Annotated in this window: 58 protein-coding genes (1 of these 58 only partly in view); 26 read left to right on the top strand and 32 right to left on the bottom strand. The window is 69.8% G+C overall.

Going from position 1 to position 54,613, the window contains the following annotated elements:
• Positions 1–652: 652 nt before the first annotated feature.
• Both AB0I81_RS44315 and AB0I81_RS44310 read right to left on the bottom strand, forming a co-directional pair.
• Positions 653–1,054: a zinc ribbon domain-containing protein gene (locus tag AB0I81_RS44315; protein WP_360670870.1), complete on the bottom strand. Its 402-nt coding sequence runs from the start codon at positions 1,052–1,054 to the stop codon at positions 653–655.
• A complete protein-coding gene (locus AB0I81_RS44310; RefSeq protein ID WP_360670867.1) occupies positions 1,055–2,218 on the bottom strand; it encodes an acetyl-CoA acetyltransferase in 1,164 nt (387 codons plus the stop codon).
• Between the two features lie 222 nt (positions 2,219–2,440).
• Between AB0I81_RS44310 and AB0I81_RS44305 the strand changes: the two genes are divergently transcribed.
• The 7 genes from AB0I81_RS44305 to AB0I81_RS44275 all read left to right on the top strand — a co-directional run bounded on the left by AB0I81_RS44305 (position 2,441) and on the right by AB0I81_RS44275 (position 9,515).
• A complete protein-coding gene (locus tag AB0I81_RS44305) occupies positions 2,441–2,962 on the top strand; it encodes a flavin reductase family protein (RefSeq protein WP_360670898.1) in 522 nt (173 codons plus the stop codon).
• Positions 2,949–4,178 (top strand): acyl-CoA dehydrogenase family protein, encoded by a 1,230-nt coding sequence (locus AB0I81_RS44300; RefSeq protein ID WP_360670864.1) that lies wholly within the window; start codon positions 2,949–2,951, stop codon positions 4,176–4,178. The genes AB0I81_RS44305 and AB0I81_RS44300 overlap by 14 nt, the downstream gene beginning before the upstream one ends.
• Positions 4,179–4,229: 51 nt before the next feature.
• Entirely contained in the window at positions 4,230–5,003 is a 774-nt protein-coding gene (locus AB0I81_RS44295) for an SDR family oxidoreductase (protein WP_360670861.1), read from the top strand.
• Positions 5,004–5,036: 33 nt separating this feature from the next.
• Positions 5,037–5,366, top strand: coding sequence for a PadR family transcriptional regulator (locus AB0I81_RS44290; protein WP_360670859.1), 330 nt, complete (start codon positions 5,037–5,039; stop codon positions 5,364–5,366).
• Positions 5,363–6,565: a hypothetical protein gene (locus AB0I81_RS44285; protein ID WP_360670856.1), complete on the top strand. Its 1,203-nt coding sequence runs from the start codon at positions 5,363–5,365 to the stop codon at positions 6,563–6,565. Before AB0I81_RS44290 ends, AB0I81_RS44285 begins: the two co-directional genes overlap by 4 nt.
• A gap of 493 nt (positions 6,566–7,058) precedes the next feature.
• The gene (locus AB0I81_RS44280) at positions 7,059–8,354 is read left to right on the top strand and encodes a DUF2252 domain-containing protein (RefSeq protein WP_360670853.1); all 1,296 of its coding nucleotides are present in this window, start codon (positions 7,059–7,061) and stop codon (positions 8,352–8,354) included.
• 414 nt (positions 8,355–8,768) lie between these two features.
• Positions 8,769–9,515 carry an SDR family oxidoreductase gene (locus AB0I81_RS44275; RefSeq protein ID WP_360670850.1) on the top strand — a complete coding sequence of 249 codons (747 nt, stop codon included), beginning with the start codon at positions 8,769–8,771 and terminating at the stop codon, positions 9,513–9,515.
• Positions 9,516–9,825: 310 nt separating this feature from the next.
• Here AB0I81_RS44275 and AB0I81_RS44270 read toward each other — a convergent pair whose 3' ends face one another.
• The 3 genes from AB0I81_RS44270 to AB0I81_RS44260 all read right to left on the bottom strand — a co-directional run bounded on the left by AB0I81_RS44270 (position 9,826) and on the right by AB0I81_RS44260 (position 11,343).
• Positions 9,826–10,638 carry a hypothetical protein gene (locus tag AB0I81_RS44270; RefSeq protein WP_360670847.1) on the bottom strand — a complete coding sequence of 271 codons (813 nt, stop codon included), beginning with the start codon at positions 10,636–10,638 and terminating at the stop codon, positions 9,826–9,828.
• Between the two features lie 118 nt (positions 10,639–10,756).
• Entirely contained in the window at positions 10,757–11,014 is a 258-nt protein-coding gene (locus tag AB0I81_RS44265) for a hypothetical protein (RefSeq protein WP_360670844.1), read from the bottom strand.
• A 41-nt stretch (positions 11,015–11,055) separates the two neighbouring features.
• Positions 11,056–11,343 carry a hypothetical protein gene (locus AB0I81_RS44260; protein ID WP_360670842.1) on the bottom strand — a complete coding sequence of 96 codons (288 nt, stop codon included), beginning with the start codon at positions 11,341–11,343 and terminating at the stop codon, positions 11,056–11,058.
• A gap of 216 nt (positions 11,344–11,559) precedes the next feature.
• Between AB0I81_RS44260 and AB0I81_RS44255 the strand changes: the two genes are divergently transcribed.
• A complete protein-coding gene (locus AB0I81_RS44255) occupies positions 11,560–12,216 on the top strand; it encodes an NIPSNAP family protein (protein ID WP_360670839.1) in 657 nt (218 codons plus the stop codon).
• Positions 12,217–12,429: 213 nt separating this feature from the next.
• On the opposite strand, the gene AB0I81_RS44250 is transcribed toward AB0I81_RS44255, so the two are convergent.
• Positions 12,430–13,464 (bottom strand): SDR family oxidoreductase, encoded by a 1,035-nt coding sequence (locus tag AB0I81_RS44250; RefSeq protein WP_360670836.1) that lies wholly within the window; start codon positions 13,462–13,464, stop codon positions 12,430–12,432.
• Between the two features lie 49 nt (positions 13,465–13,513).
• Between AB0I81_RS44250 and AB0I81_RS44245 the strand changes: the two genes are divergently transcribed.
• From AB0I81_RS44245 to AB0I81_RS44230, 4 genes are all read left to right on the top strand, one after another.
• Positions 13,514–14,242, top strand: a complete 729-nt coding sequence (locus AB0I81_RS44245) for an enoyl-CoA hydratase family protein (protein ID WP_360670833.1) — start codon at positions 13,514–13,516, stop codon at positions 14,240–14,242.
• A 119-nt stretch (positions 14,243–14,361) separates the two neighbouring features.
• Complete coding sequence (locus tag AB0I81_RS44240; RefSeq protein ID WP_360670895.1) at positions 14,362–15,126, top strand: CoA-transferase; 765 nt, start codon at positions 14,362–14,364, stop codon at positions 15,124–15,126.
• Positions 15,110–15,832, top strand: a complete 723-nt coding sequence (locus tag AB0I81_RS44235; protein WP_360670830.1) for a CoA-transferase — start codon at positions 15,110–15,112, stop codon at positions 15,830–15,832. The genes AB0I81_RS44240 and AB0I81_RS44235 overlap by 17 nt, the downstream gene beginning before the upstream one ends.
• A gap of 43 nt (positions 15,833–15,875) precedes the next feature.
• Positions 15,876–16,907 (top strand): nitronate monooxygenase, encoded by a 1,032-nt coding sequence (locus tag AB0I81_RS44230; protein WP_360670827.1) that lies wholly within the window; start codon positions 15,876–15,878, stop codon positions 16,905–16,907.
• Between the two features lie 445 nt (positions 16,908–17,352).
• On the opposite strand, the gene AB0I81_RS44225 is transcribed toward AB0I81_RS44230, so the two are convergent.
• From AB0I81_RS44225 to AB0I81_RS44210, 4 genes are read right to left on the bottom strand one after another with little or no spacing between them, the layout of a single operon-like run.
• On the bottom strand, positions 17,353–18,024 hold the full coding sequence (locus AB0I81_RS44225) for a pentapeptide repeat-containing protein (RefSeq protein WP_360670824.1): 672 nt from the start codon (positions 18,022–18,024) through the stop codon (positions 17,353–17,355).
• Positions 18,025–18,027: 3 nt separating this feature from the next.
• Positions 18,028–19,542, bottom strand: coding sequence for a glycoside hydrolase family 3 N-terminal domain-containing protein (locus AB0I81_RS44220; protein WP_360670821.1), 1,515 nt, complete (start codon positions 19,540–19,542; stop codon positions 18,028–18,030).
• A 26-nt stretch (positions 19,543–19,568) separates the two neighbouring features.
• Positions 19,569–20,930, bottom strand: coding sequence for an alkaline phosphatase D family protein (locus AB0I81_RS44215; RefSeq protein ID WP_360670818.1), 1,362 nt, complete (start codon positions 20,928–20,930; stop codon positions 19,569–19,571).
• A 14-nt stretch (positions 20,931–20,944) separates the two neighbouring features.
• Positions 20,945–22,099, bottom strand: coding sequence for an acetyl-CoA C-acetyltransferase (locus AB0I81_RS44210; RefSeq protein ID WP_360670815.1), 1,155 nt, complete (start codon positions 22,097–22,099; stop codon positions 20,945–20,947).
• Between the two features lie 97 nt (positions 22,100–22,196).
• Between AB0I81_RS44210 and AB0I81_RS44205 the strand changes: the two genes are divergently transcribed.
• Entirely contained in the window at positions 22,197–22,865 is a 669-nt protein-coding gene (locus AB0I81_RS44205; protein WP_360670812.1) for a TetR/AcrR family transcriptional regulator, read from the top strand.
• On the top strand, positions 22,862–23,542 hold the full coding sequence (locus tag AB0I81_RS44200; RefSeq protein ID WP_360670809.1) for a DNA alkylation repair protein: 681 nt from the start codon (positions 22,862–22,864) through the stop codon (positions 23,540–23,542). The genes AB0I81_RS44205 and AB0I81_RS44200 overlap by 4 nt, the downstream gene beginning before the upstream one ends.
• Here the strand turns inward: AB0I81_RS44200 and AB0I81_RS44195 are convergent.
• Positions 23,535–24,383, bottom strand: coding sequence for a LysR family transcriptional regulator (locus AB0I81_RS44195; protein WP_360670807.1), 849 nt, complete (start codon positions 24,381–24,383; stop codon positions 23,535–23,537). The genes AB0I81_RS44200 and AB0I81_RS44195 overlap by 8 nt on opposite strands.
• Positions 24,384–24,462: 79 nt before the next feature.
• Between AB0I81_RS44195 and metE the strand changes: the two genes are divergently transcribed.
• Positions 24,463–26,631, top strand: a complete 2,169-nt coding sequence (gene metE / locus AB0I81_RS44190) for a 5-methyltetrahydropteroyltriglutamate--homocysteine S-methyltransferase (RefSeq protein ID WP_360670804.1) — start codon at positions 24,463–24,465, stop codon at positions 26,629–26,631.
• Here the strand turns inward: metE and AB0I81_RS44185 are convergent.
• The gene (locus AB0I81_RS44185) at positions 26,621–27,082 is read right to left on the bottom strand and encodes a MarR family transcriptional regulator (protein ID WP_360670801.1); all 462 of its coding nucleotides are present in this window, start codon (positions 27,080–27,082) and stop codon (positions 26,621–26,623) included. The two genes, metE and AB0I81_RS44185, sit on opposite strands and share 11 nt — an antisense overlap.
• Positions 27,083–27,177: 95 nt before the next feature.
• Between AB0I81_RS44185 and AB0I81_RS44180 the strand changes: the two genes are divergently transcribed.
• A complete protein-coding gene (locus tag AB0I81_RS44180) occupies positions 27,178–27,603 on the top strand; it encodes a nuclear transport factor 2 family protein (protein ID WP_360670798.1) in 426 nt (141 codons plus the stop codon).
• 10 nt (positions 27,604–27,613) lie between these two features.
• Here AB0I81_RS44180 and AB0I81_RS44175 read toward each other — a convergent pair whose 3' ends face one another.
• Positions 27,614–28,168, bottom strand: coding sequence for a GNAT family protein (locus AB0I81_RS44175; protein WP_360670796.1), 555 nt, complete (start codon positions 28,166–28,168; stop codon positions 27,614–27,616).
• Positions 28,169–28,244: 76 nt separating this feature from the next.
• Complete coding sequence (locus tag AB0I81_RS44170; RefSeq protein ID WP_360670793.1) at positions 28,245–28,502, bottom strand: hypothetical protein; 258 nt, start codon at positions 28,500–28,502, stop codon at positions 28,245–28,247.
• Between the two features lie 266 nt (positions 28,503–28,768).
• Between AB0I81_RS44170 and AB0I81_RS44165 the strand changes: the two genes are divergently transcribed.
• Positions 28,769–29,008 (top strand): hypothetical protein, encoded by a 240-nt coding sequence (locus AB0I81_RS44165; RefSeq protein WP_360670790.1) that lies wholly within the window; start codon positions 28,769–28,771, stop codon positions 29,006–29,008.
• 86 nt (positions 29,009–29,094) lie between these two features.
• Here the strand turns inward: AB0I81_RS44165 and AB0I81_RS44160 are convergent, their stop codons facing one another.
• Positions 29,095–29,877: an SDR family oxidoreductase gene (locus AB0I81_RS44160; RefSeq protein ID WP_360670788.1), complete on the bottom strand. Its 783-nt coding sequence runs from the start codon at positions 29,875–29,877 to the stop codon at positions 29,095–29,097.
• A gap of 94 nt (positions 29,878–29,971) precedes the next feature.
• On the opposite strand from AB0I81_RS44160, the gene AB0I81_RS44155 reads away from it, so the two are divergent.
• From AB0I81_RS44155 to AB0I81_RS44145, 3 genes are all read left to right on the top strand, one after another.
• Positions 29,972–30,562: a TetR/AcrR family transcriptional regulator gene (locus tag AB0I81_RS44155; RefSeq protein WP_360670785.1), complete on the top strand. Its 591-nt coding sequence runs from the start codon at positions 29,972–29,974 to the stop codon at positions 30,560–30,562.
• A 61-nt stretch (positions 30,563–30,623) separates the two neighbouring features.
• A complete protein-coding gene (locus tag AB0I81_RS44150) occupies positions 30,624–31,580 on the top strand; it encodes an FAD-dependent oxidoreductase (RefSeq protein ID WP_360670782.1) in 957 nt (318 codons plus the stop codon).
• A gap of 522 nt (positions 31,581–32,102) precedes the next feature.
• Positions 32,103–32,420 (top strand): hypothetical protein, encoded by a 318-nt coding sequence (locus AB0I81_RS44145; protein ID WP_360670779.1) that lies wholly within the window; start codon positions 32,103–32,105, stop codon positions 32,418–32,420.
• Positions 32,421–32,651: 231 nt separating this feature from the next.
• On the opposite strand, the gene AB0I81_RS44140 is transcribed toward AB0I81_RS44145, so the two are convergent.
• From AB0I81_RS44140 to AB0I81_RS44110, 7 genes are all read right to left on the bottom strand, one after another.
• Positions 32,652–33,872 (bottom strand): helix-turn-helix domain-containing protein, encoded by a 1,221-nt coding sequence (locus AB0I81_RS44140; protein WP_360670776.1) that lies wholly within the window; start codon positions 33,870–33,872, stop codon positions 32,652–32,654.
• A gap of 290 nt (positions 33,873–34,162) precedes the next feature.
• Positions 34,163–35,014, bottom strand: coding sequence for an aminoglycoside phosphotransferase family protein (locus tag AB0I81_RS44135; RefSeq protein WP_360670773.1), 852 nt, complete (start codon positions 35,012–35,014; stop codon positions 34,163–34,165).
• Between the two features lie 56 nt (positions 35,015–35,070).
• The gene (locus AB0I81_RS44130; protein WP_360670770.1) at positions 35,071–35,988 is read right to left on the bottom strand and encodes a carbohydrate ABC transporter permease; all 918 of its coding nucleotides are present in this window, start codon (positions 35,986–35,988) and stop codon (positions 35,071–35,073) included.
• Entirely contained in the window at positions 35,988–36,899 is a 912-nt protein-coding gene (locus AB0I81_RS44125; RefSeq protein ID WP_360670767.1) for a sugar ABC transporter permease, read from the bottom strand. Before AB0I81_RS44125 ends, AB0I81_RS44130 begins: the two co-directional genes overlap by 1 nt.
• Complete coding sequence (ngcE, locus tag AB0I81_RS44120; protein WP_360670764.1) at positions 36,899–38,311, bottom strand: N-acetylglucosamine/diacetylchitobiose ABC transporter substrate-binding protein; 1,413 nt, start codon at positions 38,309–38,311, stop codon at positions 36,899–36,901. The genes AB0I81_RS44125 and ngcE overlap by 1 nt, the downstream gene beginning before the upstream one ends.
• Positions 38,312–38,330: 19 nt before the next feature.
• Positions 38,331–39,065 (bottom strand): SIS domain-containing protein, encoded by a 735-nt coding sequence (locus AB0I81_RS44115; RefSeq protein ID WP_360670761.1) that lies wholly within the window; start codon positions 39,063–39,065, stop codon positions 38,331–38,333.
• The gene (locus AB0I81_RS44110; protein WP_360670758.1) at positions 39,066–39,935 is read right to left on the bottom strand and encodes a MurR/RpiR family transcriptional regulator; all 870 of its coding nucleotides are present in this window, start codon (positions 39,933–39,935) and stop codon (positions 39,066–39,068) included.
• 79 nt (positions 39,936–40,014) lie between these two features.
• On the opposite strand from AB0I81_RS44110, the gene AB0I81_RS44105 reads away from it, so the two are divergent.
• The 3 genes from AB0I81_RS44105 to AB0I81_RS44095 all read left to right on the top strand — a co-directional run bounded on the left by AB0I81_RS44105 (position 40,015) and on the right by AB0I81_RS44095 (position 42,250).
• Positions 40,015–41,010, top strand: a complete 996-nt coding sequence (locus tag AB0I81_RS44105) for a BadF/BadG/BcrA/BcrD ATPase family protein (RefSeq protein WP_360670755.1) — start codon at positions 40,015–40,017, stop codon at positions 41,008–41,010.
• A 236-nt stretch (positions 41,011–41,246) separates the two neighbouring features.
• Entirely contained in the window at positions 41,247–41,723 is a 477-nt protein-coding gene (locus tag AB0I81_RS44100; protein ID WP_360670752.1) for a winged helix-turn-helix domain-containing protein, read from the top strand.
• Positions 41,724–41,764: 41 nt separating this feature from the next.
• The gene (locus tag AB0I81_RS44095) at positions 41,765–42,250 is read left to right on the top strand and encodes a winged helix-turn-helix domain-containing protein (RefSeq protein ID WP_360670749.1); all 486 of its coding nucleotides are present in this window, start codon (positions 41,765–41,767) and stop codon (positions 42,248–42,250) included.
• Here the strand turns inward: AB0I81_RS44095 and AB0I81_RS44090 are convergent.
• From AB0I81_RS44090 to AB0I81_RS44065, 6 genes are all read right to left on the bottom strand, one after another.
• Positions 42,240–43,076, bottom strand: coding sequence for a carbohydrate ABC transporter permease (locus tag AB0I81_RS44090; protein WP_360670746.1), 837 nt, complete (start codon positions 43,074–43,076; stop codon positions 42,240–42,242). The two genes, AB0I81_RS44095 and AB0I81_RS44090, sit on opposite strands and share 11 nt — an antisense overlap.
• Positions 43,066–43,956, bottom strand: a complete 891-nt coding sequence (locus AB0I81_RS44085) for a sugar ABC transporter permease (RefSeq protein WP_360670743.1) — start codon at positions 43,954–43,956, stop codon at positions 43,066–43,068. Before AB0I81_RS44085 ends, AB0I81_RS44090 begins: the two co-directional genes overlap by 11 nt.
• Positions 43,957–45,204 (bottom strand): extracellular solute-binding protein, encoded by a 1,248-nt coding sequence (locus AB0I81_RS44080; protein ID WP_360670740.1) that lies wholly within the window; start codon positions 45,202–45,204, stop codon positions 43,957–43,959.
• Positions 45,205–45,265: 61 nt separating this feature from the next.
• Complete coding sequence (locus tag AB0I81_RS44075; RefSeq protein WP_360670737.1) at positions 45,266–46,618, bottom strand: cellulose binding domain-containing protein; 1,353 nt, start codon at positions 46,616–46,618, stop codon at positions 45,266–45,268.
• A gap of 96 nt (positions 46,619–46,714) precedes the next feature.
• A complete protein-coding gene (locus AB0I81_RS44070; RefSeq protein ID WP_360670735.1) occupies positions 46,715–47,461 on the bottom strand; it encodes an SIS domain-containing protein in 747 nt (248 codons plus the stop codon).
• Positions 47,458–48,327 carry a MurR/RpiR family transcriptional regulator gene (locus AB0I81_RS44065; protein ID WP_360670732.1) on the bottom strand — a complete coding sequence of 290 codons (870 nt, stop codon included), beginning with the start codon at positions 48,325–48,327 and terminating at the stop codon, positions 47,458–47,460. The genes AB0I81_RS44070 and AB0I81_RS44065 overlap by 4 nt, the downstream gene beginning before the upstream one ends.
• A gap of 60 nt (positions 48,328–48,387) precedes the next feature.
• Between AB0I81_RS44065 and AB0I81_RS44060 the strand changes: the two genes are divergently transcribed.
• Positions 48,388–49,476 carry a BadF/BadG/BcrA/BcrD ATPase family protein gene (locus AB0I81_RS44060; protein WP_360670729.1) on the top strand — a complete coding sequence of 363 codons (1,089 nt, stop codon included), beginning with the start codon at positions 48,388–48,390 and terminating at the stop codon, positions 49,474–49,476.
• A 13-nt stretch (positions 49,477–49,489) separates the two neighbouring features.
• Here the strand turns inward: AB0I81_RS44060 and AB0I81_RS44055 are convergent, their stop codons facing one another.
• The 3 genes from AB0I81_RS44055 to AB0I81_RS44045 form a co-directional block, all read right to left on the bottom strand.
• A complete protein-coding gene (locus AB0I81_RS44055) occupies positions 49,490–50,395 on the bottom strand; it encodes a hypothetical protein (protein ID WP_360670726.1) in 906 nt (301 codons plus the stop codon).
• Positions 50,392–50,925: an RNA polymerase sigma factor gene (locus AB0I81_RS44050; protein WP_360670724.1), complete on the bottom strand. Its 534-nt coding sequence runs from the start codon at positions 50,923–50,925 to the stop codon at positions 50,392–50,394. The genes AB0I81_RS44055 and AB0I81_RS44050 overlap by 4 nt, the downstream gene beginning before the upstream one ends.
• Positions 50,926–51,013: 88 nt before the next feature.
• A complete protein-coding gene (locus AB0I81_RS44045; RefSeq protein ID WP_360670721.1) occupies positions 51,014–52,084 on the bottom strand; it encodes an acetyl-CoA acetyltransferase in 1,071 nt (356 codons plus the stop codon).
• Positions 52,085–52,370: 286 nt separating this feature from the next.
• Here AB0I81_RS44045 and AB0I81_RS44040 point away from each other — a divergent pair, with 286 nt between their 5' ends.
• Entirely contained in the window at positions 52,371–53,219 is an 849-nt protein-coding gene (locus tag AB0I81_RS44040) for a LysR family transcriptional regulator (RefSeq protein ID WP_360670718.1), read from the top strand.
• Positions 53,220–53,234: 15 nt separating this feature from the next.
• Positions 53,235–53,858, top strand: a complete 624-nt coding sequence (locus tag AB0I81_RS44035; RefSeq protein ID WP_360670715.1) for a MerR family transcriptional regulator — start codon at positions 53,235–53,237, stop codon at positions 53,856–53,858.
• A 27-nt stretch (positions 53,859–53,885) separates the two neighbouring features.
• Here the strand turns inward: AB0I81_RS44035 and AB0I81_RS44030 are convergent, their stop codons facing one another.
• Positions 53,886–54,613: the 3' portion of a hypothetical protein gene (locus AB0I81_RS44030; RefSeq protein ID WP_360670712.1), read on the bottom strand. Its footprint extends 160 nt past the window's final position; only the last 728 of its 888 coding nucleotides appear in the window; its start codon lies beyond the right edge, outside the window; the stop codon is at positions 53,886–53,888.

The raw sequence follows: 54,613 nt of genomic DNA, 5'->3' as shown, positions 1-54,613 counted from the left end.
TCGGTGCTTTCTGAGCTGACCGTGCGATGCGACGACGGATCCTTTGTCTGGAACAAGGAGGGTGGCGCCCCCGTCGCGCATCCCATCGATGACCCGGTTGGTGCAGCTCGACGCATCGCCGCACGTTGCCGGCCACTGGGACCTTCGCGCTCCCCCATCGACTCCGCGTGCGAGCCAACGGTCTAGGACTCCATCCCTCGCCGGAGTCCTGGCTCCGTCGCACGCGGGGCAGGAAGCGCGTCCTGGCGGGTCCCCCACGCCCGCCAGGACGCGCTTTCCTCCGAGGACCTGCCGACACCGCCTCCATCTCCCGATGGGGGCCTTTCTCTTTCCGGCGGGGCGCGGGCGGCCCGGACCCGGATCCTGGGGCGGCTGACCCGGGCTCCGGAGCGCGAGGGCCGGCGGCAGGCGGGCAGGCTCGGGTGGTGCGACCTCGCGGTCGCCGCCATCATCGAGTCCGTACCGATCACATCTGCCGCCAAATCCGAGCCGTCCACATCGACGACGCCTACTGCCACATCATCGACCCTCGGAGCCCCACCTGGGGGCAGCTTCGGAAGGGTGGGACTGGTGGGATTTTCCGGTACCAATCCATTTTCGGGACCAAGGTCGACTAGTGGGAGGATTTCCGCTTGAGCGGATGGGGATGCAGTTATCCGGCATCGGCCGGCGCCCAATCCATCAGCGTGACCCCCGCCCCCACCTCGGTGAACACACCTGCGACCCGCTCCATCGCCTCGGGAGGCCGCTCCCCGCGCCAGTTGCCGTATACAAGGCAGCCCGGAATGGCCGTCAAACGGACCATTACCACTAGGTATGGATCGCGCCGTCCCGGCACGAAGGGCTGGTGGCTGACGATCCAGCTCTCCACCGTCCCCTCGGGCACCACCGGACGCCACCGCCACACCTCCGTACGGCAGGCGGCGCAGAACGCGCGCGGAGGGAAGCGAAGTGTGCCGCAGGAGTCGCATTCCTGGACCGCGAACTCCCCTCGGGCCACCCGCTCCCACCACGGAGCCGAGTCGCGGTCCGGCTGCGGCGGGTACGCGGACACTCACGGCCTCCTGAGGATGAGCGCGGAGGTGGCGGGCAGGACGTAGCCGGGCTGGGCCGTGGAGAGCGCCACCTGCGCCCCCGGCACCTGCCGGTCCCCCGCCTCGCCCCTGAGCTGCGAGACCGCCTCGGCGATGTGGTTGACGCCGTGCACGTACCCCTCGGACAGGAAGCCTCCGTGCGTGTTGACCGGCAGCTCGCCGTCCAGGTCGATCGCCCCGGAGGCCGCGTACGGGCCGCCCTCGCCCTTGGCGCAGAACCCGTAGTCCTCCAGCTGCACGATCACCGAGTAGGTGAAGCAGTCGTACAGCTCGGCCACGTCGATGTCCCCCGGCCCGAGCCCGGCCTGCGCGTACAGGCGCGGGGCCAGGTCCGCGGCGGCGGTCACCGTGGGGTCCTGGCACGACAGATGGGACGTGCCGCCGCCCCACGCGGCGGCCGACAGCAGGACCGGCGGGTGGCGCAGCGAGCGGGCCCGCTCCGCCGTGGTGACGACCACGGCGCAGGCCCCGTCGGTCTCCAGGCAGCAGTCCAGGAGGCGGAACGGCTCGGCGATCCATCTGCTGGTGAGATAGTCGTCGAGGGTGATGGGGGTGCGCATGAGGGCGCGCGGGTTCTTGGCGGCGTTGGCGCGCTGGGAGACGGCCAGGTGGCCGAAGTGTTCCTGGGTGGTGCCGTAGCGGAGCATGTGGGCGCGCGCGTACATGGCGAAGTGCTGGGGCGGCGCGACGAATCCGTACGGGGCCTGGTACTGCACCTCCGGGCTCACCGGCACGCCCCGGCCCGTCCCGCCCATGCGGAACTCCGAGCGGGCGTTGATCGCCCGGTAGCAGACGACGGTGTCGGCCATGCCCGTGGCCACCGCGAGCGCGGCCTGGCCGACGACCGCGTGGGAGACGCTGCCGCCGCCGAACTGGTCGAGGTGCCAGGCCAGGTCCGTCAGCCCCAGCGCCGGGCCGACCAGGGTGGGCGGGGCCGAGTCGCCCACCCTGTGCGTGGCCAGGCCGTCCACGTCGTCCGCGGTCAGGCCCGCGTCCCGCAGTGCCGCGAGCACGGCCCGGCAGGCCAGGGTGAGCGTGCTGACGCCGGAGTTCTTGCTGAAGGGGGTGTAGCCGACCCCGGCGATCGCGGTACGGTCGCGAAATTCAAGCAAGCGCTTGGGCACGTACGTCACGGTAGGCAGGCCCTTCAGAGGCTGTCAACGCCGGTGCCACTTCGGGCCTTTTCCGCGATCCCCCTACCATCCCAAGCAAGCGCTTGGTAATATGATCGCAGTCGGCGGAACGAGGAGGCGGACATGAGCACATACACCGCCCGGCCCATCACGCCGGACGGCTGTCGCGGCCTTCCGACGCCTCATCAGCGCAGGATTCGCAACGGAGCCGCCATGCCGACGGGGCACTCCCCCCACAACCAGAACGGCAATGTCGACAGCCGCCGCTTCCGGCAGGTGCTGGGCAGGTTCGCGACCGGGGTGGTGGCCATCACGGCCGTCGATCCGCTGGACGGGCAGCCGTGCGGGCTGGCCGCCAACTCCTTCACCTCGGTCTCGCTGGACCCGCCGCTGGTCGCGTTCTGCGTGGCCCACACCAGCACGAGCTGGCCCAGGCTGCGCGGCGCCAAGACCCTGACCGTGAATGTGCTGGCCGAGCACCAGCAGGCCGTCTGCGCGCAGATGGCGACCAAGGGCGGCGACAAGTTCGCGGGCCTGTCGTGGACGGTCTCCCCCGGCGGCAGCCCCGTACTCGAAGGCGCCCTGGCCTGGCTCGACTGCGCCGTCGAGGCCGTGCACCCGGCCGGCGACCACATGATCGTGGTGGCCCGGGTGCTGCACCTCGACACGGGCGGGGAAGGCGGGCCGCTGGTGTTCTTCCGTGGCGGCTACGGCGGGTTCGTTGAGCCTGCGTGAGCAGGCGCGGGCCTGGCTGGAGAAGAGCCTCGGCGGCGAGTTCGCCCACGCCAGGGGCCTGGGCGGCCCCGGCCGCGAGCACGAGGGGCACGAACTGCGCCAGGCGTGGGAGCGCCACCTCGGCGAGCACGGCTGGACCTGCCTGGGCTGGCCCGAACGGTACGGCGGGCGCGCCGCCACCCTGGCGGACCAGGTCGCCTTCCACGAGGAGTACGCCAGGGCCGACGCCCCCGCCCGGGTGGGCCTGATCGGCGAGGGGCTCATCGGCCCGACCATCCTCGAATTCGGCACCGACGAGCAGAAAGAGCGTTTCCTGCCGCCGATCCGGCGCGGCGAGGAGTTGTGGTGCCAGGGCTACTCCGAGCCGGAGGCCGGGTCCGACCTGGCCAACGTGCGGACCAGGGCCCGGCTCGAAGACGGCGAATGGGTGATCGACGGCCAGAAGGTGTGGACCTCGCTGGCGCACCTGGCCGACTGGTGCTTCGTGTTGTGCCGTACCGAGGAGGGTTCGCGGCGGCATCGCGGGCTGTCGTACCTGCTGGTTCCCATGCGGCAGGCGGGCGTGAGCGTCCGGCCGATCGTGCAGCTCACCGGGACCTCGGAGTTCAACGAGGTGTTCTTCGACGGCGCGCGCACGGCGGCGGGCAACCTGCTCGGGGCGCCCGGGGAGGGCTGGCGGGTCGCCATGGCCACGCTGGGGTACGAGCGCGGGGCGTCCACGCTCGGGCAGCAGATCGGGTTCAGGCGGGAGCTGGACAAGGTCATCGAGACTGCCCGGCGGACGGGGGCGGACGGGGATCCCGTGCTGCGCGATGCGCTGGTGCGGTCGTGGCTGGAGCTGGAGGTCATGCGGCGCAACGCGCTGCGGATGTTGCGGCCTGGGGCGGGGCCCGAGGTGTCGATCGCCAAGTTGTACTGGTCGGAGTGGCATCGCAGGCTGGGCGAGCTGGCGCAGGCCGTACAGGGCAGGGCGGGGCTGGTCACGGGCGTGGGCGGGCCGGTCACGGGCGTGGGCGGGCCGGTCACGGGCGTGGGCGGGCCGGTCGCGAACGGCGACGGGCTTGCGGACGGTGGCGAACCGGCTGTGGACGGCGGCGGCGGGCTCAGTGAGTTGCAGCGGCTGTATCTGTTCAGCCGGGCGGACACGATCTACGCCGGGTCCAGCGAGATCCAGCGCAACATCATCGCCGAGCGAACCCTCGGACTGCCCCGCTGAACCGCCCTACCGGATTGCCCCGCTGAGCTGGCCCGCTGATTGGAGAGGCCCATGTCACCCACCTACCCGAAGGCGCACGCCCTGCTCGACGGCAAGGTCACCCTGGTCACGGCCGCCGCGGGGGCCGGGATCGGTTACGCCACGGCCAGGCGCTGCGCCGAGGAGGGCGCCACGATCGTGATCTCCGACCGCCACGAGCGACGCCTGGCCGCCGCCGCCGAGGCGCTGGCCGAGCTCACGGGCGTCAAACCGCTCGCCGTCCCGTGCGACGTGACCTCCGAGGCCCAGGTGCGGGCGCTGTTCGAGGCGGTGGTCGAGGCGCACGGACGGCTGGACGTGGTGGTCAACAACGCGGGACTCGGCGGTACGGCGCCGCTGGCCGAGATGTCCGACGAGCAGTGGCACGCGGTCATCGACGTCACCCTGAACGGCACCATGCGCTGCACCAGGGCCGCGCTCCGGCAGATGATCGCCCAGGGCTCGGGCGCCATCGTCAACAACGCCTCGGTGGTCGGCTGGCGGGCCCAGCGCGGACAGGCGCACTACGCGGCGGCCAAGGCCGGGGTGATGGCGCTGACCAGGTGCGTGGCGCTGGAGGCCGCCGAGCACGGGGTACGGGTCAACGCGGTGTCGCCGTCGCTGGCCGTGCATCCGTTCCTGGCGAAGGTGACCAGCGAGGAACTACTGGCGGAGCTGACGGCCAAGGAGGCGTTCGGACGGTCGGCGGAGCCGTGGGAGGTGGCGAACGTGATCGTCTTCCTGGCCAGTGACTACGCGTCGTACATGACCGGCGAGGTCGTCTCGGTCTCCTCGCAGCACCCGTGACGATATCTTGCGGGACAAGATATAGTGCCTCTCGTGAACATCACCGAGCCCATGTTCCTGGCGCTGACCGCGCTGGTGGACGAGCCCAGGCACGGCTACGGGATCGTCCAGGAGGTCGACCGGCTGTCCGAGGGGCACGTACAGCTCAAGATCGGCACCCTGTACGGCGTGCTCGACCGCCTCTCCGCCGCCGGCCTGGTCGAACTCGACCGGGAAGAGGCCCAGAACGGCCGACTACGGCGCTACTACCGGCTGACCGACGACGGCGCCACGGCCCTCAGGGACGAGGCCGCCCGACTGGCCGCTACCGCCGAGGCCGCCACCACCCGCCTGCGAGCAAGGATGGCGGGAGGAGTCGCATGAGCCCACTCGACCAGCCCGACCAGGACCCCCCGCACCCGCTCGAACGGTCGATCCAGGACCACACGAGCCTGCTCAACCAGCCCGACCGGGACGGCGTGGGCTCACTCGACCAGCCCGACCCGCACGACATGAGCTTGCTCGACCAGCCTGACCAGGACCGCATGGGTTTGCTCGACCAGCCCGATCGGGATCGCATGGGCTTGCTCGAACGGCGATACCGCTCTGTCCTGCGCCTGCTGCCCGCCTCCTACCGCGCCGAGCGTGAGGAGGAGATGGTGGACGCGTTCATGGAGTCGTCGGGCGAGGTGTCTGACGAACTGAACCCGCGCCCCCACTGGGGTGAGATCGCCAGCGTGCTGTCCCTGTCCTGGCGGGTACGCCTCGGCGGCGCGGGCGCCACCCCGCGCCTGGCCGCCTGGGGCGAGGCCGTCCGGCTCGTGGCGCTGCTCGGGCTGGGCTATCAGGCCATGGGCAGCGTCCACCAGGTGCTGGGCTGGGTCCACGCGCTGACGTTCGGCTCGGACGTCGCGCTGACGGGCCCGCCGGGGTCCGTCGAACGGCTGGTGTCCATCACCGTCGCCGCGGCGGGCCTGTGCTCAGCCATCGCGTTCGTTGCGATCATGCGCGGCCACGTCAGGACAGCGAAGGTCACCGCCGTGATCGGCGCGGCACCCACCCTGATCTACACGCTGGTCCCGATGATCCTGGCCGGCCCCCTGACCGACCGGCCACTGTCGGAGTTCATGACCCTGGCCTTCACGGCAGTGCCAGTGATCGCCCTCCTGACGGGCTACCACAGCGACGTCACACCGCGCCGCCGGCCGTGGGGCGCGACCCTGGCACCGGCGGCAGCGGGCCTGGCAACGCTGGGCGGCAGCCTGCTGATCGCCGCCCTGCGACCGACCGAGCCGGACGTGCTCCATCTCCTCTGGCTCGACCTCGGCGCGACCATCCTGGCGTGGACCGCAGGCGCCCTTTACGTACTCACCAGCCGACGCTCCCCCTCCTGGGCGCTGGCCATGTCGGTCATCGGGCTCCTCCTGCTGACGATGCGACTGCCACTGCTGGACAACCTGCCGGAGGGCGCCTCGTGGGCAACGGTCTGCCTCCAGTGCGTGACCCTCTGGGCCCTGGCCACCTCACTCGCCTGGACGGGCGTACGCACCCTGCCAAGCCCTCGCCCGTTACCACAACCCTGACCTCCACCAACCCCACAGCGCCCCCACCGCCCCGGACCCGCCCCCACGGGCCCGCCAGGCGCGCCCAGCACTCCCGTCTCAACCTCCACGGGGCTTGCCAGACGCGCTTAGTGCTCCGGCCTTGACCTTCACGGGGCTTGCCAAGCGCGCCGAGCGCTCCGGCCTCAACCTCCACGGAGCTTGCCAAGCGCGCCCAGCACTCCGGCCTCGACATCCGCGGGGCCCGCCGAGCGCGCCCCGCCTATAGCCGCACCCCGGCCTCCACCGAGCCTTTCGGGCGCATCCACCGCCACAGGCCCGGCCTCCACCGATCCCTCCGAGGCACCCACCGCCACAGCCCCGACCTTCACCGAACCCTCCGGACGCACCCACCGCCACAGCCCCGACATCCACGGGGCCTGCTGGATGTGTGCCTGGTGGCGTAGCCCTGACCTTCAAGGTCAGGGAAAGATCGGGGTAGGCGGCAAGGGGATCGCGATCTAGTGTCCGGAACATGGGCACACGGTCTTCCTTCCTGCTCGATGTCCTCATGACGGAGTTCGGTGAGTCGATCAAGCGAGACCCCGCCGCGTTCAGGCGGAAATTTCGGAAGATGGCGGCTTCGCCGTTCGCCTTCTACCGGGGCAGCGCCTGCTTGTTCTACGCCGACATGGCAGGCGTGTTCGCCGACGACTCCTACCTCGACGGGCCCACCAGCAGGGTATGGATCCACGGCGACCTGCACGCGGAGAACTTCGGCACGTACATGAACGCCTCCGGTGTGCTCGTCTTCAACGTCAACGACTTCGACGAGGCGTACGTGGGGCCCTATGTCTGGGACCTCAAGCGGTTCGCGGCCAGCGTGGCTCTGATCGGGTACGCCAAGGCGCTGTCCGACGACTCGATCAGCGTGCTGGTGACCGACTTCGCCGGGGCGTACCTGGTGGAGTTGACCGCGCTCGCCGCGGGCGGAGACGAGGCGATCGGGTCGCTCACGCTGGAGAGCACGGGCGGCGTGCTGCACCGGGTGCTGCAGCGCGCCCGGCTCAGGACCCGGGTGGAGTTGCTGGACGTGGAGACCGTGATCGACGACTACGACCGGCGCTTCGCGCTCATGGAGGGGCGCGAACCGGTGGACGCGGCGACCAGGCGGGCCGTGCTGGAGGCGTTCGACGACTACCTGACCACGTTGCCCGTGACGGTCAACCCGGTCGAGCACGTGATCAAGGATGTGGCGCTGCGCAAGGGCGTGGGCATCGGGTCCGCGGGGCTGCCCTCGTACAATCTGCTGCTCGAAGGGCGTTCGCAGGCGCTGGAGAACGACGTCATCCTGTACATGAAGCAGGCGGCGGTGCCGGCGGTGGCCCGGCACGTCACCGACGAGAAGGTGGCCTCCTACTTCCTGCACCAGGGGCACCGCACGGCCGAGTCGCAGCGGGCGTTGCAGGCGTACGCCGATCCGTGGCTGGGGTACAGCACGCTCGAAGGGGTGGGGCAGCTCGTGGCCGAGGTGTCGCCGTACTCGGCCGATCTGGACTGGGACGATGTCAACGAGCCTGAGGAGTTGCGTTCGATCATCCAGGATCTGGGGCGGGCGGTGGCGCGCATGCACTCGGTGGCCGATGACGAGTCCAGCCATGACCTGGTGGACTTCTCGACGGAGGAGGCGATCGTGGCGGTGCTGGGTAACGACAAGTCCGGATTTATCGGGATGCTGGTTGACTTCGCCCATCGGTACGGACTGCAGGCCCGAGAGGATCATCAGCGATTCGTAGACCTGTTCCGCAACGGCCGGCTACCCGGAGTCTGAAAGCCCCCGCGGTTCCTGGTCCTGCTCCGCAGCAGCCGACTGGCCAGGGTCCGAAAGCTTCTGCTGTTCGTGGACCTGCTCCACGGCGGACGGCTGCCGAGGGCTGAAGACTTCTGCGATTCATGGGCCTGCACCGCGGTGGACGACTGCCTGAGGGCTGACAGCTCCAGCGGTTCGTGGGCCTGCTCCGCAGCGGAGGGCTGGCCGGAGTGGACGGCTTTCGTGGGGCTGCTCCACGGCAGACGACTGGCCGGGGTCGGACGGCTTCTGCGGTTCGTGGGCTGCTCCACGGCGGACGACTGCCCGGGGTCGGGCGGCTTCTGCGGTTTGTGGGGCTGCTCTGCGATGGGTGGCTGGCCGGAGTCTGCATGCTGCTATGGCAACCGACCAGTCGGTATGGCATGCTGCCAGAACATGACTCTGTTCTCAGTGGAAGGCAAGACCGTCGTCGTCACGGGCGGCTCGCGGGGCATCGGGCGCATGATCGCGGCCGGATTCGTGCAGGCGGGTGCGACCGTCTACATCTCCGCCCGCAAGACGGCCGAGGTCGAGAAGACCGCCGCCGAACTCGGCTGCTTCGCGGTGCCGGCCGACCTGTCCACGCCGGAAGGGCTGGAGCTGCTGGTCTCGGCGGTGGACGGACCGCTGCACGTACTGGTGAACAACGCGGGGGCGACCTGGGGCGCTCCGCTTGAGGAATATCCCGAGCACGCCTTCGACAAGCTCTGGAACATCAACGTCAAGGGCGTCTTCTACCTGACCCAGAGGTTCCTGCCACGCTTGCGGGAGGCGGCGGAGCCCGACGACCCGGCGCGGGTGATCAACGTGGGCTCGATCGACGGCCTCAAGGTGCCCGCGCTGGAAAGCTTCGCCTACTCCTCTACGAAGTCCGCCGTGCATATGTTGACCAGGCACCTGGCCAAGCGCCTGGCGAAGGAGCACATCACTGTCAACGCCATCGCCCCCGGCCCTTTCGACTCCAAGATGATGGCCTTCGCGCTCGACGACCCCGAAACCCGTGAGGCCATCGCCTCGAACGTGCCTCTGGGGCGTATCGGCAGGCCCGAGGACATGGCGGGCACGGCGATCTTCCTGTCATCGCGGGCGGGGGCGTACCTCACCGGCACGGTCATCCCGGTGGACGGCGGGATCTCCTGCTGATCACACGCGCGATCGTGACCCGTTCACGGCCTTGCGGGAGGATCCGTCGTGGCCTTACGGGAGGACCGACCGCAGCCTTGCACGCAAACCGATCATGGCCTTAAGCGCGAACCGACCGCAGCCTTGCTCGCGGACCGATCATGGCCTTGAGCGCGAGCCGACTGCAGCCTTGCGCGCGGACCGATCGCGGCCTTGCGGGCGGGCTGGTCATAGCCTTGCGGGCGGACGGATTACGGCCTTGCGGGCGAACCGGTCGCAGCCTTGCGGGCGGGCTGGTCGTAAGCCTTGCGGGCAGGCTGTCGCGGGCTGGTCAGAGTAGTTCGTGTAGCGCGGTGGCGAAGTTGGCGGCTGCGGAGGGGGCGTGGCTCAGGTAGAGGTAGGGCTCGGTCAGTTCCACCTCGATGACCACGGGTGTGTTGTCGGGCAACCGGACCAGGTCGATCCTGGCGTAGAGAAGGTCATGGGGTACGGCGGTGAGTACCTTCTCGGCAAGGTCGACCTGGTCCGGGGCTGGGGTGCGGGCCTGGGCCCGATCGATGTCGTCCGGGGTCACCCCCTCGGCGAGCATCGGGGTGCGCCGGACGGCGTGGCTGAAGCGGCCGTTGAAGTACAGCAGCGAGGTCTCGCCCTCCGACTCGACCATGTCGAGGTACGGCTGCACCATCGGCGTGCGGCCCGCGCCTTCCAGTGCGGCGGCCAGGGCCGTGGCCTGGGCGCGGTCGGTGGTCCTGGTGGTGTCGCGGGCACCGGCGGAGACGGCCGGCTTGACGACGTACTCGGGCCAGTCCGGCAGGCCCAGCGACGACCAGTGTGTGGGCACGGTCGGAACGCCCAGATCCCTCAGGTAGGTCTTGTCAGTATTCAGTTCGAGTACGGCGGCCGGGTTGAGCAGGCGCGTGACGGACTCCACGCCGCGCGCCCAGGCAAGGAACTCCGCCCTGCGCGGCACGTAGTCCCAGACGGACCTGACGACCACGGCGTCGTACGCACTCCAGTCGACGGCGGGATCGTCCCAGCGCTCGGCGCGCCCCTCGATGCCCGCCGCCCGCCAGGCGGCCAGGACCGGGTCAAGCTCGTCGTCGGCATCGAAGCCCGCAAATGTCGCATATGCGCAGATAGTCACGCACTCATGTTAATGCGCACATCTGCATGCTGATGCGGCGCGAGCCGGACCTCAACGGGCCCGGCTCGCCAGCTGCCGGGTGCGCCGCGCCACTGGCGGCGCGGGCGCGCCCGCCCGATTAGTCGTTGAAGTCGTCGGTGACCACGTCGCTGCCGTCGTTGCTCGTCACGGCGTTGCCGTTGACGTTGTTGATGCTCGTGGCGTCGGTGCCGCTCACGTTGGAGTTGCCGACGTTGCCGAAGTTGTTGCCGGACTGCGTGGAGTTGCGATTGGAGCTGGAGTTGCCCGCATTGGTGTCGGCGTAGGCGGGGGCCGACAGCAGGGTCACGCCCGCCGCGGCGACGACGACGCCTGCGACGCAGAGCTTCTTCATCATCTCGATGTCCTTTCAGAGTGCTGTTTGGGGACGTCAGCCGGTCAGTCGAAGATGTAAATCACCGTGATCCCGCCGTTGGTGGCGGTCGGAGCGAAGCCGTTGACGTTGTTGACGTTGGTGGAGTGACCCTCGCCGCGGTTGCCGGCCAGGACGTCACCGAAGTTGTTGCCCGACTGGGTCGAATCGTTGTTGCCGCTCGCATTGGCGGACCAGTTGTCACTGGTCAACGGGCCGGCCCAGTCATCGTCAGCGTGAGCGGGAACTGCGAGTAGTGCGCCGCCGACGACCGCTGACAGCACAGCCGCGGCGGCACACGCCCTTCTGATCACTTCTGCTCCTTCGCCAGTTGGGAAGCCCTACAAGAAGGCGGCTCGCCGGGCCCATGACGCACCGCCAACCCCGTTGACCTTCCTTGACCTCAGGGGATCAAGGTCAATGCGAGCATATACCGCTCCGTGGTCAAACGGTAGCAGTGAGTGATCGGAATATTGTTCGGAGCATACGCTGACATGGGGTGTCAGTGATGCGGGCCTAGCGTCGCGCGCATGATCTACGAATTGCGGCACTACACGACGCACGCGGGACAGCGGGACACTCTGATCTCCTTGTTCGAGCGGGAGTTCGTCGAGACACAGGAGGCCACGGGCATGCACGTCGCGGGCACTTTCCGCGAGGTGGATCGGCCCGACACGTTCCCGTGGCTGCGGGCTTTCCCCGACATGGCCGCACGGCGGGCGTCGCTGGAGGCCTTCTACAGCGGGCCCGTTTGGCGGGCCCACCGCGATGCCGCCAATGCCACCATGCTGGACTCCGACAACGTCTTCCTACTGCGGTCCGTGGGACCTCAAATGCCCATATGGGAGCGACCCCCCTTGGGGGCTAATGAGCTTCCATCGTCACTCTATGTAGTCACGATCTATCGCGTTGAGGGGGACGACTTCGCCGGCTTCTTTCTCCGAAAGGTCGCGCCAGTGCTGGTTGAAGCTGGTATTTCGCCGATCGGGTGCATGGAGAGTGAGTTGGCGGAGAACAATTTTCCGCGACTGCCCGTAAGGAGCGGGGAGAAGGTGTTCGTGTGGTTCGCCCGGTTCGAGACGCCGGAGGAGGAGCGGGAAGTGGATCTGCCGATGCTCGAAACCCGCCTCACCGCGCCACCGGAGCGGCTGCGGCTGCGGCCCACTGCCCGATCCTCGCTGCGGTGAGGATCGGGCGGTGCGCCGCCAGTAACGCACCCCCGTCGTTGGTGAAGCTCCCCGCCCATCAGCACGGGTCGGCCGGAGCTGCTGTACCCCGGGGGCGATGCGGCTGCCCCTCTCACCGGAGACACGCATCCCCGTCCCGGCCACGTTCACCGACCTGCCGGAGGCGGCGGCCGACCCATCAGCCAACCCATCATGGGCCCATCAGGCGGGCCATCAGCCGCCTGCGTCGCCGGAGACCAGGTGCGTCCAGGCGGGGATCTCGCCGCCGCCGTCCACCCTCACCTCGGCTCCTGTGACGTAACCGGGCGCGGCCAGCCAGAGGCATGCCTGCGCCACGTCGGCGGGGGTCGCCATTCGGCCGGCCGGAATGGCCCTGCCGTCGAGGTTGGACCAGCCACCGTAGTGGTCGGACCCATGGCGGTTGGACTCGTCGCGCCCAGACACGTGGCGATCAGACCCGTGGCGGACGGCCCCGTGATGCTCGGCCCCGTGATGCTCGGCCCCGTGATGCTCGGCCCCGTGATGCTCGGCCCCGTGATGCTCGGCCCCGTGATGCTCGGGCCCGTGATGCTCGGGCCCGTGATGCTCGGCCCCGTGATGCTCGGGCTCATGGCGGCCTGGCCCGTCGCGGTCCGACCAGTCGGGGTCGGACGCCCCACAGGTGGGTGCGGCCTGGGTGGGTGCAGCTTGGGTGGGAGCGGCCTGGGTGGGGGTGGGTTGGATGGTGGTCAGGCCTACGATGACCGTGTTGATCCGTACTAGAGGGGCCCATTCGGCGGCCAGGCAGCGGGACAGGTGGTGTAAGCCGGCCTTGGCGGCGCCGTATGCGGAGGTGGCGGGTGAAGGGCGGGTGCCGCTGGCGCTGCCGATCATCACGATGGCTCCGCCCGACTCCGCGAGGAGCGGGTATGCGCACTGCGAGACCAGCAGTGGAGCCGTCAGGTTGAGTTCGATGATGCGGGCGTGCAGGCGCGGCGAGGTGCCGTTCACGGGGGCGGGTGGCGTACCGCCTGCGTTGTTGATCACCACGTCGAGGCGGTCGAAGCTGGAGATCAGCCGCTCGACCTCCTCAAAGACGCGCACGTCGGCCCGTACGAAGCGGTGCTCGGCGCGCGCAGGCGGGGTGCGGCCGCAGATGGTGACGTCAGCGCCCGCGGCGCGGAAGGCGGCCGCGATGCCGGCGCCGATCCCCCTTGTGCCGCCGGTCACCAGGACGGACTTGCCCGTGTAGTCGTAAGTCACGGTCACGGGTGCTACCGTACCAAGCAAGCGTTAGGTGCGATACCTGGGAGCTGCCTTGGGGATCACGCTGCGGGACGGGCCCGTCGCCGAGATCGTGATGGATGTGCCGCCGGTGAACGCGCTGCCCGTGCGCGGCTGGGAGGAGCTGGCGCGGGCGTTGCGTACGGCCGGGGAGGATCCCGCGACCCGGGTGGTCGTGCTGCGGGCCGAGGGACGCGGCTTCAACGCCGGGGTGGACATCAAGGAGATGCGTGACACCGACGGCTTCACCGCCCTGGTCGGCGCCAACCGGGCGTGTCACGCGGCCTTCGGGGCCGTGTACGAGTGCGCCGTCCCCGTGATCGCCGCGGTGCACGGGTTCTGCCTGGGCGGCGGGGTCGGGCTGGCGGGTAACGCCGACGTGGTGGTGGCCGCCGAGGACGCCTACTTCGGGCTGCCCGAGGTGGACCGGGGCGCGCTCGGAGCGGCCACGCACCTGGCCAGGCTGGTGCCGGGGCATCTTCTGCGGGCCATGGTCTACACGTGCAGGAACGTGACGGCGGCGGAGTTGCACGTGTTCGGCTCGGTGCTGGAGGTGGTGCCGCGCGACAAGCTGCGCGAGGCCGCCATGGAGGTGGCGGGGCAGATCGCGGCCAAGGACCCATACGTGATCCGCCGCGCCAAAGAGTCGCTCAACGGCATCGACCCGATCGACGTCAACCGCAGCTACCGCTTCGAGCAGGGCTTCACCTACGAGCTGAACCTCATGGGCATCGGCGACCGGCACCGGGAGCGGTTCGAGTGACCGGGAGTGGGAGCGGGAGCGGGAGCGGTTCGAGTGAGCGGGCACGTCGGGTGAGCGGAGACCTCGGGTGAGCGGGGACGTTGAGTGAGCAGGGGCTTTGGGTGAGTCGTGACAAGGTGATGACGGCCGGGCAGGTGGCTGCCTCGGTGGAAAGCGGGATGACGGTCGGGATCGGTGGCTGGGGTTCGCGCCGCAAGCCCATGGCCCTCGTCCAGGCCCTGCTCAGGACCCCCGTACGCGACCTCACGATCATCTCCTACGGCGGCCCCGACGTCGGCCTGCTGTGTGCGGCCGGGAAGGTGCGCAAGGTCGTGGCCCCGTTCGTGACGCTCGACTCCATCCCCCTGGAGCCGAACTTCCGGCGGGCCCGGCAGACCGGGCAGATCGAGTTCGTGGAGTACGACGAGGGCATGTTCATGTTCGGGCTGCTGGCCGGGGCGCACGGGCTGCCGTTCCTGCCGACGCGGGCGGGCCTGGGCTCGGACGTGATGCGGGTCAACCCGGGGCTGCGGACGGTGCGTTCGCCGTACGGGGACGGGGAGGAGCTGGTGGCGGTGCCGGCGCTGACCATGGACGTGGCGCTGGTCCACCTGAACCGGGCCGACGCGCGCGGGAACGGCCAGTACCTGGGGCCCGATCCGTACTTCGACGACCTCTACGCCAAGGCGGCGCGGCGGTGTTACCTCTCGTGCGAGCGGGTGGTGGACACGGCCGACCTGCTCAAGGAGGGTCCCGTGCAGTCGTTGCTGATCAGCCGTTCGATGGTGGCGGGCGTGGTGGAGGCGCCGGGCGGGGCCGGGTTCACCTCGTGCGAGCCGGACTACGGACGCGACGAGGCGGCGCAGCGGCGTTATGTGGAGGAATCGCGTGAGCAGCAGGGCTGACGTGTGTGTGGTGGCGTGCGCGGAGGCGTTCAGGGGCGACGGGGAGATCCTCGCCGCCGGGATCGGCGGGGCGGTCACGGTGCTGGCGGCGCGGCTGGCGCGGCTGACGTTCGAGCCGGAGCTGCTCACGCACGACGGCGTCTGCCTGCTCACCGGCGACGTGCCCGCGCTTGGGCAGGCGCCGGAGGTGGTGGAGGGGTGGCTGCCGTTCCGCGAGCACCTGTGGCTGGTGCTGAACGGGCGGCGGCACGTCATGCTGGGCGCGAGCCAGATCGACCGGTACGGCAACACGAACATCTCCTGCGTCGGCGACTGGGCGCGGCCCAAGGCGCAGTTGCTGGGCGTGCGCGGGGCGCCGGGGAACACGCGCTGCGATCCGACGAGTTACTGGATCCCCCGGCATTCGCGGCGGACGTTCGTGCCCGAGGTGGACATGGTCAGCGGGCTCGGTACGGACCGGGGGGCGTATGAGCTGCGGCGGGTGGTGACGGATCTGGCGGTGCTGGACTTCGGGGCGGATGGTGGGGCGATGCGGCTGGTTTCCGTGCATCCCGGGGTGGGTGTGGACGAGGTGGTGGCGGCCACGGGGTTCGATCTTGACATTTCCGGAGGTGTCACCCAGACGCGGGAGCCGTCCGACGAGGAGCTGCGCGTACTGGACCGCCTCGACCCCAACCGGCTGCGCGACCGCGAGGTGGCGGCATGAGGGGAGCAGGCGCGAGAGCCGACACCGGAGCGGGAGTGGCCTCGTGATTACCGCGCTGACCTCGCTGGTTGGGTGCCGGTATCCGATCGTGCAGACCGGCATGGGATACGTTGCCGGTGCCCGGCTGGCGGCGGCCACCTCCCGGGCCGGTGGGCTGGGCGTGATCGGGGCGGCCACCATGTCGGTGCCCGAGATGCGGGCGGCGATCCGGCGCGTGAAGGAGCGTACGGACGCGCCTTTCGGGGTGAACCTGCGTGCCGACGCCGACGACGCGGCCGAGCGGGTGGAGGTGCTGATCGGCGAGGGTGTGCGGGTGGCGTCGTTCGCGATGGCGCCGCGCAGGGAGCTGATCGACCGCCTCAAGGACGCCGGTGTGGTGACGATCCCGTCGGTGGGGGCGCGGCGGCACGCGGAGAAGGTGGCGGGGTGGGGCGCGGACGCGGTGATCGTGCAGGGCGGCGAGGGCGGCGGGCACACGGGCCCGGTGGCGACCACGCTGCTGTTGCCGCAGGTGGTGGATGCGGTGGACATTCCGGTGGTCGCGGCGGGCGGGTTCTTCGACGGGCGGGGGCTGGTGGCGGCGCTGGCGTACGGGGCCTGCGGGATCGCCATGGGCACCCGTTTCCTGCTGACCAGCGACTCACCGGTGCCGGATGAGGTGAAGAAGTTCTACCTGGCGGCGCGGGAGACGGTCGTGACCAGGAACGTGGACGGGGTGCCGCACCGGGTGCTGAGCACGCCGTTCGTGGCCTCGCTCGAACGTTCGCGGCTGGTCAGGGCGGTGGTCAACGGGGCCAGGTTCAGGCGGTTGTCGGCGTTGTCGTGGCGTTCGATGCTGCGGGAGGGGCGGCGGATGCGGCGGGGGCGGGAGCTGACCTGGGCTCAGGTGCTGCAGGCGGCGAACACGCCGGTGCTGCTGCGGGCGGCCATGGTGGAGGGCCGGGTGGACCTTGGGGTGATGGCCTCGGGACAGGTGGTCGGGGTGATCGACGACCTGCCGTCCTGCTCGGAGCTGATCGAACGCATCATGGCGGAGGCCGACGCCGCCCTGACCCGCCTCCCCCACCCCTCATAACTCCCCCGCCCCATGCCTCCCGCGCGGACGCCTTCTCGGGGGACGCCTTCAGGGGGACGACCTCAGACGAGCGGGCGTCCTCAGAGGTCGGCGTCCTCAGGGATGGGCGTCCTCACGGGCGGGCCTCTCGATGAGGGCGGGCGTCCCATGGGGCGAGCCTCTCCAGAAAGGCGGACGCCCTCAAGGGCGAGCGTCTCCGAGGGCCGGGCGCTTCCGGGGACTGGGCGTATCCGGGGACTGGGCGTATCCGGGGGCGGGTGTCGCCAAGGGCCTGCGCCTTCGCGAGGTGGGCGCCTCCAGGAGCCGGGCCGCCGGGCGCTTCCGGGCGCCGAGCGCATCCAGAAGCCCAGCGCCTTCGTACGGCGGGGCGTCGTCACCGACGTCCGCCGCCCGACTTTCCCAAAAGGACCCCCGCCGAAGTACGGCGGGGAGGGGGCGGGCGGCGCTAAAGGACTGTGATGCCGCGCATGGCGAGGATGGCGTTGGCCTGGGCCTGGGTGATGATGGCCCCCGAGAACGCACGCAACTTCTCATCGTCGGGCTCCCCAAGGTCAGCCCCCCGAAGATCGGCCTTGGCGAACTTGGTGTTCAGCAGCCGCGTCCCGATAAGCCGGCAGTCGCTGAGCGTGGCCTCGGTGAAGTCACACCCCGCCAGGTCGGCGTCATCGAACCGCACCCCCTCGATGACCTCCTTACGCAACGAGCACCCACCAAGGTTGGCCAGGGTCAGGTTGGAGCGGGCCACCTTGAACCCGGTGCCACGCGACCCGGTCAGCGAAGCCCCGATCATGCGGCACCCGGTGAAGGACACATCCGTGAGCAGAGCCCCCGAGAACTGGGCCGACGACAGGTCCACGTCGGTAAAGGTCACGTCGATGAGGTCGGCGTCGTTGAACCTGACCCGCATCCCGCCCCCGCCGGTGAACACGGCCCCGTCGAGGTCGGCCTTGCGGAAGTCGGTCTGGTCCAGCACACACGACTCGAAGACCGCCCCGGCCAGCGACGCGCCCCAAAGGTCGGTCTCCGTCAGGTCGCAGTCGCGGAAGACGTGCTTCTCCTCAGCCGGCAACCGGTCGGAGAGCGCCTTGCGTGAAAGATCCTCGCCGTCGAAGTTCACGAATCAGAGACTACCGGTCAGAACCTCCGCGGCAGGATCGCCGACAGATCCGGTCAGAACCTCGGCGGCGGCCTGCCCGCAGACCCGGGCGGAGCCGTACGTGGCGATGTGCACGGCGCCCAGGTCGGAGCGGGCGGGCAGCCCCATCTCCACCACCACGGCGTCCGGGCGGGCGCTGAGCAGGTGCCGCAGGGCCTCGGACTGCCAGGCGTAGCGGTGCACGTCCCTGACCACCACGACCAGCGGATGGTCCGCGGCCGAGCCGATCAGGCGCTCCAGCTCCGGCCCGGTGGCCTGTGCTGCCGTCAGGCGGGTGACCGTGGTGCCGGGCAGCAGCAGGCGGAGCGGCTCGCCGACGCCCCACGGGGTGTTCTTGTCGATGGCCAGGTTCATCTCCGGGGCCAGCTCCACCACGTGGGGCGCGGGAGCCAGCGGCAGGACGGCCGTCGTGGAGCGGCGGGTGACGCGGATGGCCCGGCGCGCCGCGGTCAGGCCGATGTGGCCGTCCACGGCGCCGGGGCTGCCCGAGGAGGCGGCCCACGCGGCCAGCTCGCGGACCCTTCGAGCGGCGTCGGCCAGGCGCTCCTCGGGCAGCAGTCCCTGGGTCACCGCGGCGGCGATCGCGTCGCGGATCCCGGCGGCGGTGGCCTCGTCGGCACGCTCGCCGCCGACGCAGATCGCGTCGGCGCCGGCGGCTATGGCGCGGGCGGAGGCGCCCCCGATCCCGTACGCCCCCGCCACCGCGGCCATCTCGATGCCGTCAGTGATGATCATCCCGTCGAACCCGAGCTCCTCGCGCAGCAGCCCGGTCAGGACCTTGGGGCTGAGCGTGGCGGGCAGTTCGGCGTCGTACGACGGCACCAGGAGATGTCCGGTCATGACCACCTTGACCCCCTCCGCGATCGCCTCGCGGAAAGGGTGCAGCGCCTCCTCGATCCCGCTCTCGGCGACGACCGGCACGCCGTGGTGGGAGTCCACGGAGGTGTCACCGTGGCCGGGGAAGTGTTTGGCGCTGGCGGCCACCCCCGCCGACTGGAGCCCGCGGACGAACGCCCTGGTGTGCCGGGCCACCAGGGACGGGTCGGCGCCGAAGGCGCGCAGGCCGATGACGGGGTTGTCGGGGTTGGAGTTGACGTCTGCGGAGGGGGCGAAGTCAATGGTGATACCGGCTCTGGCCAGGTCGTTGCCGAGGTCTCTGGCCAGCGACTCGGTGAGTACGACGTCGTCCACGACGCCGAGCGCGTACCCTCCGGGGCGGCTGCTGCCGGTGGCGACCTCCAGCCTGGTCACCTCGCCCGACTCCTCGTCCGTGCCGATCAGCACGGAGGGGTTCTCGGCGCGCAGGGCGGCGGTCAGCCGGGCGGTCTGGGCGGGGTCGGCGATGTTGCGGGAGAACAGCGCGACTCCGGCCAGTCCTTCGCCGAGCCGCCGGCGCAGCCAGTCGGGAGGCGTGTGGCCGGGGAATCCGGGGAAGAGGACGGCGTCGGCGAGGCGAAGCAGGTCACCGCTCAAGGGCATGACCCGAAATCTAATAGGAAAGTTTCTTATTTGCTAGGGGTGTTTTCTGATGTCAACCCGTTCCCCTTCGTGATGAACTCTGCCACCGTACGCACCGCGGCCCCCTTCTTGTCCACGAACTCCACCGCGCGGAACGCCACCCGCAACTCCTCGGGGCCCGCCGAGCACGACAGGTAGCCGCGGTTGTCGTCGAAGAACTTCAGGTGCGGGTTGGCGGCCAGCACGGCGGGCCCGTCGGTGACCGGCGGCCGGCTGGTGATCGAGCTGCCCACGAACTCGACGCCGACGGTGGCCGAGTCCGGGTCGAGGAAGTCGGCCTTCAGCTCACCCGCCCAGGCGTTGTGCACGTCGCCGCTGAAGACGGCCAGCCCGGGGGCATGCACCGCCAGGATGCGCGAGCGCTGCCCCGCCTGGCCGTCCCAGGCGTCGGGGCGCAGGTTCGGCGCGGGGCCGGGCACGAAGCGGCGGGCGAAGAACAGCGGCTGGACCAGCAGGCGCCATCTGACCGGGCTGGTGAGCAGGCGGGAGATCAGCCACTGCTCCTGCGCGGCGCCGAGCATGCTGGTGGCGCGGTGCTGGCGCACGTCGAGCACCAGGAAGTCGGCGACCGCCCCGTAGGTCCGCCTGCGGTACATCTGCAGGTTCCCCTCCTCGGGGCGTACCCTGATCGGCTGGTTCTCGTAGTACGCCTGGTACGCCGCCGCCCTGCGGCGCAGGAACGCCGCCGACCCGTCCCCCCGGCCCCGGTAGTTGTCGAGCACCTCGTGGTCGTCCCAGGTCACCACCCAGGGCGCGGCGGCATGCGCGGCCTGCAGGTCGGGGTCGGTCTTGTAGCGGGCGTAACGCTGGCGGTACTCGTGCAGCCTCGTCGCCTCCCCGGGCAGCGGCCCGAGCGGCCGTACGACGAGGGCAGACTGGCGCGACTCGTAGATGTAGTCGCCGACGTGCAGGACGACGTCGGGCCGCTCCTCGGCCAGATGCCGGTAGGCGGTGTAGAAGCCGTGCTCGTAGCGCTGGCAGTTGGCCACCGCGAACCGTACGGGCCGGGTGGAGAGGGGATCGTCGGCCGTCCTGGTGCGCCCCACGGCGCTCTGTGTGCCGCTCGCCTTGAACCGGTAGTAGTAGTCGGCGCCCGCCCGCAGCCCGGTGACCCTGACGTGCACGCTGTGCGCCCAGACCGGCAGCGCCCTGATGCTGCCCTGGCGCAGCCCCCGGGTGAAGCGCTCGTCCTCGGCGAGTTGCCAGCTCACCTCCACCGCCCTGGGCGCCATGCCGCCCGGCCGCCGCGGGTCCGTGCCCAGGGGATCGACGGCTAACCGGGTCCAGAGCACCACGCCGTCGGGCAGTGGCTCACCGGAGGCGATGCCGAGTGTGAACGGGTTGGCCATGCCTTCATGGTGCGCTAGGTCAGGCGTTCGACGATGGTGACGTTCGCCTGTCCTCCGCCCTCGCACATGGTCAGCAGGCCGTACCTGCCGCCCGTGCGCTCCAGTTCGTGCAGCAGCTTGACCGCCAGCACGGCGCCCGTCGCGCCGAGCGGGTGGCCGAGCGCGATGGCGCCGCCGTTCGGGTTGACCCGGGCGGGGTCCGCGCCCGTCTCCTTGATCCAGGCCAGTACGACCGGCGCGAACGCCTCGTTGACCTCGATCGCGTCGAAGTCGCCGATGGACATGCCGGTCATGCCGAGCGCGTGCGCGGTGGCGGGGATCGGGGCGGAGAGCATCATGATCGGGTCGTCGCCGCGCGCCGACAGGTGGTGCACGCGGGCGCGCGGGGTCAGGCCGTGCTCGCGTACGGCGCGGGGCGAGGCGATCAGCAGGGCGGCGGCGCCGTCGGAGATCTGGGAGGCCAGCGCGGCGGTCAGGCGTCCGCCGTCGGTCAGCGGCCTGAGCGCGGCCATCTTCGCGCGCGTGGTGTCCCTGCGCGGGCACTCGTCGGTGGTGGCGCCCTCGTAGGAGGCGATCTCGCGCCGGAAGTGGCCGGCGTCGATGGCGTGCACGGCCCTGCGGTGCGATTCGCAGGCGTACGCCTCCATCTCCTCGCGCGAGATGCCCCACCTGGCGGCGATCATCTCGGCCCCGGCGAACTGGGAGACCTCCTGTGTGCCGTACCGCTCCGTCCAGCCCTTGGAGCCCGAGAAGGGGCTCTCGTGGCCGAGCGGGCGGCCCGCCAGCATCGCGGAGGAGATCGGGATCATGCTCATGTTCTGCACTCCCCCGGCCACCACCAGGTCGTTCGTGCCGGACAACACGGCCTGGGCGGCGAAGTGCAGCGCCTGCTGCGCCGAGCCGCACTGCCGGTCGACGGTGACGCCCGGCACCTCCTGCGGCAGCCCGGCGGCCAGCCAGCAGGTACGGGCGACGTCCCCGGCCTGCGGGCCGATCGTGTCCACGCAGCCGAAGATCACGTCCTCGACGGCCGACGGCTCGGCGTCGGCCCGGTACATCAGCTCCCTGAGCACGTGCGCCCCGAGGTCGGCGGGGTGGGCCGCGGCCAGGCCGCCGTTCCTGCGCCCGACGGGGGTACGGACGGCGCCGACGATGTACGCCTCACTCATCCACGCATCGTAGCAAGCGCTTGGTCTACACGGGAATGCCGTATGAGCTGGCACAGTTAGGCGAACAAGCGATTGTCTGAGGGCTCATAATGGGGACGTGACCACGCGAAAGAACTCCGGCACCACCACCACCCCGGCGAAGCGCCAGCGCACCACCTCATCGGGGTCGGCGTCCGAGCGCCGAGACCACCTCGTCAAGCTCGCCGCGGAGATCTTCGCGCGCAAGGGCTTCCAAGCCACGACAGTACGCGAGATCGCCAACGAGGCGGGCATCCTCTCGGGAAGTCTCTACCACCACTTCGACTCCAAGGAGACGATCGTCGATGAGGTGCTGTCCACCTTCCTCGACGACCTGATCGCCCGCTACCGCGCCGCTCTCGACTCCGGCTCCGACGCCCGTACGGTGTTGTCGGAGATGGTGCGCATCGGCTTCGGCACGCTGGAGCCGCACCGCGCCGCCATCACGGTGATGCAGAACGACTGGAACTACCTGCGCCAGTTCGAGCGCTTCAACTACCTGGTCAAGGCCGAGGACGAGGTCGAGGCGATCTGGGTGTCGCAGATCAAGGCCGGGCAGGCGGCCGGGCTGTTCCGGGCCGACGTCGACCCGAAGCTGACCTACCGGATGATCCGCGACACGATCTGGGTGGCGGTGCGCTGGTTCCGCCCGGGCGGCAGGCTCAACACGACCTCCCTGGCCGAGCACTACATCACGGTGCTCTTCGACGGTCTCGCGACGGGCGAGCGCACCACCCACAAGGGATGAGCCTCGGCAAGGCGGTGCGACTGGCACTGCAGGAGGCGGCCGAGCCCGGCAAGTCCGAGACGATGCGCGCCTACATGAAGTCCGACATGCCCTTCCTGGGCGTCCAGGCCGTGCCCAGGCGCGCGGCGCTGCGCAAGGTCTTCTCCGAGCACCGGCTGGACACCGCGCCGGAGTGGCGGCGGGCGGTGCTGACGTTGTGGCGGGAGGCCGAGTACCGCGAGGAGCGCTACGCCGCCGTCGAACTGTCCGGCCACCACTTCTACCGGGAGTACCAGACTCTCTACACGGTGCCGATGTACGAGGAGATGATCGTCTCCGGCGCCTGGTGGGACCTGGTGGACGAGCTGGCCACGCACCGGATCGGCGGCCTGCTGACCGCCTACCCCGACTCGATGCGGCCCCTCATGCTGCAGTGGGCGCACGACGGCGACCTGTGGAAGCGGCGCACGGCGATCCTGTGCCAGAATCGGTTCAAGTCGCGCACGGACACGGCCCTGCTGTACGCGTGCATCGAGCCGAGCCTGTCGGACAACGACTTCTTCGCCCGCAAGGCGATCGGCTGGGCGTTACGCGAGTACGCCAAGAGCAATCCCGGCGAAGTGATCCGCTACGTCAAGGCCAAGGGCATCACGGGCCTGAGCCGGCGCGAGGCCCTGAAGAACCTCCCGGTCACCTAGTCCACAAAGCATCCTGGACGGCCTGGACGAGGGCCATCAGCTCGGGCGTGACGCGCTCCCTCGACCAGGCCAGGGCGTAGGTGATGCGCAGCTCCCCCGCCTCCAGCGGCACGAACCGCACGTCCTCGCGCCTGATGGTCCTCATCAGCAGTTGCGGGATCGGCAGCACCCCGGCGCCCGCCGCCACCAGGTCCAGCGCGGCGCCGAAGTCGTCGTCGGCCACCAGGCGGGAGCGCCCCGGCAGTCCGGGCCACGGGCGGCTGCCGGGTGTGAGCAGCACCTGGCCGCCCAGCTCCGCCGCCGTGACCCGGGGCCTGGACGCCAGCCGGTGCCCGGCGGGCACGGCCAGGTGATCGACGGTGACGTGGAACCTGGCCGCCGTGACGAACTGCGCGGGCGCGGGCGTGGCGAGGATCGCCGCCGACACCTCACCGTCGGCCAGCGCCCGCGCCGCCGTGCCCCGGCCGGCCGCGCGCAACTCCACCCCGATCGCGGGCGTACGGCCCGCGAGCCGCCTGACGATCCGCGCCGCCAGTGCGCCCACGAGTGGTGGATAAGCCAGATGAATGGTCGGCCGGGCCAGCCGGGCCGCCTCTGCCTCGAACGTGCCGGCCGACTCGATCACCTGCTCCGCGTACACCAGCAGCGCCTTGCCCTCCGCCGTGAGCCGCACCTCGCGGGCGGTGCGCTGGAAGAGGCGGACGCCGGTGGCGCGTTCGAGCCGGGTGATGGCCTGGCTCATGGCGGGCTGGGACATCCCCAGGTCGGCGGCGGCGGCCGAGAAACTCAGCCGCTCCGCGACCCTGGTGAAGCAGTGGATCTCCCGGAGCATAAGCAGCATCAATACATGGTGCATCACGTCCGGAGCACTCGGCAGTCTTGGCAGCGACGCGAACGTTTGACCTAGGGAGCTGTTGAAGATGTCCCCATTTCCCCAGTCCACCGTGCTCGGATACCCGCGCATCGGGCCGCGCAGGGAGCTGAAGCGGGCGCTGGAGTCGTACTGGGCCGGGCGATCCACCCGGGCCGAGCTGGACCAGGCCGGCGCCGAGTTGCGGGAGCGGACCTGGCGGCGGCTGGCCGAGCTCGGGCTGGACGGGCTGCCGTCCAACACGTTCTCGCTGTATGACCAGGTGCTGGACACGGCGGTGCTGCTCGGGGCGGTGCCCGAGCGTTATCGCGACGCCGCCGACCCCTACTTCGCGATGGCCAGGGGCACCGACGGGCTGGCGCCGCTGCGGATGACGAAGTGGTTCGACACCAACTACCACTACATCGTGCCCGAGATCGGGCCCGAGACCGTGTTCAAGCTGGACGCGGGCAAGCCGCTGGGCGAGGTGCGGGAGGCGCGGGCGCTCGGGTTCGAGACGCGGCCCGTGGTGGTGGGACCGGTGACGTTCCTGCTGCTGGGGTCGGCGCCGGAGCGGCTGGATGAGGTGCTGGGGTGCTATGAGGAGCTGTTGTCCGCGCTGGCCGCCGAGGGGGTCGCGTGGGTGCAGCTCGACGAGCCCGCTCTCGTAGGTGATCGCACGCCGGAGGAGCTGGCCGCCGTGCGGACGGCGTACGAGCGGCTGGGCTCTGTGGCGCAGCGGCCCGGGATCTTCGTGGCCTCCTACTTCGGTGAGCTCGGTGCGGCGCTGCCGGTGCTGGCCGGCACGCCGGTGGAGGCCATCGGGCTGGACCTGGTACGCGGCGGGGTGCCCGGTGCCGACCTGACCGGGAAGACCGTGGTGGCGGGCGTGGTGTCGGGGCGGGACGTGTGGCGTACCTCCACCGGGCGCGCGCTGGCCGCCCTGGACTCCGTACGGGCCTCGCGGGTGGTGGTGAGCACGTCGTGCTCGTTGCAGCATGTGCCCTACTCCGTGGCGGACGAGCCCGACCTGGAGCCGGGGCTGCGGGCGCGGCTGGCGTTCGCGGAGGAGAAGGTGGCCGAGGTGGTGGCGCTGGCCGAGGCCCACGCTCGCGGCACGTCCCTCGCGCCGGAGGCTGAGGAGCCGTCCGTGGAGCTGCCGCCGGAGCCGGGGCCCGTCGCGGCGGAGGAGCGGGCGCCGTACCCGGTCCGTGCCGCCGCCCAGGCCGGGCACCTGCGACTGCCCCCGCTCCCGACCACCACGATCGGCTCGTTCCCGCAGACCGGCGAGCTGCGCGCGGCCCGCGCCGCCGCGACCTCGGGCACGTTGTCGCGGGCCGACTACGAGCGCCGGGTCGAGGCCGAGATCGAACGGGTCATCCGGCTGCAGGAGGAGCTTGGACTCGACGTCCTCGTGCACGGGGAGCCCGAGCGCAACGACATGGTGCAGTACTTCGCCGAGCACCTCGACGGGTTCGCGGTCACCGCAAACGGCTGGGTGCAGTCGTACGGATCGCGCTGCACCCGCCCGCCGATCCTGCACGGCGACGTCACCCGCCCCGAGCCGATCACGGTGCGCTGGACCTCATACGCGCAGTCGCTCACCGACAAACCGGTCAAGGGCATGCTCACCGGCCCCGTCACAATCGTGGCCTGGTCGTTCGTACGCACCGACCTGCCGCTGCGCGACGTGGTGTTCCAGGTGGCCGACGCCGTACGGGAGGAGGTGCGGGACCTGGAGGCGTCCGGGGTGTCGATCATCCAGGTGGACGAGCCGGCGCTGCGCGAACTGCTGCCGCTGCGGCGGGCGGCGCAGGCCGACTACCTGGAGTGGGCGGTGGCGGCCTACCGGCGGGCGACGTCGGGGGCCGGCGACCGTACGCAGATCCACACCCACCTGTGCTACTCCGACGCCGACCAGATCCTGGCCGCCATCGACGGCCTGGACGCCGACGTCACGACGATCGAGTCGGCCCGGTCCGGCGCGCGCATCCTCGGGACGGTGTCGTCGTTCGGGCGCGGGCTCGGGCCCGGCGTCTACGACATCCACTCGCCCCGGGTCCCGTCGGCCGGGGAGGTCGAGGAACTGCTGCGGCGGACACTTCTGGCGTTGCCGGCGGAACGGGTCTGGGTCAACCCGGACTGCGGCCTGAAGACGCGTACGTACGAGGAGGTGACGGCCTCACTGACCAACGTGGTCGCCGCCACCCGTCGCCTGCGCTCCGAGCTCAGTGCCTGACCTGTCCCCCGGCCCCGTCCAGAACCCGGGTCAGCAGCCCGACGAACTGCTCGCGTTCGGCCGTGGTCAGGGGCGCGAGCAGTTCGTCCTGCACGCCGGCGAGCAGCCGGTCGAGCTCCTCCAGGTGCCGGGTGCCCGCCGGCGTGACGGTGACGACGTTGCGCCGCCGGTCGTCCGGGTCGGGGCTGCGCTCGACCAGTTCCCGGTCCGCGAGCTGGTTCACGGTCGCCACGATGTCGCTCCTGTCGATGCCGGTACGACGCCCGAGCGCGGCCTGGCTGGCCGGCCCGAACTCCGCCAGCGCGGCCAGCAGCGCGTAGTGGTAGCGGCGCGAGCCGGTGGCCGCGAGCGCCTGGTCGGCGAGCCGGTTGGCCGCCGTCGCGATCTGGTTGACCAGCCGGCTCGGCAGCGCACGCAGTCTGCCAGGAACGGTGTCTTCGGCGTTCTCCACGAAATCAACCTACCAACTCCATTGGCACAACCAACAATCTCGTGCCATAGTTGGCCCTACCAACATTGGCTTGGCCAACGAATTGGATGGATGACATGACGAACCTGACCGACGACCGCGCAGACCTCGCCGAGCTCATCTACCGGCTCTACGCGTGCATGGACGAGGGCCGCTTCGACGGCCTGCGGACGGTGTTCGCCGACGAGATCTCCGTACGTACGCCCGGCGGTCTGGCCTCCGGACGCGAGACCGTGATCGCCCAGGCGTCGCGCAACCACTCGACCGGCGAACGGGTCCAGCACTTCGTGCACAACCCGCTCGTCGAGGTGCACGGGGACCACGCCGACGTACGCGCCGACGTGATCGTGACCTTCAGCGACGCGGACGCTCCGGAAGACCGGCTGGCCCCGGCGCCCCGGCGCACGCTGAGCGAGCGCTTCCGCTACGAGGCGATCCGCTCATCCGAGGGATGGCGGCTGTCGCGCGTGGACGCCACCCCGGTATGGGAGACCATTGGATGATCTCCGCTCCTCAGGCGTACCGCTCGGTGTACTCCTCCATCGTCATCCCGAAGATGACCTCATCGTGATACCGGCCGTTGGCGTAGTGACTCCTGCGCCGGCGGCCCTCCTCCACGAAGCCCATGCGCCGGTGGAGCGCCAGCGAGGCGTCGTTGTAGCTGTAGACCCACGCCTCGGCCTTCTGGAAACGCCGCTCGAAGAACATGTACCGCAGGAGCAGGACGATGGCCTCGCTGGCGTAGCCCTTGCGGTGGTGCCGGCTGCCGACGGAGATCCCGTAGAGGAAGGTGCCGTGATGGCGCTGCACGTCGTGGGTGACGATCGCACCCACCGGCGCGTTGTCCTGCTTGCCGGCGATCACCAGCGAGAACTCGTCGAGGTCGAGCTCCTGCTCGGCCTCCTCGGCCATCGTCTTCTTCGCCTGGGCGGCCGACCTCGGCGGATGCAACCGCCAGGCCGCCCGCACCGCGTCGGAGTCCTCCTCGAAGGCGAGGAACGCCTCCCAGTCTTCGGGCTCCCTGGCACGCAGCCGCACGCGCTCGCCCACCCAGGCCGATGTCGTCATGGCAGGCAGCCAAGCAGATCAAGCCCGGGCGCGGCGAACGGTTTAACCCGGCCTGATCCCGCCAGGACTCAGATAATCAGTCCCAAGAATCAGGGGCGAAGTAATAGTTCCCGTTCTCGTCTCCGGTGCACCAAAAAGCAGGCCACGCACCGGCCACCACGCCCGCCTGGCCGTAAGTGTGGCACCTCTGGAGGTTGTCGGCGGGCGTACCCCCGCTGAAAACCATGTAGGTGGTCGGCGGCGTATCAGCGTGCGCCGGAGACGCGAGCGCGCCCATCCCGATGAAGCCCGATGCCATAAGGGCAAGCACCGTCATCGTCGCTTTCTTCACCATACTCTTCCGCTCCTTTTCCAGGTCACGAGCAGACGCGAGAAACAGGAGCCAATCTAACCAGGGCCGCCGGACTCGATCCATTTATTCCATCAGAATCGAAACGATCACCGGGCGACGGAAACGTTTCGATTTACCTTGAATTTATTGAACGCGCACCACCTCCCTTGCTACGGTCTCCGTTGCTGGCAATTCTTCTTTCTCTCCGGGAAACCATGGGAGAAACAGAAACGACTGCAAAAGGGGGAACGGAACACATGTTGCGGAAAATGACGACAGTCGCTCTCGTCGCCTTCGCGGCGTCAGGTCTCATGGGGACGAGCGCTCTCGCATCACCGGTCCGGACCGCGGCGGATCCGACCACAAAAATGATCTTCGACGGGGGCACGACCCGCGACAACATGCGGCGTTGCCATGCTTACGGCTACGCGGGGCAGGTGGCCGGCAAGTGGCGCGACTACACCTGCGTCGAGTACAACGGGGCTTTTGTTTTCACGCCTTTGTACTGACCGCCCTGAAAACGGCCGGACCGGCCGGCGGGATCCCGTGCGATCTTGACCATCGCACGGGATCCCGCACCTGGGCATCGAGCGCGTCAGACCAGGCTCTGCCCGCCGTCCACGCTGAGCACCGTACCGGTCATGTAGTTGTTGGCCATGAGGAACAGCGCGGCCGAGGCGGCCTCCTCGGCGGTGGCGAACCGGCCCAGCGGCGCGCCCTGCCCGGCCGCCGCCACGGAGGCGTCATCGGCCAGGCCCAGCGCGCCGCGCGACAACGGCGTGTCCACGACCCCGTACCGCAGGGCGTTGACCCGCAGCCGCAGCGGCGCCAGCTCCACCGCCAGCGCCTTGGTGAACCCTTCGACCGCGCCGATGGCGGCGATCGTGGCAGAGGCGCCGGGGATGGGACGGTTCAGGTAGAGCCCGGAGCTGAGGGTGATCGAGCCCCCGGGCGGCAGGTGAGGGACCGCGGCGCGGGCGACCCCGTACGTACCCCAGAAACGCCCGTCCACGACCTGACCCACCTGCTCGCGCGGCGTGCTCAGCAGCGGCCCGACGGCGAAGCCGCCCGCCGTCACCAGCACGTGGTCCAGCCGCCCCAGCCCCTCGAAGGCCCGCTCCAGGGCGCCCTCGTCGGTGCCGTCACCGGCGATCGTGAGCACGGAGGAACCCGACGCCGCACGGATGCTCTCGGCCGCGGCCGACAGGCGGCCCTCGTCGCGGGCCATGAGCGCGACGCGCGCCCCGACGGAGGCCAGCAACGTGGCGGAGGCCAGCCCAATCCCGGAACTCCCGCCGACGACCACCACGGTACGGCCCTCCAGCGCGGCAGGCAGGGACGATCCGGTCGGTACCGGGGCAAGCGTGGTCGCGGACATGACGATCACTCCTCTTCAAGCAAATAAACCATCCGTTTGGTTTAAACCATGGCGTGACGCAGCCGAGAAGTCAACTGGATGGTTTACTTTTCCCATGACGTACGACGCGGAGGCGACCCGGCAGCGGATCTTCGACGCCGCCACCGCCGAGTTCGCCCGCCACGGCCTGGCCGGCGCCAGGATCGACCGCATCGCCACCGCCGCCAAGGCCAACAAACAGGCCATCTACCTGTACTTCGGCGGCAAGGAGAAGCTGTTCGGCCTGGTCGTACGGGCCAAGGTGGACGAGATCTGCCACGTGGTGAGCCTGGACCCGCGCTCCCTCCCCGAGGCGGTGGGCCAGCTCTTCGACTGGTACCACGAGCACCCGGACCTGATCCGCCTGCTGCTGTGGGAGGCCCTGGAGGTCAACGGCGGCCAGGTCGAGGGCGAGCAGGAACGCGGGGACTCCTACCGCGACCACGTGAACGGCCTGATGGCGGCGGGCATGCCGGACAAGGAGGAGGCGCAGGACTGGCTGTTCACCATCCTGGGGCTGGTGGCGTGGAACTTCTCCGTGCCGCAGGTACGCCGCCTCATCCTCGACGAGCCCGACCCGGAACGCGCCGTCGCCCGCCGCCGCGCGGTCGTGATGGACCTGGCCCGCATACTGGCAGAACAGGCCGCCACACGTATGAACGACTGACGCGGGTCGGTGCGCGACGTTGACCAGCGGTGTGCGGGGCCACCGAACGGAAGAGTGAGAAGTGGACGAGGACGTCATCGTGATCGGCGCCGGGGTCAGCGGGCTGACCACCGCGATCTGCCTGGCCGAGGCGGGCCGCAGGGTGCGGGTGTGGACGGCGGAGCCGACCGCCTCGACGGTGTCGATGGTGGCGTCGGCGTTGTGGGGGCCGTCGTTCGTAGAGCCGGTGGACAGGACGCTCGCCTGGAGCGAACGGTCGCTCGCGGCCTTCCAGGAGCTGGCCCTCCTGCCGGAATCGGGCGTGCGGATGGCCTCGGTGGTGACGGTCGGCGAGTTGCCGCCCGCCTCGATGTTGCCGCCGCAGGTCACGATGATCCCCGACCTGCGTCCCTGCGAACCGGACGAGCTTCCCCCGGAATTTCCGGCGGGCTACCGGGCGACGATGCCGCTCATGGACATGCCGCGCTACCTCGCCCATCTCACCGCGCGACTGGAGGCGGCCGGCGGCACGATCGAGCTCCGCAGGGTGGACTCGCTGTCCGAGGCGGCCGAGGCGGCGCCCACGATCGTGAACTGCTCCGGGCTGGGCGCGCGTGAGCTGGCAGGGGATCCCGAGGTCAGGCCGGTGTGGGGGCAGTTCGTGGTGCTGAGCAACCCGGGACTGACCGAGTGCTTCCTGGAGCTCACCACGGCCACCGAGTCGACGAGCTTCACCCCGCACGCCGACCGCGTCCTCTGCGGCGCCATCGCCGTACCCGACGCCACCGGGACCGAGCCGGATCCCGAGCTGACCGCGCGAATACTCGACCGCTGCCGCCGGATCGAGCCGCGCCTGGCGGACGCCGAGGTGCTCGGCACGCTGGTCGGCCTGCGTCCCGGCAGGTCATCGGTACGGGTCGAGGCGGAGACGATCGGCGCGGCTCGCTGCGTGCACAACTACGGGCACGGCAGCAGCGGCGTCAGCCTGTCGTGGGGCTGCGCGCAGGAGGCCGCCGCTCTGGCCCTCGACCGGTCCTGAGCCCACCCCGTGTGTACGAGGCGGCGAACCGGCCCTCCGGCCCGGGTCCGCGGGCAGGCGCTGGACCTCGTCATACGTCAACTGCTGGTCCATGAGGAAAAACGGGTTTGGCTTCCGTGGCGGGGTCAGGCGGCCCTTGGCCGGCCGGGTGGACAGTTTCACGGTCCTGCCGTCGATCGATTCGTCCCAGGTGGAGGGGGAGCCGTCACGCCCCCACGCCTTCTTGTCCTGCGCGGTCTTCGGCAGCGACCCCAGCTCCCGGTATCCCAGCCACGACCGCCCGTCGGGCGCGCAGGCAGCGGGCCGAGATCATGTTCAGCCCGGTGTACGCCGACGAGTTCTCCGGCACCGCGGCCGTCAAATCCGAGCTGAAGAAGGTCGCCGAAGGGCTCACCTCCACCCTGTAATGCCGCATTTGATCGCCACCTCCGGGACGACTAGCCTGATCGCCGTGCTGCCGGGACGCGGGGCCGGGGCGATCGCGCCACGACGAGTTACCACGGAGTTTGGGACCGACTGACGATGAGCGCAGAAGAGGATTTCATGCAGGTCGGCGCCGAGCTGGCCGACCTGGGTGTACGGGTCTCCAGGATGATGGGGAGCCCCGCGCTCAAGGATCGGGCGGGGAAGGTGTTCGCGAACCTGCTGAAGGACGGCGCGATGGCGTTCCGGCTGGTCAGGGACACTCCCGAACACGCGGCGGCGCTCCAGCTGGCCGGGGCGTGCCTGTTCGACCCCTCGGGTCAGGGCCGGGTGGTGAAGGACTGGGTCGTCGTCCCCCACTCCTCGGCCGACACATGGACGGACCTGGCCGAGGTCGCCCTCAGCCGCCCCCGCTGACCGCCGTCTTCGGTGACCTGGCCGGGAGGGCGGGCCGGGCAGGAGGTCGATCGGCGCGGAGTAAGGTTTCGCCGTGGCGCGCGAACTACTGCGGGTCAGGCCGCATCGGGACCTGCTCCGGTCGTCGCGGACCGTCCATGAGTGATTGCTTTCTGCGTCCGGGTGCACGTCAAACAGCGTGACGGCGTTGAGGACCGGTGGAGTTTCACAACCTCGTGAAACTCTCCGCAGCTACGACATCCCGAGCCATGAGGCGAACCGGGACAGCGACTGTGGCCGGCGCCGCTCCAACTCGTTGAGCATGCGCACCGTCTCGCGCACCATCGGATGGTTGCGTGTCTGCTGCGGCGCGACTCGCCGTGCCTGGTGCAAGGCATCAAGGGACTTCTGCCGGTCCCCGTGATACAGCCAGCCGCGCGCGAGGTCGATATAGAAGTGACCCAGCCGGACGGGTGCGACGCTCTGCGGAAGTACGGCCTGGCCGGCACACTCCACCGCGGCTGCGCCGTCGTACATCTCGACGGCGACCGTCACCTCATGGAAAGTCACGTTGGAGTGCCCGAACTCCATCCCGTAGTAATTGCTGTCCGCACCGAGCATGTCGGCTGCCTGGCGAGCATGCCGGATGTGGTCGGTGGCGCGCTGTCGGTCGTTGGCGCGGGCGGCGAATACCGCTGAACGCAAGTGCGCGGCGCCGTACACGCTCAACTCGGGTCGGCTGAGCTGGTCGAGATGGTCGCCGATACCCCCACGGACACGATCAAGCAGGAGGATGCCCTTGTCGTAGGAGGCTGCGGCCAGGAACAACGTGGACCGCTGCCACTGCGTTCGGGCCACTCTCAGCGGATCCTGGGAAGCGTGGGCGGCGGACGCGACGCGGTCCATGGCGAGACTGCGCAGGTCGAAGTATCCGAGCGTGTAGGCGATCGCGGTAACGCCGGTGTATGCCTCTGACAGGAGGCCGAATAGTTCTTCTCGTCGTGCGCCCTCGCTGGAGTGAATCGCTCGCGTGAGCTCTTCGAGCAGGCCAGGGAGCATTTCCCCGAGTTGGATGTAGCGAGCCCGCCGACCAAGATCGGACGCGCGCCGTACATCGGCCTTTATCTGCTCGATCGACGGAGCTGGTACGTCTTCGTCGGGCAGATCCCATGCCAACATGGCCTGTCGGATCTCAGGGATCCTCTGGTGAATACGATCCAGACGTTCGTCAGCGTCGCGGTACGGCTGGCCGGTGAGACGTCCGAGCGGTACCCGCAGTGCGCGGGCGGCAGCGGTGATGAGTGCCTGCGTGGCCGGTTTGTGCCCGCTCTCGACTTGAGCGATGAGACTTTTCGAGCAGGGGACGCGATCCGCCAACTGCTGCTGAGTAAGTCCGCGAAGCTTTCGCGCCTGGGCTATGCGCCGCCCGATCGTGTCTCCACCGGATGGGGTTGGCGTACTGGCCTCACGCATGACGGGCCCCGTGTGTGTCCTGTATTGGTCTCAACAGCGACAGGCTATGTGCGGGGCTTTCTCGCTGTCATGCGGTTGCTCATCGGGTCAGGCAGTTCGAGCGAAGCGCGGTTGGGGCGGGCGTACGAGGCCCAGCCGGTAACCGTCTCACGGGTGGGTTGACTGGCGCCGGAGGCGCCGGAATTGGGGCGGGTGAGCGGAGCGAAGTCCTTCAGGGGTCGGGGCTTGGCCCGACTGGAGAAGCGTCTGAGCTCCCTGGCGCGGAGCGCCTGTGAGTGAAGTCCCTTTTTTTAGTCGGCGAAGGTCCAGGCCAGGTGGGATAAGGCGGCGTCGGCGTAGTGGCGGGGGCCCGTGCTGAGACCATAGGCGAGGTCTTCGATCAATGCGCAGCGGGCGTAGAAGATGACTCTTGATCTGTCTTCCTGGGTCAGGTCGAACTCGTAGTGGGTCAGGGTCAGGGCGAAGATTTCGGGGCCCAGGTCGCGGTAGATGAGGGCGAAGTCGTGGGCCGGGTCGGTGATGGCCGCGTCCGTCCAGTCGATGATGCCGGTGATCTCGCTCGTTGCCGCGTTCACCAGGACGTGTTCCGCGCCGAGGTCGTTGTGGCAGAAGCGCAGGGAGCGGGGTTCGTCCGGTGGGTTGTCGTGGAGGAAGCGCTCCACCAGTGGTCGCTGGGGCTCGGGGACGTAGTGTTCGACGTCCCGGTAGTCCAGTTCGGCGTCCTGGAGGAGGGTGGGTGCGGGGTAGACGTCCAGGGGCGCGAGGTCGCGCATGTGGCCGGGGGCGGCGCCGTGGATGGCGCTGAGGAAGGTGCCCAGGGGTTCGGCCAGGAGTTCGGGGCGCAGGCCGTCCAGGATGTGGTTGAGGGGTTCGCCGGTCAGCTTGCGGTAGGCGATCGTGCCGGTCTCGTCGTCGGCGAAGACGACTTCGGGGACCGGCAGCGGCGACAGTTCCCTGACGGCCGCCAGGCGGGCGACCTCCTGCCGGTTCGCCTGGGGGTCCGCCACCCGGCTCCGCCGCAGCAGCAGCTCTTCGTTGACCTCGTACACGAAGTTGTCGAGGCCGTGGCCGAGCCGGCGGACGGAACGTACCCGGTAGTCGGGTAGGTGGCGGGCCAGCAACGCACGGATGTCGCCAGTCACACTCCGCACCCTAAGCCGGTGATGTCCGGCATGCGAGTTATTTCGGAAGCTGTGCGCTACTTCAGGGCCCCCGAGGTGAGGCCGGACTGGATCTGGCGCTGGAAGACCGTGTAGACGACCAGCATGGGCAGGATGGCCAGGGTGAGGGCGGCGAACAGGGCCGACCAGTCCTGGTCGTATCCGGCGGCGGTGGAAATGTCGGCGATGCCCATGGTCAGCACCCACTTGTCCCGTTCCTGGAGCAGGATCAGCGGCAGCTGGTACTGGTTCCACTGGCCCAGGATGTTGAAGATCGTGATGCTGATGATGCCGGGTCTGGCCATCGGCAACATGATCTGGAAGAACACCCTGGTGTGGGAGGCGCCGTCCACCATGGCCGCCTCCCCCACCGCCGTCGGCAGCGTACGGAAGAAGGCCGACAGGAAGAAGATCGTGAAGGGCATCGAGTACGCGATGTAGACCAGCACCACCCCCGCGTGCGTGTTCAACCCGATGAACGGACCGATCACGGGCAGGTTGCCCATGTTCTGCACGACGAAGAACAGCGGGGTCAGCGCCAGGTAGACGGGAAAGGCCAGCCCCGAGACGAACAGCAGGTAGATCGCCCGGTTGCCGCGGAAGGAGTAGCGGGCCAGCACGTACGCCGCCATCGACCCGATGAGCATCGTCCCGAACGTACTGAAAGCGACCACGACCACGCTGTTGAGCACGTACTGACCGATGTGCGCCTGCTCCCACGCCCTGGCGAAGTTGTCCCAGCGCAGCGTGGCCGGCAGCGACCAGGCGTCGCCGAAGATCTCCTCCTCGCTCTTGACCGAGGCCAGGAACGTCCACAGGATCGGGATCACCACGAGCAGCGTCCAGATCAGCAGCGCCAGGTGCGTCAGCACCCCGAGAGGACCGAGCCGGCGCCGGCGTTCCTCGCGGGCGATCTTCCGCGAGTTCGCCGCCGTCCACGAGATCATCGTTGTCATCAGTACTCAATTCGTTCGCGCCGGGACAGCCGCAGCGACAGGATCGCGAAGCCGACCGTGAAGAAGAACATCACCACGCCCAGCGCCGAGGCGTAGCCGAAGCGGAAGTGTTCAAAGGCGGTGCGGTAGATCTCGGCGGCCATCACCGTGGTCGACCGGTCGGGCCCGCCGCGTTGCAGGGTCATCACCCAGACGATCGCGAAGACGTCGAGCGCGAGGATGCCCAGGTAGACCCAGGCGACCTGGACGGTGTCCCAGAGCAGCGGCAACGTGATGCGGAAGAACAGGCTGATCCGGCTGGCGCCGTCGATCTGCGCGGCCTCGAACATGTCCTTCGGGATCGAGGCCAGGCCGGCCGAGAACAGCACGACGTAGAAGCCGACCGCCTGCCAGACCATGACCCCGAGCACCGACCAGAACGCGATGTCGGTGTCGGACAGGAACCCGACCGGGTCGAGCCCGAGCGCCATGATCGGGCCGTTCAGCATGCCGCTGGCGTCGGGCCGGAACACCTGCTGGAACAGCACCGCGACCACGGCCACGGCCAGGACCTGCGGGAAGAAGAAGACCACCCGGTAGAACTTGGACCCGCGGATCCCCGTCACGCCCTGCGCCCCTCCGACGTTGAGCAGGAAGGCGAAGAACAGGGCGATGACGATCGTGATCAGCGGCAGCAGGACGAGCAGGGCGGCGTTGTGCGTGACGGCCTTCCAGAAGACGGTGTCGTTGAACAGCCGTACGAAGTTGTCCAGGCCGATGAAGTTTGGCGTGGCCGTCACTCCGCGCCAGTCGGTCATCGCGATGTAGAACGCCTGGGCGTACGGGGCGATCACGTACACCAGGTAGAGAATCACCGGGGCTGCCAGGAACGAGGTGATGAACAGCCCGCGGCGATACCTGTGGAAAATCATCAGCGCTTGTACTTCTTTATCGAGGAGTCGTTCTTGATCTCGTCGGCCTTCTTCTGCAGGCGTTCGAGGTACTTGTCGGCGGTCAGCCCGCCCGACATGAGCTCGCCGGTGGCGGCGATGGCCTCGTCCTTGAGCGGGCCGTACCAGTTGAACCAGCGGTAGTAGACGGCGTTGGCGCCCGCGTCGGCGACCGCCTTGGAGGCGCTGGTGACGCCCGGGGAGATGTCGCGGCCCTCGGTGGCGCCCTTGACCACGGTCAGGGTACGCACGAGCGCGCTGAAGTCGCCGGCCGCCTTCTTCGACAACATGGCCCGCAGGTACTCCAGGCCCGCCTGCGGGTGGGCGCTCCTGGCGGAGACGATGAAGTTCTCGCCCGGCTGGGTGTGCAGGGTGCCGTAGGGCAGCTTGTCGGAGCCGGTGACGTCGGGGATCGGGAACATGCCGTACTCGAAGTCGTCCGGGGTGGTGGTCTTCTGCTCGTTCTCCAGCCACGAACCGGAGGGCAGCATGGCCACCTTGTACTTGTTCTGGGCGGTCTGGGTCTGCACGTGGTCCAGGCCGGTGGTGCCCTCCATCAGGTACTTGGCGCCGACCTCGGCCCAGGCCGTGGCCGCCGTCTTCATGGCCTCGGTGGTCCAGGCGCCGTCCTCGAGGTTGTCGATGTTGACCAGCACCTCCTGGCCGCCGATCTTCGCGGCCATGGTGAGCAGCGGCTCGTAGAGGTACTGCGGGAACTTCCCGGCATAGGTGAAAGGCGCCATCTTGCCGGACTTCTTGATGGTCTCGCAGAGCGCGATGAAGGCGTCCCAGGTCTTCGGGATCTCCCAGCCGTTGTCCCTGAAGACCTTCTGGGAGTACCAGATGCCGTGGATGTAGTTGACGTAGCCGAGGACGCTGAACTTGCCGTCGTACATGCCGATGTCGATGACGGACTGGTCGATGGTGTCCCTGACCTTGACGTTCGGGTCGTCCCAGCTCGGCGCGTCCAGCAGCGCGGTGAGGTCCTGGAGCTGACCGTCCTGGGAGAGGGCGCCGAAGTCCATGAAGTTGGCGCCGGAGTTGTCGATGACCTCCGGCGGGTTGCCGCCCGCGAAGCGCGGCTGGAGGATCTTGGTGATCTCCTTGGTGGCGTTGTGCTTGACCTCGACGCCGGCGTACTTGGACTTGAACAGCGGCTGGTGGATGTTCTTGGCGTAGTCCTGGCCGAAGCCGCCGTCGAAGATCCAGACCTCCAGCGGCTTGTCACTGGCCACGCCGAAGGGGTTGGCCGCGCTGGTCGCCGCCGGGGCCGCCGAGCTGGTGTTGGCGGGCGGGGCCGCCGGCGTGGCACACGCGGCCAGCGCGCCCGCCACGGGCACCAGCGCGGCGCCTCGCAGAAGCTCGCGCCTGCTGATGTGGGGGGTGTGAGGCATGATGGCTACTCCTGATCTTTCATGTTCCGCGTCTGATACGCCCTGCGTAGCGGCTCTCCAGGGCTTGGTTGTGCTCGTCGCCGCCGGCCACGTTGGCCGACAGGTAGATGGGCGGCCTCTCGCCGAGCGCGAGGAGCCCGTCCACCGCCTCGGTGACCACCAGTTGCGCCAGCAGGGCCGAGGTGATCGTGGAAACCGCACCGTAGCTGCCGCCGCCCGGCAGGTCGAGGATGGCGTCCCCGTACGGCGCGCCGTTGTCCAGCACCACGTCGGCCAGCTCCAGCAGCTTGCCGCCCGACGGGTGGCGGGAGGTCATGCGGCTGCTGTGCTCGACCGAGGTGATCGCGATCAGCGGGTGGCCCCGGTCCTTGACGATCCTGGCCAGCTCGACGACCGTGCCGTTCACGCCGGAGCTGGAGATCAGCACGAACACGTCCTCGGGCGCGACCGGCGCGAGGTCGTAGATCTGGTGGGCGATGGCGGGGTCGCGTTCCAGCTCGGGGGTGAGCACGCTCGGGGGCTGCCCGCCGTACAGGACGAGGTCCCTGGGGCTGAGGCGGTTGCTCGGCACGAGGCCGCCGGCCCGGCCGGCGATCTCCATGGCGATGGCCTCGGAGTGCCCGGAGCCGAAAGCGTTTACCAGACCGCCTGCCCGGATCCCGGCGACGAGCAGCGCCGCCGCCCTGCTGACCGGCTCGGCCTGGCTCTCGGCGACCTGGCGTGCCAGATCCAGGACCTTGCTTGCGTACGTCATTCAGCCTCTTCCCACGCGGTGGCTTTCCACGGCGCTGATCGTGCGCTCGAACGCCTCGTTCGTGCGTTCAAAGGTGCGTTGCGCGATGGCCACGTATACCGCGTCCAGCACGAACACCTGCGAGTGCACGGCGGCCAGGCCGCCGAGCCGGAACGTGGTCTCCCTGCTCGCGGTGGTCAGCACCAGGTCGGCGAGCTCCGCCAGCGGGGAGCGGGCGAAGGAGGTGACGGCGACCGTCAGCGCGCCGTGGCTGCCCGCCTCCGCGAGCGCCTCCATGACCTCCCTGGTACGGCCCCGGTGGCTGATGCCGATGGCCACGTCGCCCGCCTTCATCAGCGCCGCCTCCGACAGCGCCATGTGCGCGTCGCCCGCGCTCCAGCCGGGGATGCCGATGCGGCGCAGCCGGCCTTCCAGCATGGTCGCGACGTCGCCGCTGGTGGAGACGCCGACGAGGAGCACGCGCGGCGCGGCCACGATGGCGTCGGCGACCTGGGCGACGACGTCGAGGTCGAGCCCTGCGGCGGTGTCCTGGATCAGCCTCGTGTCGGCCGCGGCCATCACCTCGATGGCGGCGTCGAGCGGGTCGTCGGGGCCGATCTCGTGGCCGACGCCCGCGCCCCAGCCCGCCTGGGCGGCCCTGCCGGTCTCGGTGGCCAGGGCGACGCGCAGTTCGGCGTAGCCGGAGAAGCCGAAGGCGCGGCAGAACCGGGTCACGGTCGCGGGCGAGCTGCCCGCGCGTTCGGCCAGGGCGATGATGGTCGACCGGGCGGCCTCCGCCGGGTCGCCGAGAATCACCTCGCCGACTCTGCGCAGAGCCTCCGGCAAACCGGGTAGTTCCGTTTCGACGCGCGCGAGCGCTCCTGAAGTCACGAATATTCCTTCCGAATACTCGGTCTTCTGGCGAAAATTATTCTTGCTTCCCTGTCGCGTCAACCCCCACACTCGGACCGTGACGCAATCGCTAGTGGTCGGTGTCGATGCCGGTGCCACCTCGACCCGGGTCGCCGTGCACCGGCTGGACGGGACGCGGGTGGGGTACGCGCAGGCGGGGGCGGGCAATCCCACCGCCCACGGGACGCGCGAGGCGGTGGCCGCCGTCGAGCAGGCGCTGGTCGGGGCGCTCGGGGAGCTGGCGGGCTCCCGGGTGGTCGCGTCGATGGCGGGCGTCGCCGGGCACGTGGATGAGATGGTGCCCGCGCTGGCCGAGGTCTGGGCCGCGCACGGCATCGCCGCGCCGCCGCGCTACACCGATGACGTGCTGATCGGCTATGCGGCGGGCACGCCCGAGCCCGACGGCTCGCTGCTGCTGTCCGGTACGGGCGCGGTCGCGGGCCGGATCGTGGACTTCGAGCTGGACGCGGTCGCCGACGGCCTGGGCTGGCTGCTGGCCGACGAGGGCTCCGGCTTCTGGATCGGCCGCCGGGCGGTCAAGGGCCTGATCGCCGCCCTGGACCGGGGCCTGCCGGCTCCTTCCAACGACCGCCTGGACCGGGACCTGCCGGCTCCTCACAACGGCCGCGGCGTGCTGGCCGAATCGATCGTGGCGCACTTCCTCGGCGACAAGCGGCCCGGCTCGCCCCGCGAGACCGCCCTGCGCATCGTCCGGCAGGCGCAGGCCGCCCCCGTACGCCTGGCGGAAGTTGCCGCCCTGGTCAACCGGGCCGCCGAGGCGGGCGACCCGGCCGCGCTCAAGATCACGGATGAGGCCGCCGGGGCGCTGGTCGCCATGTTGCGTCGGGTGCAGGCGGCCGGGCCCGTGGTCCTCGCGGGCAGCGTGCTGACCAGCGAGGGCCCGGTACGGCGGGCGGTGATCGAACTGCTGGCAGCCGAACGGGTCTCGACGGCGGCCGACGCGGCGGGCGCGGCGGCCTGGCTGGCGGCCCGCCCCCTGTTGTCAGAGGCCGATGCCGCAGCCTGTCACGCCGCGTTCACAGCAGGCACTTGATCGGGCTCCTCGATCAGCCCGGCGCTTGGCCTATGACCTTCGGCGCTACGCGGCCTCACCCAACAAACCATGCGCCATATCGACATCGTCCTGACGTCCTCTGCTTGCCCCGAAGAGTTGCTCATGCCGAGGACCGTAGGTCTGGTCGTCTCTCCTTGTCTACATGAAGAGATGGCTCTGTCTATTCAGACAGAACGATATGAGGTCTCTTTCCCGTCTTGGCCTATGTTGTCTACGTGCTCGACTACGACGGAGACACCCACGTCTACATCCAGATCGCCGACATCCTGCGGCGGCGCGTCTCCGAACTCTCCCCCGGCAGTCCGGCGCCCAGCGAGGCCGAGATCCAGCAGGAGTTCGGGGTCGCCAGGACGACCGCCAGGCGCGCGGTTCGCCTGTTGCGTGAAGAGAGGCTCATCTACACCGTTCAGGGAGAGGGGACATTCGTCGGGCCGTCCCCGGATGCACCGCGACAGAAGCGAAAAGTGCCGCTTTACCAGCAGATCGCCGCAGAGGTCAGCGATCAGATCAAGGCAGGAGATTATCCGCCACGACGGCCCATTCCAGGCGAAGCAGCACTGGTGAAGCGGCATGGTGTGGCGCGTGAGACCGTGCGGCGGGCCATGGCGCTCCTGCGGGAGCAGGGGTGGATCTATACCGTGGCTCAGCGCGGCAGTTACGTCTCGCCGAAAGAATCTTGGCCGGACACCTGACTTTGCCTGTCCGCTTGTATCGACATGTCTACGATTTGAGCATGCTCGACCGTGATGGCCCGACACCCATCTACCTGCAAGTCGCCGAGGTGATCCAGGAACGGATCGCCAGCGGACAGTTCCGGATCGGCGAGCCAGTGCCGAGCGAGGCGGCGCTGGAGGCGGAGTTCGGCATCGGGCGCACGACCGCACGCAACGTGGCCAGGGAGTTGCGCCGACAACGACTCGTCCACACCGTCACGGGCGAGGGAACCTTCGTCGGGCCTGCGGGCGTGTCACGGGTGAAACCGTCCAGGGCCGTTCACGCGCGCATCGCCTCGGACCTCGTCGCCCGCATCAGGCGCGGTGAGCTCCGGCCGAACCGGGCGATTCCCAGTCCACAGGCGCTGATGTGGCAATACGGGGTCGCCAAGTCCACCGCGCGCCGGGCCGTCTCGCGGCTGCGGGAGCAACGATGGGTCTTCACGGTGCCGCAGCGGGGCACGTACGTGTCGGATCCGGCGCAGTGGCCCGAGGTCAGCCCTTGACCGCACCCGCCGTCATGCCCGTGCCGACGCGGCGTTGCAGGAACAGGAACAACGCCAGCACCGGCAGGGCGAACAGGCTGGCGGCGGCCATGGTCGCGCCCCAGTCCGTGCCGAACACGTCGCGGAAGGACGACAGCCACACCGGCAGCGTACGTTTGTCCTGGTCCTTGATGATCAGCACGTTGACGAAGGCGAACTCGTTCCAGGCGGTGATGAAGCCGAACAGCGAGGTCGCCATCAGCCCGGGGGCCAGGAGCGGGAAGACCACCCGGCGGAAGGCCGTCAGCCGGCTACAGCCGTCCACCTGCGCCGCCTCCTCCAGTTCCGGCGGGATCGCGGCCAGGAAGCCGCGCAGTGTGACGATCGTGAACGGCAGTGTGATCATGAAGTACACGCCGGTGAGCATGGCCAGCGAGTCCAGCAGTTCGGTGTCGCGGGCGATGATGAAGACCGGCACCAGCAGCGCCTCCCACGGCGCCATCTGCGCCGCGAACACCGCCACCACGAACGCGCCGCGCCCCCGCCAGCGCATCCTGGCCACCGCGAACGCCGCCAGCAGCGACACCACCAGTGCGATCAGCACGGCCGCGACCGTGACCACGAGGCTGTTGCGCCAGTAGGTCCAGAAGCCCGGCGCGTTCACGGCGGTGACGAAGTGGTCGAGTGTGGGGTTGGCGGGCCAGAAGGTGGGGGTGTCCGCCTGGATGTCCCTGGTCGGTTTGAACGCGGTCAGGAACATCCAGTAGACCGGGAAGATCGTCACGACGAAGGCGCCGATCGCCGTCGTGTTGAGCAGGAGCCGCTTCGCTGTGGCTTTAAGCCTCACTGCGCACCATCCGGCGTAGGTTGCTGATCAGGGCCACGGCGAGGATGAGGACCGTCAGCATGGCCACCGCCGAGCCGAGGTCGTACCGGTGCAGCACGCGGGCGATCTTGAACGCGTACACCGGCAGGGTGGTCGTGGCGTCGTCGGGGCCGCCCTGGCTGAGCACCCAGATCTGCGGGAAGCACTTGGCCACCCAGATCACCTCAAGTGAGGTGATCAGCGCGAAGATGGATCTGAGCATGGGGAAGGTGACCTTCGAGAACACCTGCCAGGCGGTGCCGCCGTCGATCCTGGCCGACTCGAACAGCTCCACCGGGATCGTGGTCAGCCCGGCGTAGAGGGTGAGCGCGGCGAACGGGACCGACTGCCACACGACCAGGATCACCAGTACGGCGAACGTGGCCGGGCCGCTGGCGAACCACGTGTACCCCTGGAAGGAGTCGAAGCCCAGCGTGACCAGCAGCCAGTTGACCACGCCCAGCTCCGACTGGAACAACCACTGGAATACCGTGGTGGCCGCGATGATCGGCGTCGCCCACGCCAGCGCCAGCGCGCTCATCAGCGCCAGGCGCAGGCCGCGGCGCAGGCGCGGGAGCATAAGGGCCAGGCCGGTGCCCAGGCCCACGATGAGCACCACGTTGATCGCGGTCCACGCCAGCGTGCGCAGCACCACCTGCCAGAACTCCGGGCCGCTGAGCAGTTCCGCGTAGTTCTCCAGGCCGACGAACGCCGCGCCGCCCCTGATCAGCTCGCCCATGCGGAAGTGCTGGAAGGAGATCACCGCCGCCTTGAGCAGCGGATAGAGCAGGAGGAAGGCCCCGCCCGCCACCGTGGGGGCGATGAGCAGGTAGGGCCAGAGCGAGCGGTCCCCGGTCCGCATTCAGGATCCGCTGTTCAGCGTGGTGGTGATCGATTCGGAGGCCTTCTTCGCCTCCGCGGCCGGGTCGCCGCCGGCGAGTGCGGCGGTCATGTACTGCTTGATCACGGAGGTGGCCTCGACGGCGGCCCAGTTGGGGGTGTTCGGGGTGGCCCGGCCGGTGGCGGCGCCCTTGGCCATGGCGGCGGTGCCCTCGTCGCCGGAGAGCACGCCGGCCAGCGAGGTACGGTTCGGCACGAAGCTCATGGCCTTGGCCAACTCCGTCTGGAACTGCTCCCCCGCCAGGGCCTTGACCAGCTCGTACGCCTCCTCCTGGGACTTCGAGGCGGCCGGGATGATCAGGTCGGAGCCCCCGGTGAAGACGGTGCCGGGTTTGTCGGCCGTCTTGCCCGGGATGGGGAAGAAGCCCATCTTGTCCTTGAGCTTGCCGTCCACCTCCAGGACGCGGGCGGCGATGCCGGGCACGGCGATGATCTGGGCGACCTTGCCCTGCGCGAACACCTCGTGCTGGGGCGGGTTGGCCTCGTCGGCGTCCTTGGGGCCCTTGCCGAGGGCCTGGAGCCGGCGGTAGTAGTCCATGCCGGCCAAAGCCTGGGGCGTGTCGAGCGCGCCCTTCCACTTGCCGCCCTCCTGGACCGCCAGGTCGCCGCCCTCGTCCCAGACGAAGCCGGCGAGCGCGTACCAGGTCTGACCCGCCAGATAGATGCCCTGATTACCGTCTTTATTGAGCTTTTTCGTGATTTCTAGCCATTCGTCGCGGGTGGTGGGGGGCTCCTTGATGCCGGCCTCGGCGAACAGGTCCTTGTTGTAGACGACCACGCGGTTGGCCGCGTACCACGGGATGCCGTACTGCTTGCCGTCGATGTTGCCCGGCTGCGCCAGGCCGGGCAGCCAGTCCTCCCCCTTCAGCTCGCTCACCTTGGCGGTCAGGTCGCTCACGCCGCCGCTGGCCGAGTACTGGGCGACCTGGGTGTTGCCCACCTCGATCACGTCGGGGGCGTCGGTGCTGGCCAGCGCCGCGGTGACGCGCTCGCCGATGCCGTCCCACGCCTGGATCTGCGGCTTCAGGTCGATGCCCTGGTGCGCCGCCTCGTACTCGGTCTCGAACTTCTTCAGCAGTTCCTGGGTGACGCTGCCGTCCATGATCCAGACGGTCAGTTCCTTGGGTCCCGCCGCTTGGGGCTCCTCGGCGGTGCTGCCGCACGCGCCCAGCGTGAACACGGCCGCCAGGGCCAGGATGCGGTGTTTCATCAGTGTTCCTCTTGATGGGGGGTGTCCGCGCCCGCCCGCGCGGGGCGGGCGCGGGGCTTCGTCACGGGTTGGGGACGGTGTCCTTGAAGGCGGTGCCGGCCGTGCGCAGTGCGGCGACCCTGCTCAGCACCTGGGCGGGCGCGACGACCTCGTTCTTGCTGTGGTAGAGGTAGTCGACCTGCTGCCGGTACGTACGCGTCCCCGTGGCCCCCTGGAGATCGATGAACCACTGGTTGAACATGATCCACATCAGGGTCTCGGGATAGTAGATGTCACCGTGGTCGGCGAACAGGCGGCCGTCCACGTAGTACTTCATCCGCCCGCCCGAGACCTGGATGACCAGGTCGTGCCAGCCGGCGAAGCTCGTACGCTCCTCGGTGTGGGTGTTGACGGCCTGCCAGGGTTCGCCCTGGTAGGTCTCCCAGCTCGTGGCGTACAGGATGTTCGACGGCTCGCCCCAGCCGCCGTTCGGCAGGTACTCGAAGTCCAGCTCGCCGTAGTCGGGGTCCAGGTTGTAGCGCAGCGGGGTGATGGTGAAGAAGGTCTGCACCACGTGCTCGCCGTCGGGACCGCTGGTCGGGGCGTCGCTGAAGCGCACGCGGGCGGCGTAGGTGCCCTCGTGGAACTTGCGGTTAGTGGTGGACAACTCGGTCTGTACGGTGCCGGCGGCGGTGCCGTTCGTCGAGGAGTCGAGCGTGAGGAGACCGCCTGGGAACGAGACGGCCGAGGGCGACCAGGTGGCGCCGGGCACGCCGGGGCCGCCGGAGCTGCCACGGACCGTCCAGCCGCGCTGGGCCAGCCGGGGGTCGTTCGAGCCGGTGTAGGTGAAGTCGTCGAACAGTTCGCCTGAGCCGCCGCCCGGAGGCGTGGTCGGGTCGGGGTCGGGCTCGTTGCCCGTGGGCTTGCCCCAGGCGAGCTGCCCGTTGACGTAGACGGCGATCTTGTCCCAGTTGGCGTAGGAGGTGCCGGGGCCGTAGGAGTAGTCGTCGCTCTGGGTGAAGTTCTGCCAGTCGGCGCGATAGAAGCGCAGCTGCATGTCGCCGGTGTCCTGGCCGGGGTTGAGGTTGCCCGAGGTGAAGCCCACCTCCAGGTACTGCTTGCCGCCCTCCTGCGGAGCGAATCGGCCGGTGATCGTGGAGCAGCCGATCACCGCCCAGGAGCAGGCGAACCTGTACGACTCGGTGCCCGTCAGGTAATAGCGGATCTTGACCTGGCTGAGCGGGATCGTGGTCGTGCCGGAGTTGAACAGGCGCAGCCAGGGCTCGGCCTGGGCCGTGGTGGCGCCGGGGGCGCTGGTGCGGTACTGCAGGCGGACGGCCTGGTCGGCGCTGGCTGCCGGGGCGACCAGGAGTCCGACGGCCAGCGCGGCGGGCAGGGCTAACGAGAGAAGCAGTTTTCCGAAATTTCGGGACATGGGCGGGGTTCTCCTTGCGGTTGTGCGGCCCCCGAAATTTGTGCATGCCTAACTGAGGTGGTGGCGCTGTGTGCTGAGCTCAGGCGGGTGCTGAGCTCAGGCGCCGCGGCGGATGCGGCCCGCGTACAGGGCCTCCAGCCTGAGGTTGTGGGCGTCGCCCTCGGGGACGTTCGCCGAGAGGTAGACGGGTGGGGTTTCGCCGGCTTCGAGCAGGTTGCGCACCGCCTGGGTGACGACGAGCTGGGCCAGCAGCGCGGAGGTGATCGTGGAGACGGCCCCGGTGGCGCCTCCGTCGGGCAGGGGGAGCACGGCGTCGCCGTACGGGGCGCGGTTGTCCAGGACGACGTCGGCCAGGTCGATGAGCTTGCGGCCCGAGGGGTGGCGGGAGGCGACGGCGTCGCCGTGGGCGCGGGAGGTGATCGCGACCAGGCTGTGACCGCGCTCCTTGACCAGCGTGGCGAGCTCGACGACCACGCCGTTCACGCCGGAGTTGGAGATGATCACGAACAGGTCGTGCCGCTGGACGGGGGCCAGGTCGAGGATCTTGCGGCCGACGGCGGGGTCGCGTTCGAGGTCGTAGCGGTCGAGTTCGGAGGGCGGCGCGTCGCCGTACCGGACGATGTCCCGCAACGCGAGACGGTTGGTGGGCACGAGCCCGCCGGCGCGGCCGGCGATCTCCATCGCGACGGCCTCGGAGTGGCCCGAGCCGAACGCCTGGATGACGCCGCCGCCGGTCAGCGCCTTGGTGAACAGGTCGGCGGCGCGCGTGATCTCCGGATCGTCCGGGATCGTCCGGACGAGCTCGGCGATGTGGCCGGCGAACTGTTGCGGATCTACGGTCATAAGTCCCCTTCTGGAAGGCGGTGTCCGGCCACCGCGCGGACGGTGACGTCGAAGGCCTGTTTCGTACGCTCGTAGGTCTGCTGGGCGACCGACACGTACACGACGTCGAGCACCAGCAGTTGCGAGTGGATCGCGGCGAACCCCTCCGACCTGAAGCTCGTCGCCCGGCTGGCCGTGGTGAGCACCAGCTCGGCCACCTCGGCCAGCGGGGATCGGGGCTGCGAGGTGACCGCCACGGTGATCGCGCCATGGCTGCCCGCCTCGGCCAGCACCTCGATGACCTCGCGCGTCCTGCCGCTGTGCGAGATCCCGATGGCCACGTCGCCCTGCCCGAGCAGCGCCGCGTCCGTCAGCGCGCTGTGCGCGTCGGACCTGCTCCAGGTCGGTACGCGCATGCGCTGCAGCCGGTACTCCATCTCGCTGGCCACCGCCGCGCTGCTCGACACCCCGAACAGCAGCACCCGCCCCGCCCTGGCCACGGCCTGCGCGGCCTTCTCCACCACGGCCAGGTCTAGCTGGTCGCGGGTCTCCTGGATCAGGCGGATGTCGTTGCCGGAGACGACGCCGAGCACGCGTTCGAGGCTGTCGTCGGGCAGGATCTCCTGCCCTATGTCGGTCTCCCAGGTCTGCTGCGCCACCCGGCCGGTCTCGGTGGCGATGGCCACGCGCAGTTCGGCGTACCCGGCGAAGCCGAGGGCGCGGCAGAAGCGGGTGATGGTGGCCGTGGACGTCCCGCTCCGCTCCGCCAGGTCGACGATGGTCATCCGGGCCGCCTCCGCGGGGCCTTCGAGGATGGCGTCGGCCACCTTGCGCAGGGCCTCCGCGAGGTCGGGGCGCTCGGCACTGATGCGGTTGAGAAGTTCCACGCGGTGAAAATTATGCTCAGGATCTGGTGCCGTCAAGTCCATTGCGTAATAATTTTTGACATGGATCTGGTTCTGGGCGTGGACGCCGGCGGCACCTCCACCCGGGCCGCGCTGTTCACGCTGGACGGCCGGGCGGTGCGGCGGGGGCACGCGGCCGGCGCCAACCCGGTGACCCTGGGCATGGAGCGGGCCGCCGCCCAGCTGACCGCCGCCGTTGGTGACGCTCTGGCGGGCGTCTCGCCGTCGCAGGTCAAGGGAGTGGTGGCGGGGGTGGCGGGGAGTCCTGAGGTGTGCGCGGCGCTTACCGAACGGGTCTTCCGCCGGGTCCTGCCCTTGGGCGTCGCGGAACGCGTGCCGGTACGGGCGGTCGGGGACATCGTCACCGCGTTCGCATCGGGGACGAGTGAGCCGTCGGGGAGCGTGCTCATCTCGGGGACGGGGGCCATCGCGGCAAAAATTATCGACCATCGGGCGGTGGCCGAGGCGGACGGGTACGGGTGGCTGCTCGGCGACGAGGGCTCGGCGTACTGGCTCGGCCACGCCGCCGCCCGCACCACCATCCGCCACCTCGCCGCCCGGGGGTCCGCCGGTCCGCCACCCAACGGTCAGAGGTCCGTCGGTCCGCTGCCCGATGGCGGGCGGGCCGATGGCGGGCGGGCCGACAGGGCCGGTGGGCCGGGGTTCGGTGGGGGGCTTGTGGGGCTCGTGGTGCGGCGGCTTCTGCCTGAGGGGGTGGGCGGGGATCCGGTGTCGCGGCTTGCGGCGGCGGTGCACGCCCGGCCGCCGCTCGCGCTGGCCGAGTTGGCGCCGCTGGTGAGCGAGGCGGCCGCGGCGGGCGACCCGTTGGCGATGGAGATCGTGCGGGAGGCCGCCGAACGCCTGGTCGCGACCTTGCGCACAGTGCAGGCAGCAGGACCTGTCACGTCCGAGCCCTCCGTGTCAGGACCCGCAGCGTCCGAGCCCGTCGTGCTCGCCGGCAGCGTGCTCACGGCGGAAGGCCCCGTACAGGATGCCGTACGGGGCCTTCTGGGGTCAGCCGCCGTGGCGGGCGACGCCGCAGGTGCGGCGGCCTGGCTGGCGGCGCGCCCGTTCCTGGACCAGCGCGAGTCCCGAGCGCGTCACCAGCACTTCACCCGGCCCGCCCGCTGAGCGGACCCATGGACTACTGGTTGAGCGAGGCCGGCTTGGGGCCGCCGAAGACCGGGTTCTTCGGCAGGCGCTCCTCGGTCACCTGCAGGCGCAACACGCCGGCCTGCTCCGACCGCGCCTCCCAGACGATCCAGTCGTCCCCCACCTTGGCCGACTGCTTGTCCGGATCCGCGCGCCACCCGTTGTAACCCGGCGCCGGGGTGATGATCTCGTAGACCGCCTTCAGCCCGCGCTTGCGCGTCTCGGCGAGCACCTCGCCCACCGTCTTCTCATCGACCCGGAATCCTTCGAGCATCTCCCCCTTCCTGGTGGCCGACCCCCAGTTCCGGTACTTCTCGCCGGACTCGGCGGGCCGCCCCAGCCTGATCTCGGTGCCGCCGTCGTAGTCGCGCTTCACCGACAGGGTCAACGCACATCCGGCCCGGCCGGGAGTGCAGCCCGACGGCGATGTGCCGCTGCCGATCCTGCGGTCGGTGGCGGGGCTGGGACCGGGTTCCATGCTCACGCCGGTCACCTTGCCCACCTGGGACGGCGAGGACGGTACCAGTTCCAGCCGCACGTCCAGCCCCACCGCCTTGAATGCCTCGGTGTACTTGGCGTGGTCGGCCAGCGGGTCCTTGATGGTGGCCACGTAATAGTCGCCGTCCAGCCGTATGTCCATGGCGGAGTTGGCGTAGGAGGTGGCGCCGCCGCCCAGCACGGCCGGGCCGATCACGGCCGCCGCAGCCAGCCCCGCGACCGCCACGGCCCCGGCGGCCAGGCGGCGCGGCCGGCTCCAGGAGAAGCCCCGGGACACCGACCGGACCGGCTGCGGTTCCTCGGCGGTGACGGAGGCGAGCAGCGCCCGTGCCCCCGCCCCGGACACCTGCCCGGCCAGGTCCTCGTCGCGGACTCTCGACAGGTTCTTCAGCTCGTTCATGCTGACTCCATCACAAGGTGGCCTGCGGAGACGCCGGCCCCTGCCAGCGCCTTGGAGAAGCGCTTGCGCGCCCGGTAGAGCCTGATGCGCACGGCGTTGCGCGAGCAGCCGAGCACCTTGGCGATCTCCTCGCGGTCCAGGCCCTCCCAGGCGACCAGCGAGATCAGCTCCCGGTCGTCGTCGGGCAGCTCGCGGAAGGTGCGCGCGATCGTGCCGAGCTCGACGCTGCCCTCGGGTGAGCGGGCGTACAGGTCGGCTATGTCGGTGTCGAGTGCGACGCCGGCGTGCCGGTGCCGTGCCAGGCCGCGCTGGTGGTTGGCCAGCACGTTCCTGGCCACGCCGTACAGCCAGAGTCTGGCCTCCCCGTCCGGCGGCATCGTGTCGAAGCGGCGCCAGGCGATGGCGAACGTCTCGGCCACCACGTCCGCCGCGTCCTCCGGGGAGGCGCAGCGGCGCAGGGCGTAGCCGAGTATGGGTTCGTACGTTTCCTTGTAGACGGCCTCGAACCGGATCTTCCGGTCGTCATCCACGGGCGGTCCCCATGGTCGGCCTCCTCGGGTCTCGGGATTGGAACACCCCGTACATGTCGAGGAACCAATCAGCATTTCACCCGATTTTTCACCGTACGAGCAGGGCCGCGCTCCCGTAACTGCCGCCGAACCCCGTGACCAGCGCCACCTCGCTCCCGGAACGCAGCTCGCGCACGGCCTGGGCCACGTTGTTCAGCCCGTGCACGTAACCCTCCGACAGCAGGCCGCCGTGCGGGTTCACCCAGGCGTGCCGGCGCTCCATCAGGTACGCCCCCAGCTCCCCGCGCCCGGCCAGTCCGAAGTCCTCCAGTTGCCGGGGCACCAGCCAGGAGTAGGCGTCGTAGAGCAGCGCCGCGTCCACGTCCGAAGGCCGCATCCCCGACGCCTCCCAGAGCATGGGCGCCACGTACGCCGAGAAGATCGCCGTGACGTCGGGCGCCCGGTCCATCGAGGAGCAGCCGGGCCCTCCCCCGCGCACCACGGCCCGGATGCGCGGCCCGTCGAGCACGCCGCTGACCAGCAGGGCGCAGGCCCCGTCGGTCTCCTGGCAGCAGTCCACCGTGCGCAGCGGGGTGCAGACGTACGGCCTGGCCAGGTAGTCGGCGAGTTCGAGCGGCTCGCGGCGCAGCGCACGAACGTTGCCCTTGGCGTTCTGCCTGGACTGGGCGACGACGGCGTGCAGGTGCCCGGCGGTGAGCCCGGTGTCGTGCAGGTAGCGGGTGGCGGCCAGGGCGAACATCGGAATGGGCCCGGCCAGGCCGTAGGTGAAACGTTCCTGGGGGCCGGTGGAGACGGTGTTCATGCGCCTGCCCGAGCGGCCGTTGAGCGCCCGGTAGATCAGGATGTTGCGGGCCAGTCCCACGTGCACGAGCATGGCGGCGTCGCCCAGGATGGAGGCCGCCTGGGTGCCCCCTCCCGCGATGTCGTTGTGCCAGCCGAGCCGCTCGATGCCCAGGGCCTTTGCGACCTGTACGACGGGCGCGGAGTCGTTCATGTGGTAGCTGAGCACGGCGTCCACCTCGCGCGGCCCGATCCCGGCGTCCGCGCACGCCGCCCGGCACGCCTGGACCGCCAGCTCCAGCTCGCCGAGCCCGGACCGTCTGCTCAGGGCCGTCATCCCGATCCCGGCCACGGCCGCCCGCCCCGCGAAGGGCTGCATAAGACCCTCCTTGCGCTCACGTTCACACTAGCAGCAGAGGCAAGCGCTTGCTCGGCTCCAGATCTCCGAGTTCCGGACGGCCATAACCACGTTGTTTTCCGCCCCAAGACCTCCCGCCACACCCCCGTGCGGAACCACGACACCACGCTCGACCTGGCCTTTAAGACGATTTAACGGTCAAAGGCGCGACAACTTGGCAACTGGGGACCTTCACGGGAGCTATCCCCTCTTGTAATACAGAGGTGCGATCCACCGATAGCCCATCATCATCACGCCGAGGTGAGCGATGGATTTACGCTATGTCCGGTACGCCATGGCGATCGCCCGCGCGGGCAGCCTCCGACGGGCCGCCGCCGCGCTGCATATCGCGCAGCCCACGCTGTCGGAACAGTTGCGGGCGCTGGAGAAGGAGATCGGTGTCGAGCTGTTCAGCCGCTCGTCCAGCGGTGTGACGCTCACCGAGGCGGGCGAGGCGTTCCTGGCCCAGGCCACGGTCGCCGTCGATGCCTTCGAGCGCGCCGTGGCCGCCGCCAGGAGCAAGGGCGAGACCGCCCGCCTGGGCGTGGCCGACGGGCTGGCCGACGTCGCCGCCCGCCTGCTCTCCCAGCTCCACACCGGACGCCTGCGCATGGCCCCCATGGGCACCGCCGAGCAGATCGTCTCGATCGCGGACGGCGCCCTGCAGGCGGGTCTCGGCTACGCGCCCGGCTCCCTGCCCAGGGGCGTGGGCCGGATGCTCATCCACCGCTTCCCGGTACGCGCGCTGCTGCCCCGCGAGCACCACCTGGCCTCCTACGAGGCGTTGTCCCTCTCGGACCTGGCCGGCGAGCCGCTGATCATGCCGGAGTCCGACGCGGTGGCCGGGGCCCGCCGCTTCCTGGAGGGCTTCGTACGCCACCGCCTCCACCCCCGCCTCGGCCCATCGGCCGCCACCCACGACCTGGTCATCAACCTGGTGGGCGAGGGCACGGGCTACGCGCTGTGCGTACGGGGGGACACCACAATCCCCGACACCGTAGTATCCATCCCCATAAAAGAGGACATACCGCAGATCGAAGTGGTCTTCCTCTGGAACCGCCAGTCCGACGTGAACGAGCTCGTCAGCGCGGCCCGACACCTGGCCCGCTCTGGATAGCACTATTATCCAACGATGCGCATCTCCGAACTCAGCGCCAAGTCAGGCGTGACCATCCCGACGATCAAGTACTACCTGCGGGAGGGCATGCTGCACCAGGGCGAGCAGATGGCCGCGACCAGGGCCGAGTACGACGATACGCACCTGCGCAGGCTCCGGGTGATCCGCGCCATGCTCGAAGTGGGCAGGCTGCCGGTGGCCGCGATCAAGGAGGTCGTCGCCGCCGTCGAGGACGAGTCGCTGCCCCTGCACCGCATGCTGGGCACCGCCCACTACGCCCTGGGACCGGCCGTCGAGCCCGAGTCCAGCGAGGAATGGGTGAGCGCCCGCGCCGAAGTGGACGAACTGGTCACCGAGCTGGGCCTGAACATCATGTCCTACGCCCCCACCCGCGACGAGCTGACCCAGACGCTCGTCAGGATGCGCCAGCTCGGCGTGGAGATGGACTGGGCGACGTACGCCGAAGCGGCCAAGCGGGTGGCGGCGACGGATGTCAGCGACATCCAGTTCGACGGCCCGCGCGACGAGGCGGTGGAGACGCTGGTGCTCGGCTCGGTCCTGAAGGGCAGGGCGCTGGACGCGCTGCGCCGCATGGCCCAGGAGTCGGAATCGGCCCGCCGCCTGGCACCTCCCAGCTGAAGTAGCCCTTTGGCGCACAGGGTCCCGCTAGAGCAGGCCGTTGGCGCGCAGGGTCCGTACGACACTGACCGTGACGACGCCGCGCCAGTCCAGCGACCCGGCCGCCGAGAACCTGGCGTAGTCCACGGTCCACCCGCCGTCGTCCCGCTGCTCCCCCGCCAGCCGCACCAGATCGGCCGCGATCACCTCGGGCGCGAACAACTCGCGAACCGGCCGTCCCGGCAGGGGCGCGAAGTCCAGGGGCCGCAGGGCCTCGTTCTCCGTGCCTCCCTCGACCGGGACTCGCCCGTCCTCGGGAATGTGGCCGCCGAGCCGCTTGAGCAGGTCGGCCGCACGGGGCTGGGTGTCGTACACAGCGTCGAGGAGGTGCACGGCGAACATCAGCACGTACGCGTGCGGCCGCTCCTCCATCGCCTGGATCGCGTCGAGGCAGTAGCGGGTGGCCTTCTCCAGCCACGGGTGCGCGGCCACGGCCGGGTCGTGGACGGCCACGCGATGGGCGGCGGCCGCCGAGATGGCGGTGATCTGCAGGGACGAGGTGGCCGGGTCGCCGCCCGCCCACCAGGTCGCGGTGGCGGTGGGAACCGTGAGCGGCAGCGAGAAGGGCAGCCCGCCGTCGGGGAGCGTCACCGAGTCCAGCCAGTCGCACAGCGCCACGGCGTGCGGCGAGGTCACCGGGGCGACCTCCGCGAACACCTCGAAGGCGTGCAGGGCCGCGCCCGGCTGACTCTCGGGCGAACGCAGGTCCGCCTCCA

Origin of the sequence: Nonomuraea sp. NPDC050404, assembly GCF_040655495.1 — a bacterium.
GTDB lineage: Bacteria > Actinomycetota > Actinomycetes > Streptosporangiales > Streptosporangiaceae > Nonomuraea.
The sequence above is the reverse complement of the archived record's forward strand: the minus strand, read 5'-3'. Positions and strand labels throughout refer to the sequence as shown.

What these genes read in the sequence shown, in the direction of transcription:
- AB0I81_RS44305 (WP_360670898.1), top strand. Translation starts at nt 2,441, where the DNA reads ATGCCGACGGGGCACTCCCCCCACAACCAGAACGGCAATGTCGACAGC.
- AB0I81_RS44295 (WP_360670861.1), top strand. Translation starts at nt 4,230, where the DNA reads ATGTCACCCACCTACCCGAAGGCGCACGCCCTGCTCGACGGCAAGGTC.
- AB0I81_RS44285 (WP_360670856.1), top strand. Translation starts at nt 5,363, where the DNA reads ATGAGCCCACTCGACCAGCCCGACCAGGACCCCCCGCACCCGCTCGAA.
- AB0I81_RS44280 (WP_360670853.1), top strand. Translation starts at nt 7,059, where the DNA reads ATGGGCACACGGTCTTCCTTCCTGCTCGATGTCCTCATGACGGAGTTC.
- AB0I81_RS44275 (WP_360670850.1), top strand. Translation starts at nt 8,769, where the DNA reads ATGACTCTGTTCTCAGTGGAAGGCAAGACCGTCGTCGTCACGGGCGGC.
- AB0I81_RS44265 (WP_360670844.1), bottom strand. Translation starts at nt 11,014, where the DNA reads ATGATGAAGAAGCTCTGCGTCGCAGGCGTCGTCGTCGCCGCGGCGGGC.
- AB0I81_RS44255 (WP_360670839.1), top strand. Translation starts at nt 11,560, where the DNA reads ATGATCTACGAATTGCGGCACTACACGACGCACGCGGGACAGCGGGAC.
- AB0I81_RS44240 (WP_360670895.1), top strand. Translation starts at nt 14,362, where the DNA reads ATGACGGCCGGGCAGGTGGCTGCCTCGGTGGAAAGCGGGATGACGGTC.
- AB0I81_RS44220 (WP_360670821.1), bottom strand. Translation starts at nt 19,542, where the DNA reads ATGCCCTTGAGCGGTGACCTGCTTCGCCTCGCCGACGCCGTCCTCTTC.
- AB0I81_RS44215 (WP_360670818.1), bottom strand. Translation starts at nt 20,930, where the DNA reads ATGGCCAACCCGTTCACACTCGGCATCGCCTCCGGTGAGCCACTGCCC.
- AB0I81_RS44210 (WP_360670815.1), bottom strand. Translation starts at nt 22,099, where the DNA reads ATGAGTGAGGCGTACATCGTCGGCGCCGTCCGTACCCCCGTCGGGCGC.
- AB0I81_RS44200 (WP_360670809.1), top strand. Translation starts at nt 22,862, where the DNA reads ATGAGCCTCGGCAAGGCGGTGCGACTGGCACTGCAGGAGGCGGCCGAG.
- AB0I81_RS44195 (WP_360670807.1), bottom strand. Translation starts at nt 24,383, where the DNA reads ATGCTGCTTATGCTCCGGGAGATCCACTGCTTCACCAGGGTCGCGGAG.
- metE (WP_360670804.1), top strand. Translation starts at nt 24,463, where the DNA reads ATGTCCCCATTTCCCCAGTCCACCGTGCTCGGATACCCGCGCATCGGG.
- AB0I81_RS44180 (WP_360670798.1), top strand. Translation starts at nt 27,178, where the DNA reads ATGACGAACCTGACCGACGACCGCGCAGACCTCGCCGAGCTCATCTAC.
- AB0I81_RS44175 (WP_360670796.1), bottom strand. Translation starts at nt 28,168, where the DNA reads ATGACGACATCGGCCTGGGTGGGCGAGCGCGTGCGGCTGCGTGCCAGG.
- AB0I81_RS44170 (WP_360670793.1), bottom strand. Translation starts at nt 28,502, where the DNA reads ATGGTGAAGAAAGCGACGATGACGGTGCTTGCCCTTATGGCATCGGGC.
- AB0I81_RS44165 (WP_360670790.1), top strand. Translation starts at nt 28,769, where the DNA reads ATGACGACAGTCGCTCTCGTCGCCTTCGCGGCGTCAGGTCTCATGGGG.
- AB0I81_RS44160 (WP_360670788.1), bottom strand. Translation starts at nt 29,877, where the DNA reads ATGTCCGCGACCACGCTTGCCCCGGTACCGACCGGATCGTCCCTGCCT.
- AB0I81_RS44155 (WP_360670785.1), top strand. Translation starts at nt 29,972, where the DNA reads ATGACGTACGACGCGGAGGCGACCCGGCAGCGGATCTTCGACGCCGCC.
- AB0I81_RS44145 (WP_360670779.1), top strand. Translation starts at nt 32,103, where the DNA reads ATGAGCGCAGAAGAGGATTTCATGCAGGTCGGCGCCGAGCTGGCCGAC.
- AB0I81_RS44140 (WP_360670776.1), bottom strand. Translation starts at nt 33,872, where the DNA reads ATGCGTGAGGCCAGTACGCCAACCCCATCCGGTGGAGACACGATCGGG.
- AB0I81_RS44130 (WP_360670770.1), bottom strand. Translation starts at nt 35,988, where the DNA reads ATGACAACGATGATCTCGTGGACGGCGGCGAACTCGCGGAAGATCGCC.
- AB0I81_RS44125 (WP_360670767.1), bottom strand. Translation starts at nt 36,899, where the DNA reads ATGATTTTCCACAGGTATCGCCGCGGGCTGTTCATCACCTCGTTCCTG.
- ngcE (WP_360670764.1), bottom strand. Translation starts at nt 38,311, where the DNA reads ATGCCTCACACCCCCCACATCAGCAGGCGCGAGCTTCTGCGAGGCGCC.
- AB0I81_RS44115 (WP_360670761.1), bottom strand. Translation starts at nt 39,065, where the DNA reads ATGACGTACGCAAGCAAGGTCCTGGATCTGGCACGCCAGGTCGCCGAG.
- AB0I81_RS44095 (WP_360670749.1), top strand. Translation starts at nt 41,765, where the DNA reads ATGCTCGACCGTGATGGCCCGACACCCATCTACCTGCAAGTCGCCGAG.
- AB0I81_RS44085 (WP_360670743.1), bottom strand. Translation starts at nt 43,956, where the DNA reads ATGCGGACCGGGGACCGCTCGCTCTGGCCCTACCTGCTCATCGCCCCC.
- AB0I81_RS44080 (WP_360670740.1), bottom strand. Translation starts at nt 45,204, where the DNA reads ATGAAACACCGCATCCTGGCCCTGGCGGCCGTGTTCACGCTGGGCGCG.
- AB0I81_RS44075 (WP_360670737.1), bottom strand. Translation starts at nt 46,618, where the DNA reads ATGTCCCGAAATTTCGGAAAACTGCTTCTCTCGTTAGCCCTGCCCGCC.
- AB0I81_RS44070 (WP_360670735.1), bottom strand. Translation starts at nt 47,461, where the DNA reads ATGACCGTAGATCCGCAACAGTTCGCCGGCCACATCGCCGAGCTCGTC.
- AB0I81_RS44060 (WP_360670729.1), top strand. Translation starts at nt 48,388, where the DNA reads ATGGATCTGGTTCTGGGCGTGGACGCCGGCGGCACCTCCACCCGGGCC.
- AB0I81_RS44055 (WP_360670726.1), bottom strand. Translation starts at nt 50,395, where the DNA reads ATGAACGAGCTGAAGAACCTGTCGAGAGTCCGCGACGAGGACCTGGCC.
- AB0I81_RS44045 (WP_360670721.1), bottom strand. Translation starts at nt 52,084, where the DNA reads ATGCAGCCCTTCGCGGGGCGGGCGGCCGTGGCCGGGATCGGGATGACG.
- AB0I81_RS44040 (WP_360670718.1), top strand. Translation starts at nt 52,371, where the DNA reads ATGGATTTACGCTATGTCCGGTACGCCATGGCGATCGCCCGCGCGGGC.
- AB0I81_RS44035 (WP_360670715.1), top strand. Translation starts at nt 53,235, where the DNA reads ATGCGCATCTCCGAACTCAGCGCCAAGTCAGGCGTGACCATCCCGACG.